This is a genomic window from Iodidimonas muriae, assembly GCF_014647255.1.
Taxonomy (GTDB): domain Bacteria; phylum Pseudomonadota; class Alphaproteobacteria; order Sphingomonadales; family Rhodothalassiaceae; genus Iodidimonas; species Iodidimonas muriae.
Genome location: NZ_BMOV01000001.1, coordinates 1 through 55,967, shown reverse-complemented (window position 1 = coordinate 55,967; position 55,967 = coordinate 1). Strand labels below are relative to the sequence as shown.

The following is a 55,967-nucleotide window of genomic DNA, read 5'->3' as shown; positions in this document are numbered from 1 at the left end:
CGGCACGGCCCATCAAGGTGAGCAATACCGGAAGCTGAAAAGACAAACCGAAGGCCAAAATCAGCTTCATGATCAAAGAAAGATATTCGCTGACCTTGGCTTCAAGCTGAATCGCCAAATGGCCATCCCCCGCAGCCTGCTCAAAGCCGAGAAAGAACTTCCAGGCCATTGGGATCACAAGATAATAAACAAGGGCGGCCCCAAGAACGAACAAAATAGGCGTGGCCAGAAGAAATGGCAGAAAGGCTTTTTTCTCGTGCTTGTAAAGCCCCGGCGCCACAAACTTCCATATCTGGATGGCAATGATCGGGAATGCGAGGAACACCGCTCCGAAAAAGGCCACCTTCAGCTTGGTGAAAAAGGCTTCATGGAGGGCGGTGAAAATCATCCGGCGGCCTTCATGGCCGGCCAGCGCATCGGCCAAAGGCTGTGTCAGAAAATTATAGATGGGGTCCACCACAAACCAACAGCCGATGAAGGCCAGAAAAATCCCCGCCAAGGCCCACATCAAGCGCGAACGCAATTCCATCAGATGCGCCATTAAAGGCATTTTGCCGGCATCGACATCAGAATCGTCGGCCCCGGTTGCCGCTTTCTTTTGCTCAACCACGGTGGCCCTCGTTTCTCTTTTCCGAGCCTTCATCATCAGTATCGTCGGAATTGCCGGCCAAAACTGCTTGCGGTGCCGATGGAGACACCAAAGGGGCTGCTGCGGCATCCGCATCCTTTGGCGCCACATCGCTCTCCGGAGCGGCCGGTGTCGCCGGCCCCAAGGCCGGGTCTGCCGTCTCCGGCACCACTTTCGTTGATCCGGAATAAGGGCGCGGTCCGCCATTGCCTCCCACCGTCAGCTCCGAAATTTTCGGCGCAGGCTTCACTTCTTCGCCGGTGGAGGGATCGATCATTTTCTGAAGTTCGCGCTTGGGGTCCAAAAGGGTCGCCTGATAGGCGCGCGCTTGCTTGCGCAGCTCGTCCAATTCGGTTTCCCGGGCCAACGCATCCATATCGCTTTGAAACTTACCAGCCAAAGACCGGGCCTTGGCAATAAACCCGCCCACAGCTTTCATCACCTTTGGCAAATCTTTTGGCCCCACGACCACGATCGTGACAACGGCAATGACAAGCATTTCGGTCCAGGCAATATCGAACATTCAAAAGCCTTATCTCAAAACGACCGTAAAAATGCCCTCAGGCACCTTTCTGCGTGGCATCTTTGGCATCAGCCACCTTTGCATCCGCCGCTTTCACATGGGCCGCACGCTTATCAGCAATGGCTTTGCGTTCTTCTGGCGTTGCATTTTCGGGAATGGGTTGTTCCGCTTCATCCCCATCATCCTTCAAGCCTTTCTTGAAGCTGGTGATGCCCTTGGCCACGTCACCCATCAATTCCGAAATCTTGCCACGCCCAAACAGCAGCACCACTACCACGGCGATAAGAGCAATCTGCCAAAAACCAATACTCATTCAGTTTTCTCCTAAAAACCTATCGGCCAATTGAGGGGCCGGAAACCGTATCTTGCCAAAAGCACAGAGCATAGGCAATGCGATTGATTTAACCGCGATAAGGTTTTTCTACCCATGAGTGTTTGCGCTGAACATATGAAATTCATCCAAAGTCGCACAGACAGCAACCATCTCTCCAATCTTTACCGCATGTCGGCGGGGCTGTTCCATGATTAATGGCGTATCCAGCCCTTCAGAGGTTAAAATGAGCCGTTGGACCGGCCCCAAAAGCCGGGCATCTTCCACCCGCATAGGAACCCCATCACCCGGTTTTGCAAGGGTTAATGCCGTGCCTCTGAAATAAATAGCAACATTTTCGCCTTCAAGAGAGGGAGACGCGGAAATCGGCCCAAAAAGCGTGGCCACCTTGCCATTCTGCACCGATCCCATCAAATGATTCGGGGCGCCGAAAAAGGTCATGACAAAAGGGTCCACGGGATTGAGATACACCTCTTCGGGGGTTCCCGCCTGTAAAACCCGCCCGTCCCGCATGATGATGATGCGGTCCGCCACGGCCAATGCCTCATCGGGATCATGGGTAACGATCAGCGTGGGAACCGCCCGGCTTTTCAAAACAGCCACGGCCCTTTGCCGCACATCGGCGCGCAAGGTCACATCCAGACCGGAGAAAGGCTCATCCATCAACATCACATAGGGTTCGGGCGCCAAGGCGCGGGCCAGCGCCACCCTTTGTTGCTGGCCGCCGGAAAGCTGATGCGGCCAGGCATCGGCATAGGCTTTCAGATCCACTTGATCCAGAAGATCCAGAATCTGTTGGTCCCGCGTGCTTTTATCGCGGTTCTGCACACCAAAGGCGACATTTTGCGCCACCGTCAGATGGGGGAATAACGCAAAATCCTGCAGCACAAGGCCAACACGGCGCTGTTCGGGGGGCACATGCACATCTTTGGAAGCCACCTGCCGCCCGCCGACACGCACCGTGCCCCGCGTCAACCGTTCCAGCCCTGCCGCTATCCGAAGGCAGGTTGTTTTCCCACAGCCCGAAGGACCAAGCAGACAGACAATCTCTCCCGGTGCCACCGTAAGGGAAACGCCGCGCACCACATCGTCCCCATCATAGGCGAACTGCACATCCTGAAGATCCAGCGCACCGCTCATGACTGCTCCTCATCAAAGGGCAATGTCGGTTCCATCCCCGAATCCGCCACATCGCGTTCCAATGACAGGGCAATGGCCTCTTCAAGATCGATCTGCGCTTCATCTTCATTGTCTTCTTGCGCCCGCACGGTTTCGCTCTCCATCTTGTCCAGGGCCTCATCCACCGTATCAAGAAGGCCGGCGGCCTTAAGATCCGCAAGGCCGGGCAGCGCATCCAGACTCTCAAGTCCGAAATGGGCCAAAAAGCTGTCTGTGGTGCCAAACATCAAAGGACGCCCCGGCGAACGCTTACGCCCGCGGGGTTTCACCCATCCCGCTTCCATCAGCACATCCAAAGTCCCGCGGGACAAACCGACCCCGCGAATATCCTCGATCTCGCCGCGAGTCACCGGCTGGTGATAAGCGATGATGGCAAGGGTTTCCACCGCAGCCCGCGACAATTTACGTGGGTCGTCCTTTTCCCGACGCAACAAGAAAGACAAATCCGTTGCGGTGCGAAATTGATATCCGCCCCCGACCGATGCCAACACGATACCGCGATGCTTATAGCTCTGTTCAAGCAAGGCCACCGCCTTTGCAGCATCAACCTCTTCCGGTATCAAGGCCGCAATATCGGAAAGCGTCATGGGATGGTCCGCCGCAAACAAAATGGCCTCCACCATCCGCACATGATTTACATGGACATCTTCAGGCCCATCGGTGGCATTGGCCTCTTCACCGCTCATCATTATCGCTTTCCATGCTGTCATAGCCCGCATCATCACGCCGCCGGACATAAAGTGGCCCATAGGCAACCATTTGCCGAATATCTGCACGCCCGGTGCGTGCCAATTCCAGACTGGCCACAAACATACTGGCCAGAGCCGACCGGCGCATCCGCGGATCATCCAGATGGGTGGGTAAGAAATCGCGCAATTGCGTCCAGTTGAACGCGCCGCCCACCAGATCATTCAAGCGCCTTACGGCCTCGTCCAGCGCATAGACCGGCCGCTTGGCGATGTGCATCGAGGTCACAGACCCCCGCACCCGAATATCCGCATAAGCACGCAAGAGATCATAAAGGCTGGTGTCATAAACCGCATGATAATCCACCGCCAGACCTTCCGGCGCACCATGGGTAAATACATCGCGGCCCAATCTATCCCGCGCCATCAAGGCGGCCCCCGCTTCCCGCATGGCCTCAAGCCTTTGCAGACGCACCTGTAGGCGCAAGGCCAATTCTTCGGCGCTGGGTTCTTCCGCATCGTCTTGTCTGGGCAATAAAAGCCGCGATTTCAAATAGGCCAGCCACGCCGCCATCACCAGATAATCCGCCGCCAATTCAAGCCGCAATTTCCGCGCTTCGGCGATAAAGGCCAGATATTGCTCCACCAAGGCCCGGATCGAGATTTTTTCCAGATCCACTTTTTGGCTGCGGGCCAACATCAAAAGCACGTCCAGCGGGCCTTCAAACCCTTCCACATCCAGAATCAGGGCATCGGGCGCAGTCGCAGAGTTCTGGCGGGCAAGGGCTGCATCGGATGGTCCGTCGAACCCGTCCAGATTATGCTGCTGCCCTTCATCCGGTTGCGCCGTCATGGCCTTTACCCCAACCGTAATACCGACAGAATACCGTCATAAAGCCATTGGCTGGGCACCAATAACAAGCTGCGCGCCGGATCGAACCCCAGCCCCAATTCCCGCGAAAGCATGGGCAGCAAAAACAACCCGCCTATCACAATAAAAAAGCCATAGCGCTCAAGTTTGGCATAGGGACGCGCCAGATCATAAGGCAGCAGGCCCACAGCCACGCGTCCGCCATCAAGGGGCGGAATGGGCAGCATATTGAAAATCGCAATCAGGCAATTGAAAAACACCATCACATGCAGCATTTGCACGGCCCAATTGCCAAAGCCACCGCCAATCGCCACAGCAAAAGGCAGCAAGCCCGCCCCGAGAAAAGCCAGAGCCAGATTTGTTCCCGGCCCCGCCAGCGCCACCAGAATCATGTCACGGCGGGGATTATGCAACCGCCGCACATCCACAGGAACGGGCTTTGCATAGCCAAAGGCAAAACCGGTCAACACAATCAACAATAAAGGCAGCACAATGGTGCCAAAAGGATCGATATGCACCATCGGGTTCAAAGACAGGCGCCCTGCCTTTTTGGCGGTATCATCGCCCCGGATCCACGCCACATATCCATGGGCCGCTTCATGCAATGTCACCGCAAGGAGCACCGGCAGCGCCCAAACCGCGATCTGCGCTATTGTTTCGCCCAATCCTGACATCATCGCGTCACTATACTCCACATCCGGTGCGGGAAAGCCCCGGTTATTCAGCGATTTACGCCCCGCCTCTCTGCGTTACACCCAGGCGCCGATCAATTGCGACAAGCGCGCACTGGCATTATCAAGATCGGCAGGGGCAGGATTGGCAATCAAAGACAGTGACTGCGACAGACAATCCGCAAGATCGGCGTTCATTATCTCGGTGGCCTCGAGAACCGTGCGGGCCTGATCAAAATCACCCGAACAATGCAACACCAGATCGCAACCCGCAGCCAAAGCCCGCGACGCCCGTTCAGCCATCGAGCCGTCCAATGCTTTCATGGTGATATCGTCCGATAGCAACACGCCATCAAAACCGATATCGCCACGAATGACATCTTCGATCATCTTGCTCGAAAGGGTGGCAGGCAATGCCGGATCAATGGCGTCATAGACAATATGGGCGGTCATGGCGAACGGGGCATCGGCCAGGGCTTTAAAGGGAACGAAATCCGTTTCACACAAACTGCGCACGTCCGCATCGATACGCGGCAATTCCAAATGGCTGTCCATCGTGGCGCGTCCGTGACCGGGGATGTGCTTGATCACAGGCAACACGCCAGCACTGATCATTGCATCCACCGCCACCCGACCCAAGCGGGACACCACATCCGGATCAGCGGAAAAAGCCCGATCGCCGATGATGTCATGGCCTTGGGGATAAAAGAGATCCAACACCGGCGCGCAATTCACAGTAATCCCTAGGCGGCGCAATTCGCATGCTTGCAGAGTTGTCGCCAGTTGAAGCGCCGCAGCCGCCTCTATGAAATCTTCCTGGGCAATGCGCCCATAAAGAGCCGCAGGCGGAAATTCACGCCAATGAGGCGGTTGCAAGCGGGCTACGCGCCCGCCTTCCTGATCCACCAAAACCAGCGCATCCGCATCGCCTACCGCATCCCGGAACGCCCCGATCAAACCCTGAAGCTGATCGGGTGTTTCGCAATTGCGCCGAAACAGAATAAGCCCGGCAGGGCGTTCAGCGGCACATAAGGCAGCTTCATCTGCCGTCAGTTCCAACCCGCTTACGCCGAGAATTATGGGTTTTGCTTTGCTCACTCCGGGGCCACCACGATGCAATTCAAATCCAGTTTCTTGACTTCGTCGCATTTTGCAAGGGCGGCAGCACGATCAGGGAAAGAACCAAAACGCACCCGATAATATGTCGCCATGTCCCGCTTGGTTTCGACAAGCTCCGACGTCAGATCGCCGAAAACCTCTTTATGTTCGAATTTCGTCTTGATCATCCATGTCTGCGCATAATGTTTCTGGCGATAAGCGGCCACTTGGATAGCCCATTGATCTCTGGGCAATCCTGCAGCTGCTTTTTCTTTGGACGGCTTTGATGCAGCACTGTCTTTTTCAGCATCCTTTTCTGCCATATCCGGCTCGTTCGCCTTCATATCGGCAACAGCGGCTTTCGCGCCGTCATCTTTATCCCGATCGCCCGATACTGCTGCCACAATATCTTTCACGCCCGATGCCACAGGCTCGGCGCTTTCCTCGATCCGCGCTTCCAAAGACGGCACATCGGGGCGTTCCAAAGGCGTTTCCGCAATGGGGCGAAGCTGTTCATCGGCATCGGAACGCTCACCAGATACCCGGTTGAACACCAGCTTGTCTTTATGGGGCACATCCATGCCGCCGCGATCTTCGGGCTCTATTTTCGTCGGGCCTTCAGGAGCTTTTACCAGAATCGGTTCGCCGCCGCCTTCGCCTTGAGAATAGATCATCCAGATCAATGCCGCGAACAGCACCACCACCGCCACCGAAATTCCGGCGATCAGAACACGCGGAAAAAGGCTTGGTTCGTCCTTTACGCCCGCGGCATCTTCATCCACCGGCTGAAGCCACGGAGGCGTTTCGCCATCATCTTGCGCGTCATTGTCATTGACCATAATTTTCCAAGGGCCTTCGCCCATCCCTTCCCCAAAGGTTTCAATGCATCTCGTCGAGTGGCTCCACACCTAGAACCGCCAATCCCGACGCAAGGACCACCGCAACCGTGCGGATCAAGGCCACCCGCGCCCGGGTCAGGGATTCATTCCCTTCAATAATAAACCGACGCTCCGGGCGATCATTGCCCTGATTATAGAGACTGTGAAACTCGGACGCCAAGTCATAGAGATAAAATGCCACGCGATGCGGTTCATGGGCAATGGCTGCCGTTTCCACAAGCCGTGGCCAAGCCGCCACCCGCTTGATCAAGGCAATTTCCGACTCTGTTTTCAACAAGCTCAAATCCGCATCCAAAAGGGCTGCATCTTCTGTCGCCATATCGGGAAAGGCTTCGCAAGCCTTACGCACCGCCGATTGCACCCGCGCATGGGCATATTGCACATAAAACACCGCATTATCGCGCGACTGTTCTTTCACCTTGGCAAAATCGAAATCCAATGTGGCGTCATTCTTGCGCATCAACATCATGAAGCGCACGGCCCCCGCCCCCACTTCATCCACCACTTCGCGCAAAGTGATGAAGGTACCAGCGCGTTTCGACATTTTTACCGGCTCCCCGCCACGGAACAGGCGCACAAGCTGGCAAAACCGCACATCGTAAAATGCTTTGCCGCCCGATATGGCCTTCACCGCCGCTTCCATGCGCTTGGCATAGCCCGCATGATCGGCCCCCAGAACCAGCACCATATGGTTGAAGCCCCGGACGAACTTATCATAATGATAGGCGATATCGGCGGCGAAATAGGTATAGCTGCCATCGGATTTTTTCAAAGGCCGGTCCACATCATCGCCAAATTGGCTGGCCCGAAACAGGGTTTGCGGGCGCGGTTCCCAATCCTGAGGCGTTTTGCCTTTGGGTGGCTCTAGAACGCCTTCATAAACAAAGCCTTCTTTTTCCAGCCAGTTGAGTGTTTCTTCCACCCGGCCCGATTGATGCAGGCTGCGCTCGGAGAAAAACACCTCATGGCGGATGCCAAGGGCAGCCAGATCATCACGGATCATGTCCATCATGGCTTCGGTGGCAAAGTCACGAATCGGCTGCATCCACACATCTTCCGGCTGATCCAGCCAAGCATCGCCATGGATATCTGCCAGTTTTTCGCCAACGCCGATCAGATAATCGCCGGGATAAAGACCTTCGGGAATGGCCCCCATATCGCGGCCCCGCGCTTCGCAATAGCGCCGATAAACCGAGCGGGCCAGCACATCGATCTGGGCCCCCGCATCATTGATATAATATTCCCGTGTGACCGCATATCCGGCCTTTTCCAAGAGATTGGCCAGCGCATCGCCCACAACAGCGCCGCGCACATGCCCCACATGCATCGGCCCCGTCGGATTGGCCGACACATATTCCACATTTACTTTTTGCCCTTCAATGGCCACCCCTGCCCCATATCCAACGCCTTCTTTCAGCACATCGGGAATACGGGCCAACCAGAAATCATCGGCAAAACGCAAATTGATAAAGCCCGGACCGGCAATCTCTGCGGCCACAACATCGTCGTTTTCCCGCAGCCGTGCCGCCAGATCTTCGGCAATGGCACGGGGGTTTTTACCGGCAGGTTTTGCCAGAACCAAAGCCGCATTGCTGGCCACATCGCCATGCGCAGGGTCCCGTGGCGGCTCTACGGTTACGGCATGAAGATCAAGGCCGCTGGGCAAGGCGCCATCAGCCTGTGCGCTTTTGATGGCCGCATCCAGAAGGGTTTTGAAATGTGCAAAGACGTTCATTTGGGGCTTGCCGATATACTGAAAAGTTTTTCGTGGTCACGCAGGGCGAAACGGTCTGTCATACCGCCGATGAAATCAGCCACTGCGCGGGCGGTTTCTGTGGTTTCCGGGCCGGTTGCGATCTTGGCCCAGAAGGGCGGCAACAGCTCTGGCTCGCTCATATACAGGGTGAACAGATCATGCACTACCCTTTTTGCCTTGCCGGTCATGCGGCGCACAAAGCGATGGCGGTACATATTGGTGAACAAAAAGTTCCGCAACACATCCACATCGGCTTTCATGGCAGGAGAAAAGCATATGACTGCATGATCAGCTGCGCGGATATCATCCACCGAAACAGGGTCCAGATCGGCGATCAACTGCCGGGAATGTGTCAAAATATCATCGGTCATCCTGCCAATCAGCCGCCGCACCAATTCATGGATACGCACATCTTGGGGAATGTCGGGGAATTTGGCATCCACCGCATCCAATGCATCCTGCACCAGTGGCACCTCGGCCAATGCCTCCAAAGAAAACAACCCGGCCCGCAGGCCATCATCAATATCGTGATTGTTATAGGCCACATCATCGGCAATGGCCGCCACCTGCGCTTCGGCACTGGGCCATGTGTGCAGCTCCAGATCATTCAGCCGCAAATATTCCTTCAACCCGAAAGCCAGACTATCGGGCGGGTTTTGCGAATCAATGGGAGCTTCCACAAGGGGGCCATTGTGTTTTGCCAGGCCTTCAAGCGTTTCCCAACAAAGATTAAGGCCGGTGAACCCCGCATAAGGATGTTCCAGCGCCGTTACCAGCCGGATCGTTTGGGCATTATGATCGAATCCGCCATAAGGCTGCATCGCCCGATCCAGAGCCGCTTCGCCTGCATGGCCGAAGGGCGGATGGCCCAGATCATGGGCCAGTGCCAGCGCTTCTGCCAGATCCTCGTTCAAACGCAAGGAACGGGCCAGCGCCCGGGCAATCTGCGACACCTCGATACTGTGGGTGAGGCGCGTGCGATAATGATCGCCTTCATGATACACGAAGACTTGGGTTTTATGCTTCAACCGGCGAAAAGTGCTGGAATGAATGATCCGATCCCGATCGCGCTGAAATACCGTTCGGGTGGCGCTTTCCGGTTCAAAAATCAAACGCCCGCGACTCTCGTTGCTCTTGGAGGCCCAAGGTGCCAGCAGCGTTTCCATCGCCATATGCGGCGCTAAATCAATTTTATGGTCCATTTTGGCATATGTATCGGCTCTTTACGCCCTGTGCAATGCGAACAGCGCATTGACACCGATCGTAAAGTTCCTAAATCTAAGCTCGAATCCGCGACCGTGTTTAGGAAACCATGATATGGCTGAAGCGCCACCTCCTGTAAAGCTGACCGAAAAAGCCGCCAACCGGCTGAAAAACCTGATCGCCGCCGAAGGTGGGGACGATCTTGCTTTTCGCGTCTCGGTTTCCGGCGGCGGCTGTTCAGGATTCAGCTATAAATTCGATCTATCGCGTGAAGAAGAGCCCAGTGACATCGCATCGAACCAACATGGCGTGAAGGTGCTGGTGGACGATATGTCGCTTCTCTATGTGCTTGGATCCGAAATTGATTATGTGGAAGATCTGATCGGTGCATCATTTCAGGTGAAGAACCCCAACGCACAATCCTCATGCGGTTGTGGATCTTCCTTTTCTGTATAAGCACCGATTTGGCTAAACGCGCCCTTCAGATCCGGTAAAACGACCCCACACCAGACAGCATCACATTGAACGCAAGGCTGATGCGTTCGCCGCCTTGGGTGGGTGTTTCATAGCCGTGCCGGATCTGGCTGGGAAACAGATAGCACAACCCCGTTTCAGATGGATAGGCAATGCGGTTGGCAGTAAAAATGGTTTGCTGCTTTGTTGTAATGGCCAGATAGGGCGATGTGTTGATTTCGGGCTTTTCAAACATCAAGGGCGCGCTTTGTTTGCGGTCTGCCTTTAGATAATAAACGCCGCTCACCACCGAATTGCCGTGAAAATGCATGCGTTGGAAGCCGCCTTCCGGTGCACGGTTCACCCATGCGTGGACGATGGCGAATTTCTCATAATCATAGCAATAAACATTATCGAGATAATCTTTCACGCAAGATTCCAGATGCTTTCCCAAAGCCTTGAATCGGTCTTCCTTCAAGATATTGCGATCCTGGCTGGTGGATTGGGTGGTTGAGCCATAATTCTGCTCAAAGTGCAGATCATCGATGCGCACATCCTTATGATCCGGGTTCTCATATCGAACCACCGCGCCTGCCGGGAAAATGGGGCGTACCTCGCCTTTCGGTTTTTGTGGCTGGGTCACAGGCCAAGTCCTTTCGTGCAGCGGTTGAAATACTTATACTAATTGCGTCTCAAATCTTCATAATCCGTTGCCATCCGCTCTGGCAAGGGACAGAGCGGACAAGGACCGGAAAAACAGCCCCGCCGGTTTTCTTTTCACCGGAATGTGCGCATGGTTTTCGCAATCTCCCATGCGTGATGCTTGACATTCTTCCCGGCAAAGGGCGATCAAACGCACATTCTTACTGTCAGACAAGGCTGGATCTCCATTTCATGTCCCAAAAGGCCGATACGTCCCATCCGCTTTATGGCGCAAACCTTGCCACTTTGTGGTCTGTATGGCGCAAAGCCGATGGGCTTTCCCCGGACCGTCGCCAACATATGCGCGGCGCTTTTGGTGCCGCCCTTGGGCGGTTGCCTTTTTCCCTTGTGGAACGGGCTTATGTGGCGGTGAAACGGCATCAGGCCAAAAAGGCACCGGCTCCTATCTTCATCCTTGGCCATTGGCGGTCCGGCACCACACATCTTTATAATGTGCTCTCCAAATCCGATCGCTTTGGCTATGTTTCGCCTTTCGCCACCGCCTTGCCTTGGGATTTTCTGCTTCTGGGCCGGGCGCTGGCACCGCTTTTGACGAAAAAGCTGCCCGAACATCGCTATATCGACAAGGTGCAGGTCAATGCGGATTCGCCGCAAGAAGATGAAATCGCCCTTGCCAATATGACCCCCTTGTCTTTTTACCACGGGCTGTATTTCCCCAAGCAATTCGACCACTATTTCCAACGCGGGGTGTTTTTCGATCACACCAACGCCACAGACATCGCGCAATGGCAGCGCGATTTGCGCTATTTGTACGACAAATTGGCCCTTGCCCAGCCGGGGCGGCGCTTGCTGATCAAAAATCCGGTCTATACGGCCCGACCCGCCATGCTGCGCACCATGTGGCCCGATGCGAAATTCATTCATATTCACCGCAATCCGGTGAAGGTATTTTTGTCCATGCGCAATTTCTACACGGCCTTGTTTGCGCAATTTGCCCTGCAAGATTGGTCGCATGTGGATATTGATCGGGTGGTGCTGGAAACCTATGCCCGCATGATGGGCAATCTGCGCGCCGAAACCAAAGATCTGGCCAAAAACCAGTTTGTGGAACTCAGCTTTGACAATTTCCAAAGCGATCCCATGGCCCAGATCGAGCGCATCTATGATCTTTTGGATCTGCCCGATCTGGATGCCGACCGTCCGGTGTTCGAAGGATATCTGGAAAGCGTGCGCGATTACCGCAAAAACAGCTTTACAGCATCCGATGAAGCGAAGGAAAAAGTGGCAACCCATTGGGGAGAATTTATCCGCCATTGGGGTTATGAGGACCAAATCTAATGATGGCAGGGCGCCTTGCATGCATGGTGCTGATGGGACTGATGATCTCCGCCTGTAAAGACAACAGGTCGCCCGCGCCCTCCTCTCCCATAACCGTTTCCAATTGCCGCAGTGTGGATGTGGAAGACACGCAAGGCCGCACGGTTACCGGTATCGAGGATATGGAGATCGATCACGCATCGGGGCGGATTTATCTGGCCGCCTATGACCGGCGCACGGCGCTGGTGAACACACCACCCGCCAATATTTTCCCCGGCGGCGTGCTGATGCTGGAGATGGCGGATCTTTCCAATCAACCGAACCGCCTGATCGCCCACCCCCTGCCCTTGCCCGACAACCGCCCCATACGCCCGCATGGCCTTGACCTGACCATCGGGGAAGACGGCACCCGCCGACTTTACACCATCGACCGTTTTCCCCATGCCATGGGGCAAAATCCGCGTCTTCTGGCTTTGACATTGACCGAAAACGGGCAAAGGATCGGTCTGGCCCGCCATATGGAAAATGCCCAGCCCTTATGCAACGCCAATAATATGGTCGGTCTGGGGGAAGGGCTTTATGTGTCCAATGATCGGGCGTCTTGCTGGGCCGTGGGACGGGCGGTGGAAAATATTTTCGGGCTGGCCCGCGGCACAGTCTTTTTCCAGCACAAAAGCGCCAGCTATCCAGTATCCGAAGGGCTGTATTTCACCAACGGCCTTGAAATTCTGGACGGTCATGCATCCACCCATAGCGAGCGCGCCTCCGACACCCCTTCCGCCCCCATCCTTCTTGTGGCCGAAACCCGCCGCAAATCCATCCGCGCCTTTTCCATAATGGATACAAAAAGCGGCCAATTGGGGCCGGTACAAGCCGACATATATCTTGAGGCTGCGCCGGACAATATCACCCTTGGCGCCGATGGTGCCGCTTATATCGCCGCCATCCCCGATCTGTCGGACTATGCGTTGTTCAAAAGCCGCTTCGGCCGCAACAGAACCCCCGACGGGCAGGTCTACCGCCTGTGGCGCGATCCCGAGAATGGATCCTTTTCCTGGGCGAAAATCCTCGATTTAAAGGGGGATATTCTGCCCGGAGCCACCGTTGCCGCCCAAAGCGGTCCATATCTGATCCTTGGATCGGCCTTCGCACCGGGCCTTGCCCTGTGCCACATTGATCTAGATGCAACAACACAAGAGCAAGCACAATGAGCCGATCTGTACTTGTTACCGGCGGGGCAGGCTTTATCGGCAGCCATTTGGTTCGCCAGCTTATCGGTTCAGGCTATGATGTGCATGTGCTGGACCCTTATGCCACGCCGCAAGCTCTTCCTGCGGGTGTTATATGCCACCAAGGCTCTATTCTGGACGATGCCGCCCTGGAAAAAGCCATGGCAGGGCGCAATCAGGTGTTTCATCTGGCCGCCAATGCACGGCTATGGGCGCGCGATCCGGCCATATTTGATGCCATCAATCACCAAGGCACCAAACGGGTAATCATGGCCGCAAAAAAAGCCGGAGTGCGCCGCTTGGTAGCCACCTCCACCGCGTTGATCCTGCGCGATTGGCGCGATCGCGACCCCAGCCCCATTGCCGAAACAGACCCGAAACCCGCGCTTCAGGGGATGGCTGGCCCCTATAGCCGGTCCAAATGGCACGCCGATGAAGCCCTGCGCCGCGCCATGGGGGATGGGCTGGAGGTGGTGATCCTTTATCCCACCGTTCCCATTGGCTCGCCCAATGGCTTCATCACCGAACCCACAGAAATGCTCAAAGGGTTTCTTTTCAACCCGCCGCCAGCCTATTTGAAAACGGCGCTCAATCTGATCGATGTGGCGCAAACCGCGCAGGCGCACCGGATTGCCGCCGAAAAAGCGCCGGCCAATAGCCGGTTTATTCTGGCAGGCGAAACCATTGAGTTTCAGGATCTTCTGGCCATTCTGCATCACATCAGCAACAAAGCCATGCCGCGCATATCCATCCCCTGGTGGGTGGCTTCATTGGCGGGACAAAGCGGAGACTGGACCGCGCGCGTCACCGGAAAAGCGCCGGCAGCCTCTGTGGAAGCGGTGAAGGTGGCAAAACACCCCAGACGCTTTGATATCAAGCAGGCACAAACCATTCTGGATTGGGCCCCGATGCCCGCAAAAGAGGCCATCACCCGCACTGCAAAAGCCATTCTGGGCCACTCATAGGGCATAGACTTCAGGCAGCTTTGCGAAAGACTGCCATTTGCGACGGGCCCCCCAAAAGCGGATGCGCCCCTCCAAGATCGGACATATCCACATCATAGCCGCACCGTCCGGCCACCCTCGATGCCCAAGCGCAAAATTCGGAGCGATCCCATTCGAAACGATGATCGGGATGGCGAAAACGGTGCGACGGCACCCCTAAAAGATCATTGAACTCCCGATTGGGTGTGCTGATCAGGATGGTTGCGGGCATAAGCTGGATAAACACCGCTTTTTCCAGCCGCGATAGATCCGAAGGCGCGATATGTTCGATGGTTTCGCACATCACCGCCAAATCGATCTGCCGGTCATGCTCTTGCGGCTCGATCATTGAGCCAAGCCTTATGGTCACCCGCTCTCGCAAATCGGCATCAAAAGCCGCAAGCCGGTGCCTTAAGGCTTCAATCGCGGCTCTGGACTGGTCGATACCGATAATCCGCTCGATAGACCGGTCTTTCACCAGATCCAGAAGCAAGGCCCCATCGCCGCAGCCCAAATCCATCACGGATCGCGGTTTCATTTTGCGGATCGCATCCAAGATGATTTGAAGCCGGGCACGATGAAGATCGCTGGTCATAAAAAAATGCCCAAATTATATGCTCTTTCGCACCATCCAAAAGATATGCTTTCGCGTGCCATAGGCATTTGTTTGTGGCGCACAAACAATGCGGCTGTTAAGAGCGAGCATTGCCATTCCCCATTTGGAGCCTGTTATGCTGAACGCTGTATTGTTCATTATATGCGTACTGATCTGGGGGTCTACATGGTATGCCATCAAATTCCAGTTTGGCATCGTACCCATTGAATGGTCGGTGGCCTATCGCTTTTTTCTCGCCGCCATTTTGTTGCTTGGCTGGTGTATCATCACCCGCCGCCGTTTGCGCTTTTCATGGTCCGACCATGCCGTATTCGCAGGGCTTGGGGCCTTGTTATTCTGTCTCAATTATGTGCTTTTATATTGGGGCACCAGCTATCTGACCTCTGGCCTTGTGGCAGTGATTTTCTCCATGATGTCGCTGGCCAATCAAGTGAATGGCGCCCTATTATTACGGATCCGTATCGAACCGAAAGTGCTGGTGGGCGCCTTATGCGGGCTTTCCGGCCTCGGGCTGATTTTCGCGCCGGAATTTGCCAAAATCAGCGGCAATGATGGCTTGGTTGCCGGCATTGTTTTGTGCCTTTTGGGCACGCTGTCTGCTTCCTTCGGCAATACATTGGCGGCCACCGAACGGGGCAAAAATTTTCCCCTTTTTGCCTTTAACGGCTATGCCATGTTGTATGGCAGCGCCCTGATGGCACTTTATGCCGTGCTAACGGGAACACCACCGGCGCTGGACCTTGGTGTGGGCTATGTGGTGTCTTTTCTCTATCTCACAGTTTTCGGCACGGTGGCGGGCTTCACGATTTATCTTACCCTTCTCAAAACATGGGGCTTGGGCCGCACGGCTTATGTGGCCATTGCCATTCCATTGGTGGCTCTGGCCATTTCCACGATCTTTGAAAATTATCAATGGACGCCGCTGGCTGTGGCCGGTGTCGGGCTGGTTCTGGCGGGCAATCTGATGTTGATCCGCAAAAGACGCCCGGCCCCTATGGCCACAGACTCCCTATGCAATCCGGAAAAGCCGGTGGCCTGATTTTAGCCGGCTTGCAATTGTCCGTAAATCTGTTCAAGGGCGGCCACCAATGCCGCCACCACCACATCAATTTCCGCCTCGGTGATGATAAAGGGCGGGCAAATCACCAGAGAATTTCCAGTGGCGCGCACGATCACCCCCTGCATCAGGGCCGCATTGGCCACATGGGAGCACAGGCCCAGTTCCAAAGGATAATGTGACCGGCTTTTCCGGTCGCGCACCAGTTCGATCCCCGCCAAAAGCCCCATCCCGCGCACTTCGCCCACCAAAGGATGGTCGCCAATGGCGGTGTTCAACTTGCTATGCAAAACGGCACCCATTTTTGCAGCCCGCTCCACCAGCCCTTCTTGTACGATGATATCGAGATTTTTAAGCGCCACCGCACAGGCCACCGGATGACCTGACGTGGTGAACCCATGCTGAAATGCGCCGCCCTGTTGCAAGGTCATCTCGGCCACTTTATCGCTGATCACCGCGGCCGCAATGGGCATATAACCTGAAGACAAGCCCTTGGCGAGGGTCATGAAATCCGCCTCGATCCCGTAATGGTTTTGGGCAAACCAGTGCCCGGTGCGGCCAAATCCCGTCACCACCTCATCGGCGATCAGCAAAATCCCTTCTTGCTTGCAAATGGCGACAATTTCCGGCCAATAGCTTTCGGGCGGCATAATCACCCCGGATGTCACCTGAATTGGTTCGGCAATGAACGCCGCCACCTGATCGGCCCCCAATTCCGTAATTTTATCCTTCAGCGATCGAGCGGCTTTTTTCCCATAGGCTTCCGGGTCCAGATCGCCGCCCTGACGGTACCAATAAGGCGCTTCGATATGGCTGACCCCCGAAAGCGGCAAGCCAAAGGCTTCATGCATGGGGGGAAGGCCATTCAGGCTGGTGGTGAACAGGGTAGAGCCATGATAGGCATAATCGCGGGCAATGATGTGCTGGCGGTTCGGCTGCCCTTTGGCACGCCAATAGGCCCGCACCAGTTTCAGGATGCTTTCATTGGCTTCCGACCCGGAATTGGCGAAAAACACATGGTTGAGAGCGCCCGGTGCTGCCTTTGCAATTCTTTCGGCAAGGGCTGCGGCATGGGGATTGGTGGTGGCCTGAAAGCTGTGATAATAGGCCAGATCCTGCATGGCATCGGCCGCGGCTTGCGCCATCTCCTTGCGGCCATATCCCACATTCACGCAACCAAGACCCGCCATGGCATCCAAAAGGCGGATATTGCCCTCCCCCACCAGCATCGAGCCTTCCCCCCGTTCGGCAATGAACGCCCCGCCATTTTGTTGCAAAGCCGAATGGTCGGTGAAGGAATGGACATGGTGCAAGCGATCCGCATCGCGCAGTTGCTGACGCACCATTTGCGCATCATCGGAACCGGCAATGGTGGAACGGGCAGCATTTGAGGCGGAAGCATGCGGGGTGGAGGTCATAACAGTCTTTCATCTCAAGGAAACGGACCGTCCACTAAGCCCTATCATGGCTAATAATATATTAAAGTCGCATCTACCCTTGCCTCCGCCCGTACAATTAGCCCGTCTGAATATAGGCTTTCAGGGAATCGGCCTCCATTTCCGCTTCGGCGATACGCATTTTCACCACATCGCCGATCGACACCATGCCGCACAGTTTGCCTTTTTCCACCACGGGAATATGGCGGAAGCGGCCATCGGTCATCACCGACATCAGATCAGCAACGGAAGCGCCGGGGGTGGTCGTGATCACATTCGCTGTCATGATGGCAGACACCGGCTGATCCAGCAGGCTTGCCCCTTGTCGGGCCAGTTCCCGAACGATATCGCGCTCTGAAAGCACCCCGGCAATCTCACCGTCTTTGGTCAAAACCAGTAAAGCCCCGATACGCTTTTCACCAAGAATGGAGATCGCCGCGGATAGTGCCTCGTCAGGCGAAATACTGACAACCGATCGGCCCTTTTCATTCAGGATCTGCGCTACCGTCATATTTCCCTCCATTTTGAAACCACCTGCATCCTGTTTCCGTATGAAACAAAGGCAGAACCTCGCTTTTCGATTAAAGCTGGGATAAGTATGCTTGATGCGACCCACCAAGGACAAGTATTCAACGACATTTTGCTGGAGAAATAGCCATGACCCCGGATAAACCCTCACGATTTTGGGGCATTGCATCAACCAGCGCCCTGCTTCTCGCCTTTTTTGCGCTGTTGCTCATGCTGGTTCCGGGGCCTTTGGTCAAAGCAGACGCCTTGCCTTTCAGAACCGCCTTCGATGTCATGCGCCGGGCTTTCTATCTGGCCGCAGGGCTTGGTGTTGTCAGCTTTATCGCCCTTCTTATCGCCACCAGCCGGGCCAATGGCCGGACTGTGATCCGGCTTTCAGGGGCGTTGGTGCTGTGCCTGATTGTGGTCAGCGCCCTTTATATGATGCGCCGCGATGCCGCATCCCATGTGCCGATCCATGATGTTACAACAGATTTGATTGATCCGCCGCGCTTCACTGTGATCACGCCCCGAATTGAAAACCCGCTGATCGTTCCCGATCGGGGGCGCAAAGATCTGGCGGCCGTTCCCCCTGATGTGCGCTGGCGGATCTATCACAAGGAAGCCTATGGCACGTTGGCGCCGCTGTTTTTGGACAGTTCGGTTGAAGACACCATGGCGCGCGCTAGGCAAGCTGCCCGAAAGATGGGATGGGAAATTGCCCATTTTTCGGTCGCGGATGGGCGGCTGGAAGCCACGGATACGACTTCATGGTTTGGTTTCAAGGATGATATTGTGGTGCGTATTCGCATGGAAAAGGGACAGTCCCGTGTGGACGTGCGGTCTGTCTCCCGCATCGGAATCAGCGATCTGGGCGCCAATGCCAAGCGTGTGAGACATTTTTTGGAAACCCTCTCTCAACAAGGCCAAGATTCATGAAAAACGCCATGACCGTTGTTATTCTCAGTGTGTTGCTGGCAGCCGTGGGCATCACCACCTTTATCGTTTTGAACGAATTGACCGCCGTGACTTTAAGCATGCATGGCTATATCGCTTTGGGCTTGGGGATCGGCTTCACCCTGATCCTGGGTTGCGCTTTGATGTATCTGGTGTTTTATTCGTCGCACTCAGGCCATGATGCTTCGGCGCAAAGCAAACTCGAAGATTAAATCACCGCTCTTTTTTTTCTGAACACTCTACGGATGGACCGAATGGAAATCGCCTCTTTTCAGGATTTCTGGACGCTTGTTGTTGATGTCTGGAAAAACGGCCTCTTCGGTATACCTCTTTCCAACGGCCTGATCGCTCTCGGCATTTTTACACTGTTCATGCTGTTCCGCAATTTGATGACCCGCTTTGTTCTGGCGACCATCAAGAGAGCTGCCACGCGCACGAAAACCGATATTGATGATCGGGTGGTCGAAGCCATTACCGATCCTATACGGTTCATCCCTGTGGTGATGGGGGTTTTCTTTGCCACAAGCGTGCTCGATATGAGTGCGGACATGACGGCGTTCTTTTACAATCTGAACCGCTCTCTTGTAGCCTTTACATTGTTCTGGATTTTATATCGCGCGGCCACCCCCATGGGCACAGTGTTGAAGAACGCACCGCGCGGCTTCCTCACCTCGGCAATGGTCGAATGGCTTGTAAAGGCCGCCAAGATCGCTTTTTTCCTACTGGGGGCCGCCACAATTTTAGAATTATGGGGCATTGCCGTTGGCCCGATCATCGCAGGGCTTGGCCTGTTTGGTGTTGCCGTGGCGCTGGGTGCACAGGATCTGTTCAAGAATTTGATCGCCGGACTGTTTGTAATTGGTGAAAAACGCTTCTTTACAGGCGATTGGATCCAAGTGGACGGCGTTGTGGAAGGCACTGTCGAACATATCGGCTTTCGCACCACCATGGTCCGGCGGTTCGACAAAGCTCCCGTGTTCGTGCCCAATTCCAAATTGTCCGATAATGCGGTCACCAATTTCCAACGCATGACCCACCGCCGCATCAAATGGATCATCGGCGTTGAATATCGCACCACGAAAGAGCAATTGCGCACCATCCGCGACGCCATTGAAGCGGCCATCTTAGAAAATGACGACTTTGCCCATCCGCCAGAGGTGCCAACCTTTGTGCGCATTGATGCCTTTTCCGACAGTTCCATCGACATCTTGCTCTATTGCTTCACCCGCACCACCAATTGGGGCGAATGGCTGGCAATCAAAGAAAAACTGGCTCTGCAGATCAAAGACATCGTTGAGGGTGCAGGCACCGGCTTTGCCTTTCCCAGCCGGTCGCTTTATCTGGAAACGCTGCCCGATGCGCCGGAGCCGTTCCCCCTGAGCCTGCAAAAACAGGCCGATGCCGGTGACGCAAGCGCCCCCGCATCAGCGCCGAATACCCCCAGAACATAGAGAAAACGGGCTCTGGCCCAGATGCAAGGATTTCTTATGGCAAGCAAACGCGATCCCGTTATCCGCACCGCGCCTCGTTTGGCCGATCTGAATTTGAATGGCCATATCTTCGGCGGCTGGCTGCTGTCGCAAATGGATATTGCGGGTGGCATTACCGCCAGCCAAAGGGCGGGCGGTGCCGTGGCCACCGTGGCTGTGGAAGCCATGAAATTTCACCGCCCCGTGCATGTGGGCGATCTGGTGAGCTGCTATGCCGAGATCAAATCCGTAGGATGCACATCCATGCATGTGAATGTGGAAGTCTGCGTGAGCCGGCGCGGCATCGACGAGGAATTTCCGGTGACCGAAGGCACCTTCATCTTCGTGGCCGTGGATCAAAATGGCAATCCCCGTCCGGTGGATACAGACTAGGGCACGGGCGCCTCTTCGGCATGGCGGGCCGCACATGGACCACAAAGGCCATGCACTTCAATGGTTTGGCGGGTAATTTCAAAGCCATGTGATGCGGCCTCATCTGCCACAGCGTGCACCACATCCGTCCCCGTCAGTTCAATAACAATAGAACAGGCATCGCAGATCAGAAACTGGCTGCTATGCTGCCCCCCCGGCTGCGGACATCCCACATAGGCATTTAGCGATTCAATGCGGTGGATCAGGCCGTTTTCCAGCAAAAAATCCAAAGCCCGATAGATGGTGGGTGGGCGCACTGCCCGCCCCGGCCCGGAGAGCTGTTCCAAAAGATCATAAGCCTTAACAGCCGCATGATCGCCCCAGATCAACTCCAGAACCTTTTGCCGCGTTTCGGTAAGCCGCACCCCGCGACGCGCGCAAATCCTTTGTGCCTCCGCCAATGCATCGGACGAGCATTGCGCGTGGTCATGCGGATATTCCGGCTTTGCAGGCATAAGCGGCATCGGTGGCATATCTCCTTTTGATCAGCGGCAAGCTTAAACAATCGATGGTCGCATCTCTACCCAATTTCCCTTCCTTCACAGAAATATGGCGGGGATGCAGTCAAGACTTGACGTAAGTGTGATAATATAACATTACAAAAGCCCTGTCACAAAAAAAGGGATGCCGGTTCATGCGCTCTCACCACACCAGATTATTGCTCGGCGCCATACTCACCGGGGCATCTGTTGCCCCTGACGTTTTGGCAAACACTGCAGAATTGCAGCAAGATCGCCCCTTGGAAAGCCAATCCGACCAAACCCATCTGGGCCATAACACGGGCGGGCTGGAAGAAATCATCGTCACCGCCCATCCCGGTGCGCGATCACGTTATGATGTGTTGCAAGGCACCTCGGTTCTGACCGGTGAGGATCTGGAACAAGCGGTGCGGGCCACCATTGGCGACAGTCTCGACCGTTTGCCGGGCTTATCCCAAACCGCCTTCGGCCAAGGGGCCAGCCGTCCGGTGATCCGGGGGCTTTCCGGTGACCGCCTGCGCGTTTTGATCAATGATCTGGGCAGTTTCGATGCATCGACCACCAGCCCCGATCATGCGGTGGCGCTGGATCTTTCCGCCGCCAAGCGGATCGAAGTGGTGCGCGGCCCCGCCACCTTGATCTATGGGGCCAATGCCATTGCAGGCGTTGTGAATGTCACCGACAATCGGGTGCCGCGCACCCTTCCAGAAGACGGAAAAGCAGACGGGTTCATACGGTCCAGCTATGGCACCAATGCCGATGAAGTGGTGAATAGCGGCGCCCTTGATCTGAATATCACCGGCGGGTGGATGGCCCATCTGGACGGCTTTTACCGCAATCATCGGGATTTCACAGCGCCGGGATTTTTACGCTCCGAGCAAGAGCGCCTCGACAATCCCTTGCCCGAAGGCGAGGACGAGCCGTTTGGCCGTGCCAATAATTCCGGCATTGAAAGCTGGGGCGGCACAGGCGGGCTTTCCTATGTGGGAGACAATGGCTTTATCGGCGCATCGATAAGCCATCTGGACACTGTTTACGGCATCCCCGTTGCCCTTGAAGGCGAAGAAGGAGAAAGCGAAGAGGAAGAAGGCGTTCGTATCGACATCGAACAACTGCGCGTTGACGTGATCGGTGAATGGACAAAGCCCTTTGCAATCTTTGAAAAGGCCAGCATGCGTTTTGGCTATGGCGATTATGATCAGGCCGAGTTGGAAGGCGATGAAATCGGCACCCTGTTTTTAAACGAAGAATGGGAAGCACGGCTGGACCTGACCCAAAAGAACAGACATGGATGGTCCGGCACCAGCGGCGTGCATTTGCGCAGCCGCGATTTTGAAGCCATTGGTCTGGAAGCCTTCGTGCCGCCCAATGAAACGATGCAATGGGGGCTTTACAGCTATCAAAGCATCGAAACCGGCGCTTGGCATGTGGATGCGGGCCTGAGACTGGATCGTCAGACGGTTGAATCCGTCACACAATCCATTGATCGCAGCTTCACCGGCATCAGCCTGTCTGCGGGTGTTTCCTATGATCTGGGGGCGGGATTTTTGATCGGAGCCAATGGCTTTCGCACCGAGCGCGCCCCCAATGCCGACGAGCTGTTCTCCAATGGGCCCCATCTGGCCAGCTTCACCTTTGAACTCGGCGATGAAACTTTGGGGGAGGAAACAGCCAAAGGGTTGGAACTCAGCCTGAAAAAGAACAGTGGGGCGCTGACATTCATCCTGAATGGCTTTTATACCGCCTATGATGATTTCATCTTCGAACGCTTTACCGGCGAGACAGAGGATAATTTGCCTGTAGCGCAATTTTCCGCCACCCAAGCGCGTTTTTACGGGCTGGAAATGGAAGCGGATTATCTGCTGTGGCAATCCGGTGAACGGGCCATCAAGCTCAATGCCGTCTTTGATATGGTGGAAGCCAAAAACCGCAGCGAGGGCACCCCTTTGCCGCGTATTCCCCCCTTGTCCGTCCAATTGGGGGCCGAGTATCAAAGCCATTGGTTCGATATTCACCTATCTGGTGAATATGCAGCAAAACAAAACGATATTGCCGCCTTTGAACGGCCCACCGATGATTATTTCGTGTTGGGAACCACCGTGTCCATCCATCCCTTTGATGGACGCGATATCACCTTGATGATCGAAGGACGCAATTTGACCGACAGCGATATTCGCTATCACACCAGCTTCCTGAAAGATTTGGTGCCGGCACCGGGCCGCTCTATCCGCTTTACACTGCGGGCCGGTTTCTAACGCATTTCATGCCAAAATCCTGCGGGCGGCGGCCCTTATGAAAACCGCCGCCCGCAAGCCTTTCCAGCCATTCAATCGGCTTCGACTTCCAAGCCGAAGGCTTCCAGCCCATCGGCCAGATAGACCGCCACCAAAGGCGTGGACAGCAGATATTCGGATGTGGCGTGGGTTGCCTCGCGGCTGGCATCACGCCGGGCCTGTTCAAGCTCATCTGGACCGAATGTGCCTCGTCCCACCCACATCAGAACCACCAGATCGATCCGTTCTTCTTCGTTCAGATCGTCGATAAGCAAGGCCAGTTCATTGAAATCGGCTTCCGCACCACGGCGTTCGGTGACATCCACATCACTGTCATCATCTTGCGGCATATCCGCATAGGCTTCCTGCGCCCGTTCAATGATGTGCGATACGGTGCTTACCGTGACATTAAGCAGACTTTCATCGTCTTCCAATTGCCCTGAGGGGCTTTTGCCGGGGATCATAGACACTCCTTTCGTCAAACGAAGCGCTACAGCGATCTATTATGCCAGCGCCTAAACTCCACCGGATGCACTAAAAGCAATATCGGCTTGCTGCCTGGTTTTCTTGTCCTGCATACGATTCACCTTGTCTTTCAACTGCCGTTTTGCGGCGGCGAAGGCATCATGCACGGCCTTGTACGCATCTTCATGCACAGATTTCGGGCCGGATTCATGGCTGACCGTCACATCATCAAGACCGGCCATGGTCAGATGGATATGAACGCTGAATTTTTGAGACTTTCCTTCATGACGGTGGGGCAATTCCACCGTGACCGTACCACCGGTGATGCGATCGAAAAATCGCGCCAGCTTTTCCGATTCCGCGCGAATGCGCTTTTCCAGACTATCGGAATGGTCAAGACCGCGAAAAACCACAGACAAGGCATTTGAAGACATGGATGCTCTCCTCTCCTTGGATATCGGTCATATGATGTCACCAGCATGAACCCTTCCCTTCATAAAGGTCAATCCATGCCGCATGCTTTTCGGATACGCCTCCTTATAATCACAGTGCAAAAAACGCCTATTCCCCACCAAATAGCGTGAATGCCGCATGGGTCATGGCCGCAACCCCGGTTTTGATGGTCGGTTCAGGCAAAGGTGCGAAATAAGGCGAATGTAGAGACGGCAACGAAATCTCGCCGCGACGGGCCGCCGCCACCCTTTCCGGCTCGACCGCGCCCAACCAGAAAATCACGCTGGGGATGCCTTCACGGCCATAGCGCCCGAAATCCTCTCCCCCCATGACCGGATTGCTTTCCACCACATTTTCCGCCCCCAGATGGTCCGACAAAGCCTTTGCCAAGCGATTGGTAAGCTGCGGATCATTATAGGTGGCCGGTGTATATTCATCTTTCACCTCGACCACCGGCAGCAGATCACCGGGAAGGCCGAACGCGCGGGCCGTATTATGGGCAATGCGTTCGATCGCATTAAGCACATGGGCGCGGGTTTCATCGGAATAGCTCCGCACCGTAAGCTGCATCTTCACCTGATCGCTGATCACATTGTGCTTGGCACCGCCATGGATGGAGCCGACAGTCACCACCACCGAATCCTGCGGATTCACTTCACGGCTGGCAATGGTTTGCAGCCCCATCACGATCTGGCTGGCAAGAACGATCGGGTCTTTGGTGCTGTGGGGATAGGCCCCATGGCCGCCCACACCCTTCACCGTGATGTCCACCGAATCCACATTGGCCAGCGCAAAGCCCGGCACATAGGCAATCCGCCCCGCTTCCAAAGAAGAACTGACATGGAGCGCGATATTATAATCAGGGCGGGGAAAGCGCTGGAACAATCCGTCTGAGATCATCGCTTTGGCCCCGGCTCCGCGCTCTTCCGCCGGTTGGCCTATCATCACCAAAGTTCCGGACCATTGATCTTTCATGGCCGCCAGACGCCGCGCCGTACCCACAAACACCGTCATGTGCACATCATGACCGCAAGCGTGCATCACATGCACGTCCTGACCGTTTTGCTCCACAGCCGTAACGCTTGACGCATAAGGTTTTCCGGTCATTTCCTGCACCGGCAACGCATCCATATCGGCGCGAATCAATAATGTTGGTCCTTCGCCATTTTTCAAAACACCCACAAGGCCGTGCCCTCCCACATTGGGCGTCACCTCGAAGCCCAATGATTGCAGCTCTTCTGTCATCCGTGCTGCCGAATTGGCCTCTTGGAAGGAAAGTTCGGGATTGGCATGAAGATGCGTATACAGATTTTCCAGATAGACATAATCCGATGCCACGGCCTTGTGGATTTCTGCATCCGTCTGGCTTTGGGCGGCAAGTGGCGCAGACGCCAAAAGCAAAGCAGGGACAATCAGTGATCTCCAGCGGTCCGACATGGTTTGTGTCTCCCCTTTTGTGGTGTCGCAAGCACGATCAGGCTGCAAGGCGGCTTCAGGATGGCGTGCCATTTGCAGTCTGTCAAAGCGGCTCTTGACCCCAAGCCTTCCCCGCGCGAGGCTGACACCCCGTTTTCAGCCGAACAAAGTCCATGGCCAGCCAGAACGCGCATCATCATAACCATCCGCACCATCACCATTCCGGCCCCATAGACAGCCGCAATGAACGGCGCACCTTTTGGGCCATGCTTTTAATCGCCGGTTTCATGCTGGTAGAGGTGGCAGGCGCCCTGTTTTCCGGCTCCTTGGCCCTTTTGGCCGATGCGGGGCATATGCTGACCGATGCGGCGGCCCTTGCTTTGGCATGGACAGCCTTTCGCCTGTCGCGCAGGCCCACCGATCATGCCAAAACCTATGGCTATTACCGGTTCGAGGTGGTGGCCGCCTTCATAAACGGCCTTGCTCTGCTGATTTTGGTCGGATGGATACTTTGGGAAGCGGTGGAGCGCCTGATCACCCCGCCCCCGGTGCTGGGTGGGCCAATGCTGGCTGTGGCGATTGTCGGCCTCCTGGTCAATCTGGTGGCCTTTCGCATGTTGCACGGGGCGGATCAGGACAATCTCAATATCCGCGCCGCTTTATGGCATGTCATTGGCGATATTCTTGGCTCCATTGCCGCCATCATCGCCGGTCTTGTGATTGTGTACACCGGATGGACCCCCATCGACCCGATCCTGTCCTTGCTGGTGGCGATGCTTTTGGTGCGGGCGGGATGGTCTTTGACAAAACGCACCCTGAATATCCTGATGGAAGGCGCGCCGGAACATCTGGATCTTGATGAATTGCGCGACAAGCTAATCCAGACCATCCCGCAGGTGACCGGTGTGCATCATTTGCATGTGTGGCTGTTAACGATGGAACGCCCCATGCTGACCGTTCATATCGAAATCAACACCAAAGACAATACCGACGACACTCTGATACGCATCAAGAGATTTCTGTCAGACCACTATGGCATCACCCATTCCACCATCCAGATCGAACGCGAAGGATGTGCCGATCACCCGTATGATTAGGATCAGCCCCTAAGCCCTAGTTTTCTTCGGCCTCTTCTGCTTCTTTGCGTTCCCAATCGATACGGTAAAGATCATAGCGCCGGTCCTTGAGATTGGTCACCGTTCCCGAATTGCGCGCCCGCACCAGATCATCCAGATGCAGATCGGCAAAGGCCACGGTTTCCGAATTGGGGGTGGTATCGGCGGCAATACCATCACGGGCAAAGGGAAAGTCGCACGGGGTCAAGATGCAGCTTTGGGCATATTGAATGTCCATATTTTCCACATTGGGCAAATTCCCCACATTGCCCGCCAAAACCACATAGCTTTGATTTTCAACGGCGCGAGCCTGGGCGCAATAACGCACCCGCAAATAGCTTTGCCGTTCATCGGTGCAAAAAGGCACGAACAGGATCAAGGCGCCCTGATCCACCAAGCGGCGCGCCAATTCCGGGAATTCGCTATCATAGCAAATCAGCACCCCGATCATGCCGCAATCGGTGGGAATGGCCGCCACTTTCGAGCCGCCTTTGATATTCCACCAAAACCGTTCATTGGGCGTGGGATGGATTTTATCCTGCGCGTGTACCGCGCCATCGCGCAAAAACACATAGCTGATGTTTTTCACATCCCCATTATCCATGCGCACCGGCGTCGAGCCACCGATGATATTGATATTGAGGCGCATGGCCATATCCCGCAATGTTTCGCGAAATTGCGCGGCATATTTTGTCAGGGCTTCGATGCCTTCTTGCGGGGTCAGTTTCTTTGGCTCGGCAGACAAAAGCTGCAGCGTGAACAATTCCGGGAACACCACGAAATCGGCATGATAATCGCTGGCCACCTCGGCGAAATACGCCACATTGCTCAAAAACCCGTCAAAGGATGTAACCGCACGCATTTTCATCTGGACCGTGGCCACCCGCACCGGACGCCCGCCAGACCGGGTGCTGTGCACGCCTTTGGTCTGCTCGGTATTGGCGATATCGGGATTGCGCCATTCCATCAAGGCTGCAAAGCCCATGCTTTCTTTGTCCATGGGCAGATAATTCTTCAATATCCGCACCGGTTTGAAGCCATTGCGCAATTGAAATCCCAAAACGGAATCACGCACCTGCCGGTTTTCTGCCGCTTCCAGATAGGCTTCCGGACTTGAAAAGCGGCGGCGACGGCGGGCATAGCCGGGCATCCGTCCGGCAAATACAATTCCTTTGATTTTCAGCTCTCGCACCAGCTTTTTGCGGGCATCATAAAGCCTTTGGCCGATTTTCAGGCCGCGCGCATCGGGGTCCACGGCCACTTCCATGCCATAGAGCACATCCCCGTCGGGATCATGGCGCGAAGCAAAGCCATTGCCCGTGATTTCCGACCAACTATGAGGCTTGAGCGCAATATCTTCACTGACAAGAAACGTAAGGCACACCCCCACGATCGCCCCGTCATAAAGAGCAACGAACTGCCCCTGCGGAAAGCGACTCAAAGGGCCTCGCAGATTTTCCGGCACCATGGTTTCCATGGTGGGATAGGCTTTTTTCAACAAAGCCACGATCGCGTCGATATCCGCGAACTGCGCTTGCCGTACGAATAATGTACGCTTTTTCGTCTGGTCCGCCATTATATTTTCCTTCGGGACAATCCCAAGCCACTGTCATTTCACATAGATTCCGCAATAGGATCTCATATTGATATCTTTGTGTCTGCCGACCAATAACAAGTAGCATTGCGATCTGGTCCATTCTTCGGCTAGTCTTTAAAAGGACTCAAATAAGAAATTGCGATCCGGCAAAAGCCAGACACTCTCAAGGGACATGTTTCATGCGCATCTTTCTTCTGTTGCCCCTGCTTTTTGTAGCGGCCTCCGCCTTTGCACACCCCATACAGCAAACCAAAAACGGCCATCATGATGCCTTCCGTCAGATGGAAGAAATCTGGCCCACACCCACAAGCTATCGCGCAGGATCGGGTGCGCCCGGCCATGCCTATTGGCAACAGGAAGCCGATTATAAGATCCGCGTTTCCATTGATGATGAAACACAAACCCTGACCGGTTCCGAAACCATCACATACAAGAACAATTCACCCGATACATTGTCTTATTTGTGGCTGCAACTGGACCAGAACCGCTTTGCCAAGCATTCCAATGCCTGGGCAACGCTGACCCAGGCCTCGAAAACCGATATGAGCATGAACGCCTTGCGTATGCTGATGATCGCCGATGAAGGCACGCTTGGTCACAAGATCACATCCGTAAAAGACAAAAATGGTGCATCCCTGCCCCATATCGTGCGCGACACAGTGATGCGCATTGATCTGCCCACGCCTTTGGCGGCCGGGGAAACCATGGAATTTTCCATCGACTGGCACTATAAAATCCCCGAAGGCAAAGCCATGAGCGCCCGGGGCGGCTGGGAATATTTCAAGGACGATGGCAATTACGTCTATTTCATCGCCCAATGGTTCCCCCGCATGGTGGCCTATACCGATGTGCATGGCTGGAACACCAAGGCATTCCTTGGTCGTGGCGAATTCACCCTTGAATTTGGCAATTATGATGTGGAAATCACCGTTCCGGCCGACCATATCGTGGCCTCTACCGGCGTTTTGCAAAATCCTCAAGATGTGCTGAGCAAAAAGCAACGCGATCGTTTGGAAAAAGCCAAAACCGCCAAAAAGCCCGTTTTCATCGTCACCCGTGAAGAAGCCGAAGACAATCAAAAAGAAGGCACCGACAAAACCCGCACATGGCATTTCAAGGCGGAAAATGTGCGTGATTTTGCCTTTTCCTCCAGCCGTAAATTCGTCTGGGATGCCCAGGGCCATAAAGAACGTGATGGCCGTATCGTCATGGGCATGTCTTTCTACCCCATCGAAGGCATGCCTTTGTGGGACAAATATTCCACCCCGGCGATCTTGCAGACATTGGAAACCTATGGCCGCATGACCGTGCCTTATCCCTATCCGGTGGCGATTTCCGTCAATGGCCCTATCGGCGGCGGCATGGAATATCCCATGATCTCCTCCAATGGTCCGCGCCCTGAAGAAGACGGTACCTATTCCCGCCGCGCCAAATATGGCCTGATCGGCGTGGTGATCCATGAAGTGGGGCATAACTGGTTCCCCATGATCGTCAATTCCGACGAGCGCAACTGGACATGGATGGACGAGGGCCTGAATTCCTTCTTGCAATTTTTGGCAGAGCAGGAATGGGAAGAAGATTATCCCTCGCGTCGGGGCCATGCCTACGACATCGTGGACTATATGATCTCACCCAATCAGGTGCCGATCATGACCCAATCGGAATCGATCCTGCAATTTGGCAATAATGCTTATGGCAAACCCGCCATTGCGCTCAACATCCTGCGTGAAACGGTCATGGGCCGCGAAGCCTTCGATTTCGCTTTCCGCGAATATGCGCAACGCTGGTGGTTCAAACGCCCCATGCCTGCGGATTTCTTCCGCACCATGGAAGATGCCAGCGGCATCGATCTGGACTGGTTCTGGCGGGGTTGGTTCTATAGCACCGACCATGTGGATATCAGCCTCGATCAGGTGACACGCGCCACCATCGACACCAAAAACCCCGATGTGGAAGCCGCATGGAAGCGCGACCAAAAAGCCGCCCTGCCACGGTCCATCACCGCACAACGCAATGATGGCATGGAACGGCGCACCGACCGTGAACCGGACTTGCTGGATTTCTACAACGAGCATGATGAATTCACCGTCGCGCCGAAAGACCGCAAAGGCTATGAAAAGCTGATGGCGGATATGGAACCATGGGAAAAAGAACTGCTGAACCTCGGCTCCAATCTTTATTTCCTTGATTTCAGCAATAAGGGCGGGCTGGTCATGCCTCTCATCCTTGGGATCGATTATGAAGATGGCAGCCATGAGACCCGCAGAATCCCCGCGGAAATCTGGCGCAGCAATCAATCCCATGTGACCAAGCTGATTGTTACGGACAAAACCATTCGCCAGATCAGCCTTGATCCCAACCGGGAAACCGCTGATGCCGATACGTCCAACAACTATTGGCCCAGAAAGCCCGTGGAAACACGTCTGGAACTGTTCAAGCGCAAGCAAGGACAGAACCTGATGCAGAAAATGCAGGACGATGGCAGCGACGACAAAGAGGGTGACAATCAATGAAGGCAGGTCGCATTCTTGTCAGTCTTGCCTTAAATGCCGCCCTTGCCTTCCCGGTTTTCGCCGATGCAGTGGTGCAGTCCAAAGCAGGACACCATGATGCTTTCCGTCAGATGGAAGAGGTTTGGCCCACACCCACCGAGGTGCGGGCCGCCTCTGGCGCACCGGGGCATGAATATTGGCAGCAATTTGTCCAATATGACATTGATGTGCGGCTTGATGATGCCACCAGGCGCATCGAGGGGCGTGCGGCCATTTCCTATGAAAACCGCTCGCCTGATCCATTGTCCTATCTATGGCTGCAGATGGATCAGAACCGCTTCAAGCGCCATTCCGTGTCGCAAGAAAGCCGTGATGATCCCTTGGGGAAAAGCATCCCCATCACCCGTATGGCTGAAATCACCATCGTTGAAGACGGCGATTTCGGCTATGACATCAAATCCATAAGCGATGGAAAGGGGAACGCCCTTCCCCATAGCGTTGTAGACACCATGATGCGGGTGGATCTGCCAACGCCCTTGATGCCGGGAGAAACGGCGGAGCTTGTTGTGGAATACGGTTTCAACATCGTTTCCGCCAAGCATGTGTCGAACCGCACCGCCTATGAAATTCTTGAGAATGGCAGTCCCAATTACTTCATTTCCATGTGGTATCCACGCTTGGCCGCCTATACCGATTATGCCGGCTGGATCGTAAAGGCCTTTCTTTATGGCGAACCGGCACTGGATTTTGCCGATTTCGATGTCTCCATCGAGGTGCCGGAAAATTTCACCGTTTCTGCTACCGGGGTTTTGCAAAACCCGGATGCTGTCTTGAGCCGCGCTGAACGCGACCGTTTGGAAGATGCCAAAACTGCCAAAAAGCCGGTTTTCATCATCACCCCGCAAGAAGCGCAAGACCGCACGGCCAGGGAAAATGGCGATAGCCGCATCTGGCACTATAAAGCCGAAAATGTGCGCGATTTCGCCTTTGCCGCCTCGCCATCCTTTATCTGGGATGCCAAGGGGTTTGAAACCGCAGACGGCCGCACGGTGATGGCGCAATCCCTTTATCCGCCCGAAGCAGAGCCTTTGTGGAGCCGCTATTCCACCGAAGCAATCCTGCAAACGCTGGAAACCTATGGCCGCATGACCATGGATTATCCCTATCCCCATGCCACCTCTATCAATGCGCCGATCCGGTCGGGCATGGAATACCCCATGCTGGCCGCCAATGCGCCACGTCCTGAAAAAGACGGCACCTATTCCCGCCGGACCAAATACGGCCTGATCGGCGTGGTGATCCATGAAGTGGGACATAACTGGTTCCCCATGATCGTCAATTCCGACGAACGGCACTGGCTCTGGATGGATGAGGGGCTGAACTCTTTTCTTGATGAGCTGACCATTCAGGAATGGGAAGAAGATGTTCCCAGCGTACGCAGCGAACCGCGCCATCTGGCCCGCTTGATGACCCGGCCAAATCAGCAACCGATCATGACCCAATCCGATGCCTATATAAATCGCGGCATCACCGGCTATGCCAAGGTGGCCGCTGCCCTAACTGTTCTGCGTGAAACAGTGATGGGCCGCGAGGCTTTCGATACCGCCTTCAAGGAATATGTCAGCCGTTGGGCTTTCAAGCGTCCGCAACCTGCGGATTTCTTCCGCACCGTGGAAGATGCCAGCGGCATCGATCTGGACTGGTTCTGGCGCGGTTGGTTCTATAGCACCGACCATGTGGATATCAGCCTCGATCAGGTGACACGCGCCACCATCGACACCAAAAACCCCGATGTGGAAGCAGCATGGAAGCGCGATCAGAAAGCCGCCCTGCCACGGTCCATCACCGCACAACGCAATGATGGCATGGAACGGCGCACAGACCGTGAACCGAACTTGCTGGATTTCTACAACGAGCATGATGAATTCACCGTCGCGCCGAAAGACCGCAAAGGCTATGAAAAGCTGATGGCGGATATGGAACCATGGGAAAAAGAACTGCAAAACCTTGGCTCCAATCTTTATTTCCTCGATTTCAGCAATAAGGGCGGGCTGGTCATGCCTCTCATCCTTGGGATCGATTATGAAGATGGCAGCTATGAAGAAAAGCGTATTCCTGCCCAGATATGGCAGCGCAACCAATCCCGTGTGACCAAACTGATCGTTACCGATAAAGAGATCAAAAAGATCGTGCTTGATCCCCATTTGGAAACCGCTGATGCCGATATGTCCAACAACTATTGGCCCGGCAAAGTCGATGATGTGCGCATCGAATTGCAACGGCGCAAAACAACGCCCAATCTGATGCAAAAGATGAACGATGATGACAAGCAGGATTAAAACCGTTTGGGGCCGGGCATCTGCCCTGCCCCTTATCGGGCTGTTGTGCCTGATGCTGGCCATTCCGGCCATGGCGCACAGCTTTTACACCGCGTTGACGCGGCTCAATTACAATGTGCAAGCCCAGACCATCGAGGTCATCCATCGCCTGTCCGCTCATGATATGGAAGCGGTTTTATCCTTTCAGGAAAAGCAGGTGATGAACTTTGAAAAGCATGCACAGCTTGAAGGATTGGCCGGCGATTATCTTATCCGCCATTTCACATTGGATGTGGATGGGAAGGCCATACCGCTTCAATTCATCGGCCTTGAATTTTCCGGCGAGGATTTGATTGGCTATTTTGAAGGGCCCCTGAAAGCAGCGCCCCAAAAGATCGCCATCACCAACCGCATTTTCATTGATGAACTCCCCGGTCAGATAAACACGCTGGTGGCCACTATCGGCGAAAAAACCGGAGCAGCCCGCTTCTCCGAAGGGGAGACGCACAAAATTGTGGACTTTCCCTAATCCGTATCTTGCCCCCCTCCCTGTGAGTCTTTAGATATGGGGGAAAGCGTTAAGGAAAGCCGCATGATGCTCCGTCTGTTTGTCATATCCCTGATTTTGGGCAGTTCGCTCACGACGGCGGCTCTTGCCCAGATGCAAGGCCCTTCCCGCAATCCGGGGAAAACCACTTTGATGATTTTGGCTGAACGTTTGGGCCGTGCCGCAGGGAATGCTGAATTTTGCGGGTACGACCCTGACAATGTGGAAGAGTTTATCGCCAAATCCATGGCGCGGCTGGCCAAGGAATCCGAAGACAAGGTGCTGCTGGCGGGAAGCCGGGTAGAATTCAATGCCCATGCCGCCTATGGCCGCTCGGAAGGGCCTGAACAGGGCTGTGACAGCTTCAGTCTCGATTATGCCGAGGTAAAGCGCATCCTGCTTTACTGAACGCACCCTCGCCTTCACCGTGCCACTCCGACCGTCTCACGGCCAAGGCTAGCGAATAGTGGAAACGTCCGGTCCGGCCAACCGGATGATAAGAGGGCCTACAATGGCCTCTTCCTGATCCGGCCAAACGCGCTCCAGCGCCTTTTCCACGAAATGAGCCAGAACGGGGCCCACACGGTTGCTTTCATCCGTTTGAGCAAAGGCAAAGCGCGGGCCATCATAATTTGAATCGAGGGAAAAATCGGCCACCAGCGGAAAGGTCATTTTATCTTCGAAGATCTTGTGTCCATCGGCATCACGTACCTCCAGTTTTCCCACAACATAGCTATGGGACGCACGCAGATAAGCCACCGGATGATTATCGACCTTAATCCGGTCCAGCTTGAGACGAATCTCTCCGGCGAAATCCGGCACCGCACGGGCAAGATTTCTGGCCACCATTCCCCGAACAAGGGCTTCCACCGTATAGCCATGCAAATCGGGGATCAGCCGCTCGCCCGCCCATTCCACATCCCGAAACAAGGACACCCCCTGGCTTTGCAGGCTTGAACGCATCCCCGGCTCATCCACAAGGCTTTTACGAAAGCGTTCCTCGCGGATGCGTTCCACGCGGTTGATCACTTTCATCCTTTTGAGCAATTTGCCGGAAAATTCAATATCCAGCTTATAGGCAGGTGCCGTGGCTTCTGTTGTGGTGTCTTGTGCATAGGAGCGCCCGGCCCCCACAGCCCCACAGACACCAATAACAAGAGCCAAAATCACCGACGTGGCGCGATACATACAGTCGTCCTTAAGGGTCAGCGATTGAATCTTATCTGTTCATTGGGCCCGCTAAGCCGGATAATGATCGGCCCTTCGATCTCTTTTTTCTTGTCGGGCCACAAATCCTCAAGGGCCTGTTCAACGAAATAGGCAAGGGTCGGTCCCACACGATTGGCTTCATCATTTTCGACGAAAGCATATTTATCACCGTCATAAGACCAGTCCACAGACGGGTCCACCACCAGATTGGCGGTCAGTTTTTCCTTTTTCAAAACGCGCCCATCGGGGGCCAGCATTTCCACCTTGCCGCTGATATAGGAATTCGCTCCGGTGAGAAACGCCACAGGATGCGATGACACACGCATGTTCTTGATGGTATAACGAATCGTGCCTTTGAACTGAGGCGCCGCACGCTGAAGATTATCCACCGTCAAGGCTTCTAACAGATTGACGACAGTATAGTCTTTCATATCGGGGATCAGCCGTTCCCCCGCCCATTCCGTGCCATAGGTGCGTATTTTCGCAAAGCGCTGTATGGCGGATCTAATGGCGCTACGATCATCCGAACCGGTGCGCCGAAAACGATCTTCCAGAGATTGTTCGATAGAATTGATGCTGCCCATCCGCCGCGCCAAGCCTTTGGAAAAGGTGGCTTCGACCTGCACTCCAGAGCTCTCTGGCACTTTATCCTGCGCGATAGCGTTCATGGAAAACACCATGGCGCCAGCCCCAAAAGATAGAGCCAGCGTCAAACGCCTCAATGAAAACTCCGGCATATGCATCTCCTATGCCCGTGATTTTGACAGATGAGTGTGGCACAGCCAAGCTGAACCAAGTCTGAATGATATGACTGCCATGGCCTGAGTGTCGGATTTTCCCGCGCTCCAAAGAGTATTTTCTTATGCAAAGCCACTTGCCTGCGCCCTGCGCACCAGTTTCTGGAGTGAGCCTGCCCCGCTTCGCTTTGGCGGTGGCCTTTCTGGCTGTGGTCCTCCTTTCGGCTTGCACCAGAATTGAACAGGGCCTTGCCGTGCTGAGCCATGATGTATCCACCCGCATCGCACCGATACCGGCAGGTGTTTATCATAGCGATCCCGACCATGTTTTTGTGCATTTTTCCCTGTGGCATCTGGATTATAGCCAATTCACCGGACGTTTCGACGATGTTGCCATTGCGCTGCATTTCGACCCTTCTGCCCCCACCCAAAGCCAGTTGGATGTAGACATCCCTGTCGCGTCTCTCAATAGCGGCAGCGAGGCTATTGACGGCATGCTGAAGACTGAATTTTTCGATTTAAAGGCCCATCCATCCATTCGCTTTACTGCAAACACCACCACCCTTCTTGATGCCCAAACCGGCCAAATCGAAGGGATTCTGGAAATGAATGGCCGAACGCGCCCCCTCGTTTTAGAGGTGGTATTCAACGGCTATGCCAAAAATCCGCTGACCGGCGTGCCAACCATGGGCTTTTCCGCGCATGGAGAGCTTGATCGTTCAGATTGGGGTTTGGGGAAATGGGTGCCTGCGGTGGGGAAAACCGTCCGTTTGCAGATCGAAGCGGAACTGGTTCTTGGCCCATAAGAAAGGGCCGGAAAATCCAGCCCTTTCTCTTGATGCTTATCCTTGAAACACCTGGTGCTTATTCATCGCCGCCAAGCGGGATCGGGATGAAGTAGAAATCGCCATTGCGATAAAGCCGCAACAAAGCCGCCGACCGGCCTTCGGCGCGAATATCGGCAATCGCCGCACTCACATCGCCGGACGTTTCCACCGGCTTGCGGTTTACCTCGACGATCACATCACCGCGCGCCACCCGTTGACGCAGATCCGGGGCCACTTGCAACACAAGGGCGCCATTGACATCATCCGGAACATTGAACTGCTGGCGCAACACGCCATTAAGATCGGACAGTTCCATCCCCAATTCTTCCGTCACAGACGGTTGGGCCGTATCTTCACTGTCTTCAGGGCGCGGACGCTCGCCCGTAACCACGGACAGCTTTTTGCGATCCCCACCGCGTAGGATGGTCAATGTGGCTTTTTCTTCAACACCAAGGGAACTGACCACTTTCACCAAAGCGGCGCTGTCTTCCACCTTTTCCCCATTGAATTCGATGATGATATCGCCATCTTCCACGCCCGCTTTTTCCGCCGGGCTATCGGGGGTGACGGAATTCACCAAAGCTCCTTTGGCATCATCAAGACCCAAAGCATCGGCTGTCATCCGATCCACGGGCTGGATCTGGACACCCAGATAACCGCGCCGGGCATAGCCAAATTCTTCAATCTGCGCGATCACCTTGCGGGCTTGATCCGACGGGATGGCAAAAGCGATCCCCACATTGCCGCCGGTGGGGCTGAAAATCGCTGTGTTAATGCCGATCACATTGCCATCCAGATCAAAGAGGGGACCGCCAGAATTTCCCCGGTTGATCGAGGCATCCGTCTGGATGAAATCATCGAATGGACCACCGCTGATCTGGCGATGATGCGCCGATATGATCCCCGCCGTTACCGAGCCACCAAGGCCAAAGGGATTGCCGATGCTCAGCACCCAATCACCAACACGGGCCTTGCCAGAGCTGCCCCATTGCACAAACGGGAAATCTTCATCCGATTGAATACGCAACAAGGCCAGATCGCCTTCTGCATCGCGGCCGATCACTTCGGCTTCATATTCTTCACCGTCAACCGTGCGCACCGTCACTTCATCAGCAGACTCGATCACATGATTATTGGTGACCACCAGCCCTTTGGCATCAATGATGAAACCAGAGCCAAGGCTTTGCAGCTTGCGGGTTTGCGGTTCATCGCTGCCATTGGGCTGACCGCGGTTCAAGAACTCTTCGAAAAAATCTTCAAAGGGCGAGCCCGGAGGAAAAGGCGACCGGCTGGACCGGGCTTCAACCGTTTGCACGCTGGAAATATTCACCACCGCCGGGGACAATTTTTCCACCAGATCAGCGAAACTTTCAGGCATTTGACGCGCGTGCGCCGAGAGAGCCAAAAGCATTGAGATCACGAGGGCAGACATCAGCACGAGGCTGAATGCGAGAAATGTCTGCGTCTTAACGGTCAAAGATGGTCTTTGTGCTTTTGCTGTCGCTGTTATTGGGCGCATGGCCACTCCTTTCGCAGGTCTTCATTTCTTATAACGCGTCGCATCATTTGATTTTCTGCCGCCGCCTGAGCATATCAGAGCATATGCACAAGCAGCGGCAAGGGATCATCCCCGGATCGCCCAGATGGCGACAAAGCCCAGACAGACAGCCACGGCGCCCATCAGGCGTAAACGCTGCACAGGTTCGAGCAACATCATGGCGTAAAGACGGCGCATGAAATCCGGTGCAAGGGCATAGCCCAAACCTTCAAAAACAAGCGCCAGTCCCACTGCCACACCAAAATCGCCCCAATCAAACATCATGGGCTAAACCTCGGCTCAGTTCTTCTTCTCCGACCCACGCAGATAGCCCAGATATTCGCTATCCGGTGACAAGATCACCGTGGTGCTGCTGCCCTTCAGAGAATTCCGATAGGCTTCCATGGTGCGATAGAATTCAAAGAAATCCACGTCCTTGCCAAAGGCATCGGCAAAAATCTTCACCGCAGACCCATCGCCTTCACCGCGTAGCTTCTGGGCATCCCGGCTGGCTTCCGCCAACAAAACCGTGCGTTCACGATCCGCCTGTGCGCGAATACGTGCCGCCAATTCACGGCCTTCGGCGCGGGCTTCTTCCGCTTCCCGCTCCCGCTCGGTACGCATCCGTTCAAAGATGGTTTTCGAATTGGCTTCCGGCAGATCCACCCGGCGCAAGCGCATATCCACCACATCGATACCAAAACGCTTGGCATTGGCATTCACACTGTCGCGGATGGTGGTCATCAACCGGCTGCGCTCACCGGACACGATGGTCCGCAAAGGCTCGGACGCCAACACCTGACGCAAATTCGACGCCATGATGGTCTGGATCCGGCTTTTCGCCCCCAGTTCATTGCGCACCGTTTGATAGGTGAGCAAGGGATCGGTAATGCGGAAACGGGCAAAGGCATCCACTTCCAAACGCTTCTGGTCAGATGCGATCACTTCCTGCGCTGGAATATCCAGATTCAGAATACGGGAATCGAAATAATTCGCCTGCTGCAGAAACGGAATTTTCCAATGCAGGCCCGGCTCTTTCACAACACGGCGCGGATCGCCAAACTGCATGACGATAACCTGCTGGGTTTCCCGAACCGTAAACAGACCGGTGCTGGCCACAAGAATGAGAGCAGCCGCCAAAACGAGGAGGATAATACTGCGTACGCTCATTGTCCGCCTCCATTCGTGGATGTGTTGCTGCGCCGCTTGATCTCGGGAAGAGCCATATAAGGAACCACTCCGGTCCCGGACTTGTCGTCCATGATCACTTTTTCCATATCGGCAAAGATATTTTCCATCGTTTCAAGATAAATGCGCTTCTTCGTCACATCCTTGGCCTGCGCATATTCCTCATAAACCGATAAGAAACGGGCCGCATCCCCTTGGGCCTGAGCAATCACCTGCTCTTTATAGGCTTCGGCTTCTTGCAAAAGCTGATTGGCCCGGCCACGGGCTTCGGGAATGATCTGGTTGGCATAACGATCGGCTTCATTGCGATAACGCTCGCGGTCGGCTTCAGCGGCCTGCACATCGCGGAACGCATCGATCACCTCCAAGGGCGGGTCCACCTTTTCCAGCTTCACCTCACCAATAAGGATACCTGCGCCATATTCATCCAACGCTTTTTGAAGTTCCCGGCCAGCTTCTTCTTCGATGGCACCACGGCCTTCGGTCAAAACACGCTGGATCTGGGTCCGCCCGACAATCTCACGCATGACGCTTTCCGCCACCGCTTTCACGGTGTCTTCCTGCGGCGTTTGAATATTGAACAGATAATCGCGGGCATTGTTGATCTGCCAAAACACCGTAAAGGCCACATCGACGATATTTTCATCGCCGGTAAGCATCAGGCTTTCATCCAGCAAGCTGGTCGGACGGCTGCGTTGCGCCATGCCTTGGCGGAACCCCACATCCACACGGTTCACAACCGTCACCGCCGGAGTCATCACGGTTTCAATCGGCCAGGGCAAATGCCAATGAAGGCCCGGCAAGGTGGGTTGTTCGGCGGCTTCGCCAAAGCGCAAAACAATGCCCTGTTCATCGGTATTGACCCGATATACGCCGGTGGCCGCCCACAATAACAAGGCGATCACGATCAAAAGCACGATGCCGCTTTTTCCGCCGGCCCCACCGGGCAAGACTTTTTGCAAGCGTTCCTGACCTTTGCGCATCAGATCATCAAGATTGGGTTGTGGTCCTTGTGGACCTTTGGGGCCATAAGGGCCGCGGGGCCCTTGCGGGCCGTTGGGGCCAGTTCCCCATGGGCCTTTACCCCCACCACCGCCGGTATTTTGCCACGGCATAAACGCTCTCTCCCCTTCGTATATCCCACAAAGCACAGATCACAGGATCATCCCATAATGCGCTTTTGCATAAAAACTCTGTCTCGCTATATATGGGAGCAAGCCCCGTGTCGCAATGTCACCTTTTATTAAACTGCGACAATTGGGTGGCACTTTTTCCCTTTTTGTCAAACTGCAGGCCATGAATGACCCCAACAAAAGACCAGATTTTAACCGCCCTTGAAACCGTCATCGACCCCGAACAGGGAAAAGATATCGTCAGTCTTGGGTATATCAGCGGCTTGGTGATCAAAAAGGGGAATATCGGCTTCGCCCTGGATGTGGGAACGGTGGAGAAGGCCCAAAAGATGGAGCCGGTGCGTTTGGCTGCCCAAAAGGTGGTCAGCGCCCTTCCCGGCGTCTTATCGGCGACGGTGGCGCTTACAGCAGAGCGCCCGCCGCAATCCAGCGGCCCGCACCCCGCCACGCCCCCGTCTATGCACGGCGCGGCCAAAGCCGGCCCACCTGCTTTGGAAGGCATCAAACAGGTGAAAGCTATCATCGCTGTGGCCAGCGGCAAGGGAGGCGTCGGAAAATCCACCACCGCTGTCAATCTGGCCATTTCCCTTGCCCGCACGGGATTGAGCGTGGGCCTGATGGATGCGGATATTTACGGCCCCTCCATCCCGCGCCTAGTGGGATTGTCGGGACGGCCGCATGTCTCGGGCAAAACCATCGAGCCAATGGAAGCCTTTGGCATCAAAACCATGTCTATCGGCTATCTGGTGGAAGAAGAAAAAGCAATGATCTGGCGTGGCCCCATGGTTGCGTCGGCTGTCACCCAGCTTTTGGGCGATGTGAATTGGGGCGCCTTGGATGTCCTGGTGGTGGACATGCCCCCCGGCACCGGCGATGCGCAGCTCACCTTGTCGCAACGGGTTCCTTTGAAGGGCGCGGTGATCGTTTCAACGCCACAAGACATTGCGCTGATCGACGCCCGCAAGGGATTGGCCATGTTTGAAAAGGTGGATGTGCCCGTGTTCGGCATCATCGAAAATATGAGCTATTTCCTATGTCCGTCTTGCGGCGAGCGTTCGGACATTTTCGGCCATGGCGGCGCGCGGGAAACGGCCGCCAATCTCGGGGCGGATTTCCTGGGCGAAGTGCCACTGCATATGCGCATCCGCGAAACATCGGATCAAGGCACCCCCATCAGCGCCAGCGCCCCCGAAAGCCCACAGGCGCAAGCCTATCTGGACATTGCCAAAGCCATCGCCGCGCGATTGCAGCGGGCCGATAAAAAAGGCCCCACCATCCGCATTGATTGAAAACCAGAAAGGGCGTCCATGTTCAAAAATCCATCCGACGACCACATTCATGCGCTATTGGAGCGCGTGAAAACCATCGCCGTTGTAGGAGCCAGTCTCAAGGATGGCCGCCCCAGCCGGGGTGTCGCCCGTTTTCTGATGGATCAAGGCTATCGGGTCATTCCGGTCAATCCCGCCTATGAAGGACAGGACTTTGCCCCCGGCGTGCCTGTGCTGGACAGTCTGGACGCCATTGGCCACCCGGTGGATATGGTGGATATTTTTCGCCGGTCGGCCGATGCGGGCAGCGTGGTGGATGAGGCCATCCGTATTGGCGCAAAGGCCGTCTGGCTACAAGAAGGCGTGTGGGATGAAGCGGCGGCACAGCGCGCCGAAAAGGCTGGCCTTATGGTTGTGATGGATCGCTGTCCGGCAAAGGAAATTCCCCGGCTTGGGGTGAAAGCAAAGGGATAAAACCCGCCCAACCGCAGCGAAAATCAAGAACCGGCGGCCCAAAACCGCCGGCTTTGATCAAAAGGATCAATCAAACAGGCTGGACACCGACGTTTCGTGGCTGATGCGGTTCATGGCTTCGGCGATCAGCGGCGCGATGGTGATACGCCGCACTTTCTTTGAAACGCGCACCGCTTCCGTTGCCAATATCGAATCGGTAATCACCAATTCCTTCAACGAAGAAGCACCAATACGGGCCACAGCCCCGCCAGACAGAACCCCGTGGCTCACATAGGCCGATACGGATTTCGCCCCTGCCTGCATCAAGGCATCGGCGGCATTACACAATGTGCCCGCCGAGTCGACGATATCATCCACCAACACACATACCCGGCCTTCCACATCGCCGATGATGTTCATCACTTCCGATACACCGGCCTGTTCGCGGCGCTTATCCACAATGGCCAAAGGTGCTCCGACCCGCTTGGCATAGGCGCGCGCCCGCACCACACCGCCCACATCGGGCGATACGATCATCAAATCTTCGGGGGAGTAATTTTCTTTCAGATCGCGGCCCAGAACCGGCAGCGCATAAAGATTATCGGTGGGGATATCGAAAAAGCCCTGAATCTGTCCGGCGTGAAGATCCATGGTCAGCACCCGATCGGCCCCTGCGGTGGTGATCAAATTGGCCACCAATTTCGCAGAAATGGGCGTGCGCGGCCCCGGTTTTCGATCTTGTCGGGCATAGCCGAAATAAGGAAGAACGGCGGTGATTCGGCGCGCCGAAGCTCGTTTCAAGGCATCGATGCACACCAGCAGTTCCATCAGATGGTCATTGGCGGGGTAGCTGGTGGATTGGGCGACGAACACATCCTCGCCGCGTACGTTTTCGTGAATTTCGACGAAAATTTCCTGATCGGAAAAGCGTTTCACGCTGGCTTTCGTCAAAGGAATGTTGAGATAAGTGGCGATGGCTTCAGCTAAGGGCGGGTTGGAATTTCCAGTAAGAATTTTCATTCTGGGCTCCGTCTGAGCGATTTTATGCCTGCAATGACAGCGGCCGGAACGTTCCTTCAGGCCAAGCCCCTAGGGGGCTGACCTTTCCGCCGGGTTGGCGTGCTCTTAGCAAGCGGTGCCCCCCCTTGTAAACCACTCCGCTTTGCTAATTGGTCTCATGTCTGCGCGAGAGTGATCACCGAAAGCTGCCGACCATAATCCGTTGCACCTTCATGGGTTGAACGACGATAGCTAAAATAGGCATTTTTATCGCAATAGGTGTCTATCCCCAAAGGCTCCACCTGCGACACTCCGGCACGTGCCAATTGCCCGGCCACAGCCCCTTCCAGATCGAATTGGAAAGCCCCCGCACGCACGCCTTTGGCAAAGAAATTGGCAAAAAACGGGTCCACCGCCTGAAACGCCTGCCGCACCTCGTCCCCCACCTCATAAGAGGCTTGGGCAATGGCGGGGCCGATGGCTGCGATTATCCGATCGGAACGGGCACCATGTTTTTCCATTTCCGAAACGGTGGCCGCCACAATGCCCGAAACCGCGCCGCGCCAGCCCGCATGGCACGCAGCCACAATGCCCGCCATTGGATCAACCAACAAAACCGGCGCACAATCCGACGTGACGATCCCCACAACCAAGCCCGGCTGATCGGTGACCAAAGCGTCGCAGCGCGGCGGATTGGCCGAATCGAAATCCGCCCCTGCATAATGGGCAATGGCGCTGTGGATCTGATAAGGCGTGGCCAACGCCGCGCCCCCCACAGTCGCGCAAATCCGGCGACGATTTTCCAAAACCGCCGCCCCGTCATCATCTGAGCCGCGCCCGGCATTCAGGCTTTCATAAGGACCGCTAGAAACCCCGCCCCGCCGGCCAAAAAACCCATGCTCCAACCCGTCACAGGCGGAAAGCAAAGAAGAAGTGGCACAAGGGGGGTGGCGTTCAGACATCTGGCGCCTCGCTGATTTCTGCCTCTACCGTTGGCCCGTCGCCGGGTTGGATGGCCATGGCCTTGAACAAGGTTCCCATCATATCCGGTGCCGTTAAGCGGCGCACGGCGGCTTTGATATCGCAGGCCTGCTTTTCCGTTGCACGCCGGCACAACAAGGCCGCACGGATTTCAATGCCCAGATCCCGTAAGAAATCGCCTTGTGTCACCGGCCCTTCCACCTGCGCACCGGCCTGCAGCGCTACCTGGGACAAATGGTCGAAATTCACATGGGCGGTCAGATCGCTTTCGCCGGGCTTATGGAACACATCAACGCGTTGATGGCGGCGAATGGCCTGCAATGTTTCCCCTGCTGCGCTCTGTTCATAACCATAATCGATGATCAGCGCTGCCCCGCCATGGCTGTTGATACGCTTGGCGATGTCATCGGTGATGGAAAGCGCTGCCGGGCATAATTCCACCAGCGCCCCTTCTTCCACCATTTGCAATGTTTCGGGGATCAAAGCCGCCTGTGCCGAAGCCGGCCCAAGGCACCAGTCAAAGCCCTTCCCGTCACTGGTTACATGGCGTTCTGCCCAGCCTGATGCTGTGCGGACAAACTGATAAATCGGCAAGGCATCGAAAAATTCATTGGCCACCAAAAGCATCGGGCCTTCGGGCACATCGGCAAAGCGATCATGCCACTGGGCCTTTACCTTCTTTCCTTGCGCCTTTCGCAAGGCTTCGTTGGATTCCACCAGATGAATATCAAGGGCCTGTGCCAAGCCGGGAACCACGGCCATGGCCCGCACGGCATCGGCCATCAACGTGCCGCGCCCCGGCCCCAATTCCACCAACCGCACCGGATCAGGCCGCCCCATGGCTTCCCACCGATCCGCCAGCCAAAGTCCCAATAATTCGCCAAAAATCTGCGAAATTTCCGGCGCGGTGATAAAATCACCTTTCGCGCCCAAAGGATCGCGCTTTCGGTAATAGCCATGATCGGGATGCATCAACGCTTCCGACATATAGCGATGCACGCTGATCGGCCCGGTGGCATTGATCAGGGCGTGCAGATGTTTGGACAGCGGTGTTGTCACCCTTTGCCTCCGGTTTTTGCGGGTTTGCGCTCTCCCACATCTTTCAGCAAGCGCGGCATCCGGTCGGTCAAGGCGCTCCACATCAGCCAGCCCCCGAACAGGATCATCGGCAGGCTGAGAAGCTGCCCCATGGATATGATCCCCGCCAACAGCCCCAAATGGGCATCAGGCTCGCGGGCGAATTCCACCACATAGCGCGACAGGCCATAGCCGAAGAAAAACAGCCCCACCAAAAGGCCGGGCTTGCGCCGGACCGTTTGCGACCGAAAAACCAGCCAATTGATGGCAAGAAACAGAACCAGCCCTTCAAGCGCTGATTCGTAAAGCTGGCTTGGGTGGCGCGGCAATTGGCTGGGATCGCTTGGGAAGACCATCGCCCAAGGGACATTGGCGGCGCGGCCCCATAATTCCCCATTGATGAAATTGGCCAATCGCCCGAAAAACAGGCCAATAGGGACAGCCGCAGCGATCATATCGGAAAATCGCAAAAGCGGGATCTGCTTTGACCGGGAATAAAGGATAATCGCCAGCGTTACCCCGACCAGGCCACCATGAAAAGACATGCCGCCATCCCACAAACGCAAGATGGCCGCGGGATCTTCCAGATAGGCGGCGGGCTTATAAAACAGCACATAACCAAGGCGGCCGCCCAAGATCACCCCAAGGGTGGCCCACATCAGAAAATCGTCGATCTGCTGGCGGGTAATGGGAACCCCAAGCGTGGGGGCCACCTTCCGCACCCACCACCAACCGCCCATCAATCCTGTGAGATAAGCCAATGAATACCAGCGGATCGGCAGGCCGAAAATGGTCACCAGAACCGGGTCGATCTGCGGATAGGCCAATACGCCCAGAAAGGATATTCCGTGCATCAATTCGTGCCTTTCATTGGCGGGAAACATGCGATATGTGCCCGCCATCATCATGCACAAACACGCCCTGTCAAGGTGGTTCCCCGCCTTGAATTTTGGCGACTTGCAGATGAAGCGTAAAACAATCTTTGCAATGCATCCGTCCTCGCCCCATATTCAGCTCGTAATTGAGATTGCTGGAAAGACGAAACTCCCATGCAGACAGACAATCGATTCCTCGATGATCTGGCGAAACTGGCCACAGGCGCTGCCGGTGCCCTGACTTCTGTGCGCTCTGAAGCAGAAGGGGCGGCGCGGGCCTGGCTGGATCGCCGCCTTGGTGAACTGGATCTGGTAACCCGCGATGAATTTGATGCGGTAAAGGCCATGGCCGCAAAAGCCCGCGAGGAAAATGAACGCCTGAAAGCCCGGCTCGAGGCCTTGGAAGCAGGCCGGAAGCCCGCACCAAAGGCACCGGCCAAAGCGGCAAAAAAGGCCTCCCCGGACGCTTCGGCAAAGGCCAAAAAATCCGCGCCGGATAAAAGCTGACCCCCGCCCCGCATCTTGCCCGACACACATTGTGGGGCAATGCGGGAAGTTATCCACAAGATATTGAGGCTGACCCCCACAGATTTCTTGCGCAGACACGGCTTGAATGGCAGGCTTTCCCTGTTGGTTTAAAACCATGGGAGGCTTGTATCTTGGCGTGTTGCCCAAGACCTTGCGCATAAAACGCCCGGATCTGTGAAGATCCCCGGCGGTTATGGCCGGGGAGCAGCCAAAGGAGTGAAAGAGCATGACCACGCTCATCGCCGACGACGACACCGCTCCGGTTTCCAACCCCCTCGATCTGGTTGAGGAGCTTGCCAACGTCAATGATTGGGTCTTCGACCGTCAGGAAGATGAACTAACCGCTGCCGTTACCGGCGGATATTGCGAATATCAACTCCGCTTTTTCTGGCGCGAAGAAGAACGCGTTTTGCAAATTGCCAGCGTGTTCGATGGCCGCGTTCCCGAGGCCAAACGGGCAAATGTTTATGAAACGCTGGGCCTGATCAATGAACGATTATGGCTTGGGCATTTTGAAATGTGGTGCGATGAAGGCTTGCTGATGTATCGCCACGCCACCATCGCCGATGAAGAAGGCACCGGTCTTTCCGGCAATCATCTGGCGATCATGGTAGAAACCGCATTGAGCGAATGTGAACGCTTTTATCCGGTCTTCCAATTCGTGGTCTGGGCGGGGAAAACCCCGAAAGACGCACTGGATGCCGCCATGCTGGAAACCATGGGCGAGGCTTGAACCAAAGCCTCACCCAACGAATCAGCCTTTACCGGGTGCGCGGGCACAGCCTGCCGCCCGGTTTTCATTAAAACAGGCTCATCTGCTGGCTATCTTGCCGGGGCGCAACAAATCGCGTGCAGTCCAAAGGCTCGAGCCCCATATGAAAGCCCAGTTTTTTCACCGCCAAACGAAAGCGCTTGGAAATCATATCTGCATAAGCCCCCTGCCCGCGCATACGGTGCATGAACCGCGTGTCATAGAGGCGGCCATTGCGCATATTTTTCACCAAGCCCATCACCCGATCCGCCCGGTCAGGGGCTTCTTCCGCCAGCCATTCGGCAAACAAGTCCTTGATTTCAAGCGGCAGGCGCAACATCACCCACCCCGCTTCCCGCGCCCCCGCTTCATAGGCTTTTGCCAAAATTCCTTCGATTTCATGGTCGTTCAAGGACGGGATCACCGGAGCCACCATCACCCCTGTTCTTATGCCGGCCTTTGCCAGCGCCGAAATCGCCTGCAAACGCCGCCCCGGCGTGCTGGCCCGTGGTTCCATATGACGGGAAAGGCGGTGATCCAATGTGGTGACAGACAGCGCCACCTTTACCAAATTCCGCCGCGCCATAGAGGATAGAATATCCAGATCGCGCCCTATCAAAGCGGATTTGGTTATAATGGTCACAGGATGGGACGCTTCATCAAGCACCTCAAGAAGACGGCGCATAATCTGCCGATCCTTCTCGACCGGTTGATAAGGGTCTGTATTGGTGCCGATGGCAATGGGCCGACAACGATATCGCGGACGCGCCAGTTCCTTACGCAACAAATCGGCAGCATTGGGCTTTGCAAACAGCCGCGTTTCAAAATCCAAACCGGGCGATAGCCCCATATTGGCATGGCTGGGCCGCGCATAGCAGTAAATGCAGCCATGTTCACAGCCACGATAGGGATTGATCGAGCGATCAAAGGGAATATCGGGCGATATATTGCGGGTGATGATGGTTTTCGCATGTTCATCCGTGACCGTGGTTCTGAGCCGCGGGATATCATTCTCATCCGCCTCATGGTGCTCGGCCTGTGCACCCCCAGCCCCTTGGCTTGCCGTCCCATCATGCCAGCCATCATCGAAAGACACCCGCGCATAGGCTTCATGCCGCCCCGAAGCATTGGAGCGCGCCCCTCGCCCACGCCTTTTCTCAGCGCGAACGAAGGCCGTTTCTTCCAATGGTGATTCTGTGATTTCCGGACGTGTTCTCATGGGCGCAGTTTACGCGCCTACAAGAACAAATCAAGAACAAATAGTCTTGTCTCGTCGCAAACAATCAGTCCGTTCGGGCGCTGGCTTTATAATCCGCCTCCAATTGCGCCACCAGTTCTGCAACGCTTGGCACATCATGGATAGCACTCACGCCTTGCCCAGCGCTCCAGATGCTTTTCCATGCCTTGCCTTTTTTCTTATCGCCCGTTTCGCGCATGGATAGATCCATATTCACGGCTTTCATAACCGCTCCCGGCGTCGGGTCGATACCTGCCGCCTTCAGGCTGGGGGCGAGAAAATTCCCCAAGATCCCCGACACCTGATCCGTGTAGATAATATCGTTCATTTCAGACTGGACGATCATGTCTTTATAGGACTGATCCGCCACGCTTTCCCTGGTGGCAATAAAGCGTGTGCCCATATAGGCAAAATCGGCGCCCAAAACCTGTGCCGCCCGGATAGACCGGCCATCAGACAACGATCCGGCCAATATGATGGCGCCATCGAAACGCTCGCGCAGCTTGGGAATAAAGGCAAAGGGGTTCAGCGTGCCCGCATGGCCACCGGCTCCGGCACAAACGGCGATAATGCCATCCACGCCCGCCTCAATGGCCTTTTCAGCATGGCGCATATTGATCACATCGTGAAACACCAGCCCACCATAGGCATGAACCTGAGCGACAATATCGCCCGGATGCCCCACCGATGTGATGACAAGCGGTACTTTGTGTTTCACCACCAGCGCCGTATCTTCTTCCAGCCTGCTGTTGGAACGATGCACGATCAAATTCACACCGAAAGGTGCGGCATCGGCCTCAAGCCCTGCCTCCAGATCATCAAGCCACGCATCGAATTGCTCCACCGGACGGGCATTCAGGCTGGGGAATGTCCCGATCACCCCGGCATTACAGCAGGCCGCAACAAGCTTGGGGCCGGAAACCAAAAACATCGGGGCGGCAATAACGGGAAGCCGCAAGCGGTCTTTCAAAGCAACGGGCATAGCCATATCGGGCAGTCTCCTTGAAGATATTTCCCCCATAGTGCCCTGCCCCGTTCCCTGTGTCACGGTATCACTTCACAGAAAAAGCACGATCAGTGACCGGCCCAAGAAGCACGCACTTTGACCCAGAATCTGCGCCCTGTCTTCATGGTCGCAGATCCCTCAAATGCACCGCCGCGACATATCCTGTGGCTTGATATCTTCCGTCATGTGGAAGGTGAATAGATGAGCAACGCCGAACTGCTTGACCGGCTCCCCCTTATAGGTCGGAGGCTCATAACGGATGCGCTGTGCCGCGCTTATAGCTTCTTGATCGAACACATGCGGCGGCTCGGCCCGGACAACATCCACATTGCTCGTCCGTCCCGTTTCTTCCACTGTAAATTCGACCATGACACATCCTTCGATGCCCTCATCAACGGCAGCCTTGGGATAGCGGGGGGCAACATATTTCAACGGTGAATTGCTCCATTCCTCGTTCGCCATCAACACCCGTTGCGCCTCTGCATTACCAACCGCCGCCTGCGCCCGGAGCACACGCGGATAGAAACCAGACGGCAGACCCTTTGTTTTCATCAATTGCGCGAAGATCCGTTGCGCTTGCCTGTTTTTTCCAGCCCGAACAAGCGCCGATGCCCGAAGTTCCTGCACCACCGCTTGCTCGTATACACGCAAGTCCCCGCGCGACAAGATCCGGTCGATACATAAAAGGGCAATATCAAATTCCACCGGATCAGCAGTGGACGGCAAAGCTACCATTTTCTGTTCACAGCCAGTCGCCGCTTCATAGACCGCATTGCGCATCACACTATGCTTCGCCTTGCCAAATCCATCAGCGGAACAGGCCGTAAGAATAAAAAGCACCAATAAAATAATCATCCTGTTCATAAAATTTTCCCTGCCAGTCTTCGAATTTGATCGTAAGGGCTATCATTGGAGCCTATATTTTCACGCACCCTTTGCAACAAAAGCGTATTTCACTGCCCCTCGTTCGAGGGCTGACAGGCGCGGCGATATCCCAATGTCCTGATGATAACCACCGCCACACCCACAGCCATGATGCCGATAGCCACGGTGCCTGCCATCTGGATCGGCAAAGCCAGCCAGCTCAGAAAATAGCCCAGACCCGCAATCACAAAAATCCAGCCATTGCCGCGCAGGATTTTCTGCATTTTCGCCGAGGCGACCCGTTTGGGAAGGCTATTGGCGTAATAAAGGAAAACCGCACCGATGATGATCCCGGATATCCGTTTTGAAATATTGGCTGCCCCGTCAAAAGCACCTAAAAGGGCGCCCAAAGTCGCCGCCAAAGACACGGCAAGGATGATGCCACCAAAAATAATGCCTTTATAAAGGCTGGCCAAAGCCGCCGACCGGCGCGTTGCATCCGCGCATTTCAAATGGACGAGCAGCAAAGCCCCGCCCCCGGCTATGGGCAGAAAGAGCGCGGCAACTGCCATGGGCAGGATGCGGGAAGGATCAAGCATCCCTTGCCAAATGGCCAGCCCTGCCACCGCAAGAACAATAACCGATGCGGCTGTTTTCAGAGATGTGTGTGCTGTCATGACACGGGGTCCTCTTTTTTGTTTTCGCTGTTCTTTTTTATCGCTGGCGGCGGGGCCGTTTCGCCCAGCCCGAACACACGGGCAAAGCCCAAAAGCGCATCTTCCAGAACCGATAGCTTCAAATGATAGAGGATGGTTTTTCCTTGCCTGACCGCTTCCACCAGATCGGCTTCTTTCAACACCGAAAAATGCGCCGACATGGTGGGCTTGGAGACATTGAAATGCGCCGCAAGTGCTCCTGCCGATTGCGGGCCTTCCCGCAAAAGTTCCAGAACGCGGCGGCGCGTCGGGTCGGATAAGGCTTTAAAAACTGTGCTCATGAATAGACAATTAGCTAATTATCTAATCATTGTCAAGAAAAATACCGGCCAAGGCCCATGGCCTGGCCTTTATGCAAGGCGGTATCACTTATTGAAAGCGAAGACCTATATGGCCCCCGGACCATGTCCGGGGTGCCGATATCTATTTGAAGGAGAAGGGTAAAAACAACGGGTCCAGGCCCCAAACCCCACTCAGGGCCATTTGGCTTCAGGTGGCAAAGACATCAAGATCGCGTCGATATTGCCGCCGGTTTGCAGGCCGAATTTGGTGCCCCGATCATAGACCAGATTGAATTCCGCATAGCGCCCGCGTTTTACCAAAAGCGCTTCGCGTTCCGCATCGGTCCATTCTTTATCCATATGGTTGCGCACCAGTGCGGGATACACATCATTGAAGGCCCGTCCCACATCGCGGGTGAAGGAAAAATCTTCCTCCCAATCGCCGCTATTGAGCTGATCGTAAAAAATACCGCCAACCCCGCGCATTTCATTGCGATGCGGCAAGAAAAAATATGTATCGCACCATTCTTTAAAGCGCGGATAATAGCTATCGTCATGGGCATCACAGGCGGCTTTCAAAGCGCTGTGAAATGTTTTGGTATCGGCCTCATCGGGGAATGTGGGGGTAAGATCGGCGCCGCCCCCGAACCATGATTTGCTGGTGACAATCATGCGGGTGTTCATATGTACCGCAGGCACCAAAGGCGATCGCATATGCGCCACCAGAGAAATGCCCGAAGCCCAAAAGCGCGGATCTTCTTCCGCACCGGGGATCTGCTTGTTGAAAGGCTCTGCGAATTGTCCATAGACAGTGGAGATATTCACCCCGACCTTTTCAAACACCCGTCCCCGCATGATCGACATTTCACCGCCGCCGGTATCCCCCGTTTCATGGGCTGCCGCATCACGTTTCCAGCGTTTGCGCTCGAACCGTCCGGCAGGGCGATCAGACAACGGCCCGCGATAATCGGATTCCAACTTTTCAAAAGCCTCGCATATCTGATCACGCAAACATTCAAACCATGTGGCCGCGCGGGCTTTTCTGTCTTCCATTATCGCCCCTTGGTCCTCATTATCGGTCATCATCGTCGCCATCATCGACACCCCTTCACTCAGCCTGCTCGATCACAGGGAAGGCTCCGGTCTGGCGCAAGGATTCGCCCAACACCAACGCCGCAGCCATTGCAATATTCAGTGATCGCATGCCCAAATGCATGGGGATGGTCACCCGTTCATCGGCCGCATCATGAACCCTTTGCGGCACGCCCTGACTTTCCTGCCCCAAAATCAGGACATCATCTTTGAGATAGGTCAAATCCGTATAAGGCTGAGCGGCTTTTGTCGTCAACAAAACGGCTCGCCGCCCGGCCTCCTTGCGCCACGCTTCAAATGCACACCAATCCAGATGGCGAAAAATGCGCACATGATCGATATAATCCATGCCCGCCCGCCGCAGCGCCTTTTCTGAAAAGGGAAAGCCCGCAGGCTCGATCACATGAACCGCCGCGCCAAGGCAGGCGCCCATGCGCAAAATAGTTCCGGTATTTTGGGGAATATCCGGTTGGAAAAGAGCAAGATCCACCATCGGCCAGACATTTCATGAAAGCTGCACACATGGCCACGCCAAGGCCAGCGTGCCACACCAGCCCCTTTCCTACGTCATTCAAAAGAAATTGCAACGGCAAGCCCGCGGGCAAAGCCGGTCAGGCATGCCCTGAAAGCGATGACAGCATGGATATATCAACACCCATCATGGCCATGGCGCGCGGCCACATATCATCGGGAGCGGTGCAAAAAACCAGTTCTTCATCTGCTGGGCATGTCAGCCATCCATTGGACTGGATTTCTTGTTCCAGCTGGCCCGGCGACCAGCCCGCATAGCCCAATGCCAGAATATGCTGGCGCGGCCCCGTCCCTTCGGCAATGGCTTTCAAAATATCCACAGTCGCGGTCAGGGCGATGGTTTCGCTGACAACAAGGGTGCTGTCCTGAATGAAATCATTGGTATGCAGCACAAAGCCCCGCCCCGTTTCCACCGGCCCCCCTGCGAAAATGGGCACATCCTGAACGGTGCCTTCGGTTTCAATATCAAGCTGATCCAGCAATTCAGAAAATGTCAGGGCCGTAAGATATTCATTAAGCACCAGCCCCATGGCCCCTTCTTCGGAATGGGAGCACAGATATATAACGGATCGGTCGAACCGTGCATCCGACATGCCCGGCATCGCAAGCAGCAATTGCCCTTCCAGATATCCGCTTTGTCTCGACACCGATAAGGATCCTTTGTCATATGAAGTGATAGATGGCCAAACGCGCTGGCGTGACCGTCGGGCAATCCATGATCTATTCGCCGCCTAGTTTGGGCGCTTTTGGCTTGGCGGGCAAGGACAACCCGCTGTTTTCTTGCACAACAAAACAGATCAGAAGGAAAATGCGGAAAAACAGTCGGTGGAAGTCCGCACCGGCTTTGTTATGATAAAACACGGCGACGCTCTTTGTCAGAGACGGAAAGGCGCGGCACATGCTGATCAACATACGCAAAAGCTGGCAAATCCCCGAGTCCGGGGTAACGCCAAAAGCCCTGTATTACAGCCGACGCCATATCATGAAAACCATGGCTGCGGCCGGAATTGTCGGCATTGGCGCGGCGCGTTCAGGCATGCCCCCCGCAAAAGCGCAAATAGCTGCGGCCTCGCCCTATGCACAGGCTCCCTTGAACAAGGCCCTGTCCACCGAAGAACCCCAGACAGACTATAAGGCTCTCACATCTTATAATAATTTCTACGAATTCGGCACCGACAAGTCCGACCCAAAGCGCTATGCCAGCGCCATGGAAACAGAGCCCTGGTCGGTGAAAGTCTCTGGTGCGGTGGAAAAGGCCGGCACCTACAGCTTTGACGATTTGATCACCCCAAGCGATCTGGAAAGCCGCATCTACAGGCTACGCTGTGTGGAAGGATGGTCCATGGTGGTGCCCTGGATCGGTATTCCCCTGCACAAGATCATCCGCCGCCTGCAGCCCACATCAAAGGCACGCTATGTGCAGTTTGAAACCTTGGCTAACCGTAAAATGATGCGTGGCCTGCGCTTTCCGGTTCTGGATTGGCCCTATAAAGAAGGGCTGCGGATGGATGAAGCCCTGCACCCGCTGACCTTGCTGGCAACCGGACTGTATGATGCCCCGCTTCCCAATCAGAACGGCGCCCCTTTGCGCCTTGTGATCCCTTGGAAATACGGGTTCAAATCCATAAAATCTATTGTCGCCATCCGCTTTACGGAAAAGCAGCCCGTCACCTCGTGGAACCAGTTTGCGCCTTCGGAATATGGCTTTTATGCCAATGTGAACCCCGAAGTGCGCCATCCCCGCTGGAGCCAGGCCACAGAACGCCGCATCGGCGATTTCCGTCGCCGCGACAGCCTGATGTTCAACGGATATGCCGAAGAAGTGGCCGGGCTTTATTCCGGTATGGATCTGCGCACATATTTTTAAGCTCTTTTTCCAAGGCTCTTTCGTTCATGACCACGGCACAGATCCGCATCTTTGGAAAGCCGATCCTCTTTTTCATGTTGAGCCTTCCCGCCCTGTGGCTGACTGTGCAATGGGCGCTTTATTTTTCTGGAGAGCCCAATGGACTGGGCATCAACCCGCAAGAAATCTCCAACCGCTTCAGCGGGCGCTGGACCTTGCGCATGCTGATTCTCGCTTTGGCGGTCAGCCCGTTTGCGGCCCTCATCAACAAGCCGTGGCCTTTGATGTTTCGGCGCATGGTGGGGTTATTCGCCTTTTTTTATGTAACCGTGCATCTAGGCAGCTATTTAGGGCTTGATCTTGCACTGGATTTTTCGGCCCTGTGGCGCGACATTATGGAACGGGTGTATATCCTGTTTGGTGTGGGTGCGTTTTTGTGCCTTCTTCCCCTTGCCGCTACCTCCACAAAAGGCTGGATCAAACGCTTGGGGGCCCCGCGCTGGAAGGCATTGCACCGTCTGGTTTATATGGCGGGGCTCTTGGCCGCCTTGCACTTCCTTTTTCTGGTGAAAGGAAACCGGCTTGAACCCAAGATCTATGCTGCCATTATAGCGGCACTTTTGCTGTGGCGTCTTTACAGGTCCCTAGGGTCAGGACCTATTAAATTCGGGGATTCCCATTTGTTGTAATACGTGATTCACCATGGCAAAGG

At 55.2% G+C, this 55,967-nt stretch carries 60 protein-coding genes (1 of these 60 running past the window's edge); 22 read left to right on the top strand and 38 right to left on the bottom strand.

Features of this window, described 5'->3' with window-relative positions; genetic code table 11:
• The 11 genes from tatC to IEX96_RS00250 all read right to left on the bottom strand — a co-directional run.
• Nucleotides 1-610, bottom strand: partial view of a twin-arginine translocase subunit TatC gene (tatC, locus tag IEX96_RS00300; protein ID WP_229773426.1) — the 5' portion only. It extends 212 nt beyond the left edge of the window; the window shows 610 of its 822 coding nt (coding positions 1-610); its start codon is at nt 608-610; its stop codon lies beyond the left edge, outside the window.
• Entirely contained in the window at nt 603-1,151 is a 549-nt protein-coding gene (gene tatB / locus IEX96_RS00295) for a Sec-independent protein translocase protein TatB (RefSeq protein ID WP_150004573.1), read from the bottom strand. Before tatB ends, tatC begins: the two co-directional genes overlap by 8 nt.
• A gap of 37 nt (nt 1,152-1,188) precedes the next feature.
• Nucleotides 1,189-1,464, bottom strand: a complete 276-nt coding sequence (gene tatA / locus IEX96_RS00290) for a twin-arginine translocase TatA/TatE family subunit (RefSeq protein ID WP_150004572.1) — start codon at nt 1,462-1,464, stop codon at nt 1,189-1,191.
• 108 nt (nt 1,465-1,572) lie between these two features.
• Nucleotides 1,573-2,622 (bottom strand): ABC transporter ATP-binding protein, encoded by a 1,050-nt coding sequence (locus IEX96_RS00285; protein WP_150004571.1) that lies wholly within the window; start codon nt 2,620-2,622, stop codon nt 1,573-1,575.
• Nucleotides 2,619-3,350 (bottom strand): SMC-Scp complex subunit ScpB, encoded by a 732-nt coding sequence (gene scpB / locus IEX96_RS00280; protein WP_229773425.1) that lies wholly within the window; start codon nt 3,348-3,350, stop codon nt 2,619-2,621. Before scpB ends, IEX96_RS00285 begins: the two co-directional genes overlap by 4 nt.
• Nucleotides 3,337-4,200, bottom strand: coding sequence for a segregation and condensation protein A (locus IEX96_RS00275; protein ID WP_188873278.1), 864 nt, complete (start codon nt 4,198-4,200; stop codon nt 3,337-3,339). Before IEX96_RS00275 ends, scpB begins: the two co-directional genes overlap by 14 nt.
• 5 nt (nt 4,201-4,205) lie before the next feature.
• Nucleotides 4,206-4,895, bottom strand: coding sequence for a site-2 protease family protein (locus IEX96_RS00270; RefSeq protein WP_229773424.1), 690 nt, complete (start codon nt 4,893-4,895; stop codon nt 4,206-4,208).
• Between the two features lie 72 nt (nt 4,896-4,967).
• A complete protein-coding gene (gene nagZ / locus IEX96_RS00265; protein WP_229773423.1) occupies nt 4,968-5,987 on the bottom strand; it encodes a beta-N-acetylhexosaminidase in 1,020 nt (339 codons plus the stop codon).
• Nucleotides 5,984-6,850 (bottom strand): SPOR domain-containing protein, encoded by an 867-nt coding sequence (locus tag IEX96_RS00260; RefSeq protein ID WP_229773422.1) that lies wholly within the window; start codon nt 6,848-6,850, stop codon nt 5,984-5,986. Before IEX96_RS00260 ends, nagZ begins: the two co-directional genes overlap by 4 nt.
• A gap of 16 nt (nt 6,851-6,866) precedes the next feature.
• The gene (argS, locus tag IEX96_RS00255; protein WP_188873276.1) at nt 6,867-8,621 is read right to left on the bottom strand and encodes an arginine--tRNA ligase; all 1,755 of its coding nucleotides are present in this window, start codon (nt 8,619-8,621) and stop codon (nt 6,867-6,869) included.
• Nucleotides 8,618-9,814, bottom strand: a complete 1,197-nt coding sequence (locus tag IEX96_RS00250; protein WP_150004567.1) for a deoxyguanosinetriphosphate triphosphohydrolase — start codon at nt 9,812-9,814, stop codon at nt 8,618-8,620. The genes argS and IEX96_RS00250 overlap by 4 nt, the downstream gene beginning before the upstream one ends.
• 145 nt (nt 9,815-9,959) lie before the next feature.
• Here IEX96_RS00250 and erpA point away from each other — a divergent pair, with 145 nt between their 5' ends.
• Nucleotides 9,960-10,301, top strand: coding sequence for an iron-sulfur cluster insertion protein ErpA (erpA, locus tag IEX96_RS00245; RefSeq protein ID WP_150001010.1), 342 nt, complete (start codon nt 9,960-9,962; stop codon nt 10,299-10,301).
• A gap of 25 nt (nt 10,302-10,326) precedes the next feature.
• Here erpA and IEX96_RS00240 read toward each other — a convergent pair whose 3' ends face one another.
• Nucleotides 10,327-10,941 carry a TIGR02466 family protein gene (locus IEX96_RS00240; RefSeq protein ID WP_188873275.1) on the bottom strand — a complete coding sequence of 205 codons (615 nt, stop codon included), beginning with the start codon at nt 10,939-10,941 and terminating at the stop codon, nt 10,327-10,329.
• A gap of 251 nt (nt 10,942-11,192) precedes the next feature.
• Between IEX96_RS00240 and IEX96_RS00235 the strand changes: the two genes are divergently transcribed.
• The 3 genes from IEX96_RS00235 to IEX96_RS00225 are packed head-to-tail and all read left to right on the top strand — an operon-like array spanning nt 11,193 to nt 14,472.
• Nucleotides 11,193-12,299: a sulfotransferase family protein gene (locus IEX96_RS00235; RefSeq protein WP_150004565.1), complete on the top strand. Its 1,107-nt coding sequence runs from the start codon at nt 11,193-11,195 to the stop codon at nt 12,297-12,299.
• Between the two features lie 23 nt (nt 12,300-12,322).
• Nucleotides 12,323-13,489, top strand: coding sequence for an SMP-30/gluconolactonase/LRE family protein (locus IEX96_RS00230; RefSeq protein ID WP_150004564.1), 1,167 nt, complete (start codon nt 12,323-12,325; stop codon nt 13,487-13,489).
• Nucleotides 13,486-14,472: an NAD-dependent epimerase/dehydratase family protein gene (locus tag IEX96_RS00225; RefSeq protein WP_150004563.1), complete on the top strand. Its 987-nt coding sequence runs from the start codon at nt 13,486-13,488 to the stop codon at nt 14,470-14,472. The genes IEX96_RS00230 and IEX96_RS00225 overlap by 4 nt, the downstream gene beginning before the upstream one ends.
• Nucleotides 14,473-14,482: 10 nt before the next feature.
• On the opposite strand, the gene IEX96_RS00220 is transcribed toward IEX96_RS00225, so the two are convergent.
• Nucleotides 14,483-15,085, bottom strand: coding sequence for a methyltransferase (locus IEX96_RS00220; protein ID WP_150004562.1), 603 nt, complete (start codon nt 15,083-15,085; stop codon nt 14,483-14,485).
• Between the two features lie 136 nt (nt 15,086-15,221).
• On the opposite strand from IEX96_RS00220, the gene IEX96_RS00215 reads away from it, so the two are divergent.
• Entirely contained in the window at nt 15,222-16,145 is a 924-nt protein-coding gene (locus IEX96_RS00215; protein ID WP_188873273.1) for a DMT family transporter, read from the top strand.
• Nucleotides 16,146-16,147: 2 nt separating this feature from the next.
• On the opposite strand, the gene IEX96_RS00210 is transcribed toward IEX96_RS00215, so the two are convergent.
• The gene (locus IEX96_RS00210) at nt 16,148-17,581 is read right to left on the bottom strand and encodes an aminotransferase (RefSeq protein WP_229773421.1); all 1,434 of its coding nucleotides are present in this window, start codon (nt 17,579-17,581) and stop codon (nt 16,148-16,150) included.
• A 97-nt stretch (nt 17,582-17,678) separates the two neighbouring features.
• Nucleotides 17,679-18,110, bottom strand: coding sequence for a CBS domain-containing protein (locus tag IEX96_RS00205; protein ID WP_188873272.1), 432 nt, complete (start codon nt 18,108-18,110; stop codon nt 17,679-17,681).
• A 146-nt stretch (nt 18,111-18,256) separates the two neighbouring features.
• Between IEX96_RS00205 and IEX96_RS00200 the strand changes: the two genes are divergently transcribed.
• The 4 genes from IEX96_RS00200 to IEX96_RS00185 are packed head-to-tail and all read left to right on the top strand — an operon-like array spanning nt 18,257 to nt 20,925.
• Nucleotides 18,257-19,045: a DUF1499 domain-containing protein gene (locus tag IEX96_RS00200; RefSeq protein ID WP_150004559.1), complete on the top strand. Its 789-nt coding sequence runs from the start codon at nt 18,257-18,259 to the stop codon at nt 19,043-19,045.
• A complete protein-coding gene (locus tag IEX96_RS00195; RefSeq protein WP_150002451.1) occupies nt 19,042-19,275 on the top strand; it encodes a hypothetical protein in 234 nt (77 codons plus the stop codon). The genes IEX96_RS00200 and IEX96_RS00195 overlap by 4 nt, the downstream gene beginning before the upstream one ends.
• 42 nt (nt 19,276-19,317) lie before the next feature.
• Entirely contained in the window at nt 19,318-20,514 is a 1,197-nt protein-coding gene (locus IEX96_RS00190) for a mechanosensitive ion channel family protein (RefSeq protein WP_188873271.1), read from the top strand.
• A gap of 36 nt (nt 20,515-20,550) precedes the next feature.
• Nucleotides 20,551-20,925: an acyl-CoA thioesterase gene (locus IEX96_RS00185; protein ID WP_150004558.1), complete on the top strand. Its 375-nt coding sequence runs from the start codon at nt 20,551-20,553 to the stop codon at nt 20,923-20,925.
• Here IEX96_RS00185 and IEX96_RS00180 read toward each other — a convergent pair.
• Complete coding sequence (locus IEX96_RS00180; protein ID WP_229773420.1) at nt 20,922-21,428, bottom strand: transcriptional repressor; 507 nt, start codon at nt 21,426-21,428, stop codon at nt 20,922-20,924. The two genes, IEX96_RS00185 and IEX96_RS00180, sit on opposite strands and share 4 nt — an antisense overlap.
• Nucleotides 21,429-21,598: 170 nt before the next feature.
• Between IEX96_RS00180 and IEX96_RS00175 the strand changes: the two genes are divergently transcribed.
• Nucleotides 21,599-23,698, top strand: coding sequence for a TonB-dependent receptor (locus IEX96_RS00175; RefSeq protein WP_150004556.1), 2,100 nt, complete (start codon nt 21,599-21,601; stop codon nt 23,696-23,698).
• 71 nt (nt 23,699-23,769) lie between these two features.
• On the opposite strand, the gene IEX96_RS00170 is transcribed toward IEX96_RS00175, so the two are convergent.
• From IEX96_RS00170 to IEX96_RS00160, 3 genes are all read right to left on the bottom strand, one after another.
• Complete coding sequence (locus IEX96_RS00170; protein WP_150004555.1) at nt 23,770-24,180, bottom strand: DUF3775 domain-containing protein; 411 nt, start codon at nt 24,178-24,180, stop codon at nt 23,770-23,772.
• Between the two features lie 51 nt (nt 24,181-24,231).
• A complete protein-coding gene (locus tag IEX96_RS00165; RefSeq protein ID WP_150004554.1) occupies nt 24,232-24,615 on the bottom strand; it encodes an HPF/RaiA family ribosome-associated protein in 384 nt (127 codons plus the stop codon).
• 127 nt (nt 24,616-24,742) lie between these two features.
• Nucleotides 24,743-26,071 (bottom strand): amidohydrolase, encoded by a 1,329-nt coding sequence (locus IEX96_RS00160; RefSeq protein ID WP_150004804.1) that lies wholly within the window; start codon nt 26,069-26,071, stop codon nt 24,743-24,745.
• Between the two features lie 152 nt (nt 26,072-26,223).
• On the opposite strand from IEX96_RS00160, the gene IEX96_RS00155 reads away from it, so the two are divergent.
• Complete coding sequence (locus IEX96_RS00155) at nt 26,224-27,147, top strand: cation diffusion facilitator family transporter (RefSeq protein ID WP_150004553.1); 924 nt, start codon at nt 26,224-26,226, stop codon at nt 27,145-27,147.
• A gap of 16 nt (nt 27,148-27,163) precedes the next feature.
• Here IEX96_RS00155 and IEX96_RS00150 read toward each other — a convergent pair whose 3' ends face one another.
• Nucleotides 27,164-28,741, bottom strand: a complete 1,578-nt coding sequence (locus IEX96_RS00150) for a carbon-nitrogen hydrolase family protein (protein ID WP_150000991.1) — start codon at nt 28,739-28,741, stop codon at nt 27,164-27,166.
• A 200-nt stretch (nt 28,742-28,941) separates the two neighbouring features.
• Here IEX96_RS00150 and IEX96_RS00145 point away from each other — a divergent pair, with 200 nt between their 5' ends.
• From IEX96_RS00145 to IEX96_RS00130, 4 genes are all read left to right on the top strand, one after another.
• On the top strand, nt 28,942-31,275 hold the full coding sequence (locus tag IEX96_RS00145) for a M1 family metallopeptidase (RefSeq protein WP_150004552.1): 2,334 nt from the start codon (nt 28,942-28,944) through the stop codon (nt 31,273-31,275).
• Nucleotides 31,272-33,593, top strand: coding sequence for a M1 family metallopeptidase (locus tag IEX96_RS00140; protein WP_188873269.1), 2,322 nt, complete (start codon nt 31,272-31,274; stop codon nt 33,591-33,593). The genes IEX96_RS00145 and IEX96_RS00140 overlap by 4 nt, the downstream gene beginning before the upstream one ends.
• Entirely contained in the window at nt 33,577-34,101 is a 525-nt protein-coding gene (locus tag IEX96_RS00135; protein ID WP_150004551.1) for a DUF6702 family protein, read from the top strand. The genes IEX96_RS00140 and IEX96_RS00135 overlap by 17 nt, the downstream gene beginning before the upstream one ends.
• Nucleotides 34,102-34,164: 63 nt before the next feature.
• The gene (locus IEX96_RS00130; RefSeq protein ID WP_150004550.1) at nt 34,165-34,527 is read left to right on the top strand and encodes a hypothetical protein; all 363 of its coding nucleotides are present in this window, start codon (nt 34,165-34,167) and stop codon (nt 34,525-34,527) included.
• A 48-nt stretch (nt 34,528-34,575) separates the two neighbouring features.
• Here the strand turns inward: IEX96_RS00130 and IEX96_RS00125 are convergent, their stop codons facing one another.
• Nucleotides 34,576-35,307, bottom strand: coding sequence for a hypothetical protein (locus IEX96_RS00125; RefSeq protein WP_150004549.1), 732 nt, complete (start codon nt 35,305-35,307; stop codon nt 34,576-34,578).
• A gap of 17 nt (nt 35,308-35,324) precedes the next feature.
• A complete protein-coding gene (locus IEX96_RS00120) occupies nt 35,325-36,065 on the bottom strand; it encodes a hypothetical protein (protein WP_150004548.1) in 741 nt (246 codons plus the stop codon).
• A 125-nt stretch (nt 36,066-36,190) separates the two neighbouring features.
• On the opposite strand from IEX96_RS00120, the gene IEX96_RS00115 reads away from it, so the two are divergent.
• Entirely contained in the window at nt 36,191-36,871 is a 681-nt protein-coding gene (locus IEX96_RS00115; protein ID WP_150004547.1) for a YceI family protein, read from the top strand.
• Between the two features lie 58 nt (nt 36,872-36,929).
• Here IEX96_RS00115 and IEX96_RS00110 read toward each other — a convergent pair whose 3' ends face one another.
• The 4 genes from IEX96_RS00110 to hflK all read right to left on the bottom strand — a co-directional run bounded on the left by IEX96_RS00110 (nt 36,930) and on the right by hflK (nt 40,732).
• Nucleotides 36,930-38,270, bottom strand: a complete 1,341-nt coding sequence (locus IEX96_RS00110) for a DegQ family serine endoprotease (RefSeq protein ID WP_229773418.1) — start codon at nt 38,268-38,270, stop codon at nt 36,930-36,932.
• Nucleotides 38,271-38,516: 246 nt separating this feature from the next.
• Complete coding sequence (locus IEX96_RS00105) at nt 38,517-38,714, bottom strand: DUF2065 domain-containing protein (protein ID WP_229773417.1); 198 nt, start codon at nt 38,712-38,714, stop codon at nt 38,517-38,519.
• A gap of 15 nt (nt 38,715-38,729) precedes the next feature.
• Nucleotides 38,730-39,599 (bottom strand): protease modulator HflC, encoded by an 870-nt coding sequence (gene hflC / locus IEX96_RS00100; RefSeq protein WP_150004544.1) that lies wholly within the window; start codon nt 39,597-39,599, stop codon nt 38,730-38,732.
• A complete protein-coding gene (gene hflK / locus IEX96_RS00095) occupies nt 39,596-40,732 on the bottom strand; it encodes an FtsH protease activity modulator HflK (RefSeq protein WP_150004543.1) in 1,137 nt (378 codons plus the stop codon). Before hflK ends, hflC begins: the two co-directional genes overlap by 4 nt.
• 185 nt (nt 40,733-40,917) lie before the next feature.
• Here hflK and apbC point away from each other — a divergent pair, with 185 nt between their 5' ends.
• Nucleotides 40,918-42,039, top strand: coding sequence for an iron-sulfur cluster carrier protein ApbC (gene apbC, locus IEX96_RS00090; RefSeq protein WP_188873268.1), 1,122 nt, complete (start codon nt 40,918-40,920; stop codon nt 42,037-42,039).
• An 18-nt stretch (nt 42,040-42,057) separates the two neighbouring features.
• Complete coding sequence (locus IEX96_RS00085; protein WP_150004542.1) at nt 42,058-42,492, top strand: CoA-binding protein; 435 nt, start codon at nt 42,058-42,060, stop codon at nt 42,490-42,492.
• Nucleotides 42,493-42,558: 66 nt separating this feature from the next.
• On the opposite strand, the gene IEX96_RS00080 is transcribed toward IEX96_RS00085, so the two are convergent.
• The 4 genes from IEX96_RS00080 to lgt form a co-directional block, all read right to left on the bottom strand.
• Entirely contained in the window at nt 42,559-43,491 is a 933-nt protein-coding gene (locus tag IEX96_RS00080) for a ribose-phosphate pyrophosphokinase (RefSeq protein ID WP_150004541.1), read from the bottom strand.
• A 155-nt stretch (nt 43,492-43,646) separates the two neighbouring features.
• Entirely contained in the window at nt 43,647-44,432 is a 786-nt protein-coding gene (gene pgeF / locus IEX96_RS00075; protein WP_150004540.1) for a peptidoglycan editing factor PgeF, read from the bottom strand.
• On the bottom strand, nt 44,425-45,510 hold the full coding sequence (locus IEX96_RS00070) for a class I SAM-dependent methyltransferase (protein ID WP_229773416.1): 1,086 nt from the start codon (nt 45,508-45,510) through the stop codon (nt 44,425-44,427). Before IEX96_RS00070 ends, pgeF begins: the two co-directional genes overlap by 8 nt.
• Nucleotides 45,507-46,382, bottom strand: coding sequence for a prolipoprotein diacylglyceryl transferase (gene lgt / locus IEX96_RS00065; protein ID WP_150004802.1), 876 nt, complete (start codon nt 46,380-46,382; stop codon nt 45,507-45,509). The genes IEX96_RS00070 and lgt overlap by 4 nt, the downstream gene beginning before the upstream one ends.
• A gap of 195 nt (nt 46,383-46,577) precedes the next feature.
• On the opposite strand from lgt, the gene IEX96_RS00060 reads away from it, so the two are divergent.
• Together IEX96_RS00060 and IEX96_RS00055 are read left to right on the top strand one after the other, a co-directional pair.
• Nucleotides 46,578-46,910, top strand: a complete 333-nt coding sequence (locus IEX96_RS00060; RefSeq protein ID WP_150004539.1) for an accessory factor UbiK family protein — start codon at nt 46,578-46,580, stop codon at nt 46,908-46,910.
• A 247-nt stretch (nt 46,911-47,157) separates the two neighbouring features.
• Nucleotides 47,158-47,664, top strand: coding sequence for a type III secretion system chaperone family protein (locus IEX96_RS00055; RefSeq protein WP_150004538.1), 507 nt, complete (start codon nt 47,158-47,160; stop codon nt 47,662-47,664).
• A gap of 67 nt (nt 47,665-47,731) precedes the next feature.
• On the opposite strand, the gene IEX96_RS00050 is transcribed toward IEX96_RS00055, so the two are convergent.
• The 8 genes from IEX96_RS00050 to IEX96_RS00015 all read right to left on the bottom strand — a co-directional run bounded on the left by IEX96_RS00050 (nt 47,732) and on the right by IEX96_RS00015 (nt 54,056).
• Entirely contained in the window at nt 47,732-48,901 is a 1,170-nt protein-coding gene (locus IEX96_RS00050; protein WP_150004537.1) for a PA0069 family radical SAM protein, read from the bottom strand.
• A gap of 64 nt (nt 48,902-48,965) precedes the next feature.
• Complete coding sequence (locus IEX96_RS00045; protein ID WP_150004536.1) at nt 48,966-49,907, bottom strand: NAD(P)H-dependent flavin oxidoreductase; 942 nt, start codon at nt 49,905-49,907, stop codon at nt 48,966-48,968.
• A 156-nt stretch (nt 49,908-50,063) separates the two neighbouring features.
• Nucleotides 50,064-50,789, bottom strand: coding sequence for an energy transducer TonB (locus tag IEX96_RS00040; protein WP_150004535.1), 726 nt, complete (start codon nt 50,787-50,789; stop codon nt 50,064-50,066).
• Between the two features lie 89 nt (nt 50,790-50,878).
• Nucleotides 50,879-51,466 (bottom strand): hypothetical protein, encoded by a 588-nt coding sequence (locus IEX96_RS00035; RefSeq protein ID WP_150004534.1) that lies wholly within the window; start codon nt 51,464-51,466, stop codon nt 50,879-50,881.
• The gene (locus IEX96_RS00030) at nt 51,463-51,786 is read right to left on the bottom strand and encodes an autorepressor SdpR family transcription factor (protein ID WP_150004533.1); all 324 of its coding nucleotides are present in this window, start codon (nt 51,784-51,786) and stop codon (nt 51,463-51,465) included. The genes IEX96_RS00035 and IEX96_RS00030 overlap by 4 nt, the downstream gene beginning before the upstream one ends.
• Before the next feature lie 192 nt (nt 51,787-51,978).
• Nucleotides 51,979-52,884, bottom strand: coding sequence for an oxygen-dependent coproporphyrinogen oxidase (gene hemF / locus IEX96_RS00025; protein ID WP_229773414.1), 906 nt, complete (start codon nt 52,882-52,884; stop codon nt 51,979-51,981).
• Between the two features lie 10 nt (nt 52,885-52,894).
• Entirely contained in the window at nt 52,895-53,371 is a 477-nt protein-coding gene (locus IEX96_RS00020; RefSeq protein WP_150004532.1) for a tRNA (cytidine(34)-2'-O)-methyltransferase, read from the bottom strand.
• A gap of 118 nt (nt 53,372-53,489) precedes the next feature.
• The gene (locus IEX96_RS00015) at nt 53,490-54,056 is read right to left on the bottom strand and encodes a YqgE/AlgH family protein (protein WP_229773413.1); all 567 of its coding nucleotides are present in this window, start codon (nt 54,054-54,056) and stop codon (nt 53,490-53,492) included.
• A 251-nt stretch (nt 54,057-54,307) separates the two neighbouring features.
• On the opposite strand from IEX96_RS00015, the gene msrP reads away from it, so the two are divergent.
• Both msrP and msrQ read left to right on the top strand, forming a co-directional pair.
• The gene (gene msrP, locus IEX96_RS00010; RefSeq protein ID WP_150004531.1) at nt 54,308-55,276 is read left to right on the top strand and encodes a protein-methionine-sulfoxide reductase catalytic subunit MsrP; all 969 of its coding nucleotides are present in this window, start codon (nt 54,308-54,310) and stop codon (nt 55,274-55,276) included.
• 26 nt (nt 55,277-55,302) lie between these two features.
• Nucleotides 55,303-55,944, top strand: a complete 642-nt coding sequence (gene msrQ, locus IEX96_RS00005; RefSeq protein ID WP_188873267.1) for a protein-methionine-sulfoxide reductase heme-binding subunit MsrQ — start codon at nt 55,303-55,305, stop codon at nt 55,942-55,944.
• Nucleotides 55,945-55,967 lie beyond the last annotated feature (23 nt).

Coding starts and splice junctions, on each gene's coding strand:
- tatB (WP_150004573.1), bottom strand. CDS start 1,151: ATGTTCGATATTGCCTGGACCGAAATGCTTGTCATTGCCGTTGTCACG.
- tatA (WP_150004572.1), bottom strand. CDS start 1,464: ATGAGTATTGGTTTTTGGCAGATTGCTCTTATCGCCGTGGTAGTGGTG.
- IEX96_RS00285 (WP_150004571.1), bottom strand. CDS start 2,622: ATGAGCGGTGCGCTGGATCTTCAGGATGTGCAGTTCGCCTATGATGGG.
- scpB (WP_229773425.1), bottom strand. CDS start 3,350: ATGATGAGCGGTGAAGAGGCCAATGCCACCGATGGGCCTGAAGATGTC.
- IEX96_RS00275 (WP_188873278.1), bottom strand. CDS start 4,200: ATGACGGCGCAACCGGATGAAGGGCAGCAGCATAATCTGGACGGGTTC.
- IEX96_RS00270 (WP_229773424.1), bottom strand. CDS start 4,895: ATGATGTCAGGATTGGGCGAAACAATAGCGCAGATCGCGGTTTGGGCG.
- IEX96_RS00260 (WP_229773422.1), bottom strand. CDS start 6,850: ATGGGCGAAGGCCCTTGGAAAATTATGGTCAATGACAATGACGCGCAA.
- argS (WP_188873276.1), bottom strand. CDS start 8,621: ATGAACGTCTTTGCACATTTCAAAACCCTTCTGGATGCGGCCATCAAA.
- IEX96_RS00250 (WP_150004567.1), bottom strand. CDS start 9,814: ATGGCGATGGAAACGCTGCTGGCACCTTGGGCCTCCAAGAGCAACGAG.
- erpA (WP_150001010.1), top strand. CDS start 9,960: ATGGCTGAAGCGCCACCTCCTGTAAAGCTGACCGAAAAAGCCGCCAAC.
- IEX96_RS00235 (WP_150004565.1), top strand. CDS start 11,193: ATGTCCCAAAAGGCCGATACGTCCCATCCGCTTTATGGCGCAAACCTT.
- IEX96_RS00230 (WP_150004564.1), top strand. CDS start 12,323: ATGGTGCTGATGGGACTGATGATCTCCGCCTGTAAAGACAACAGGTCG.
- IEX96_RS00225 (WP_150004563.1), top strand. CDS start 13,486: ATGAGCCGATCTGTACTTGTTACCGGCGGGGCAGGCTTTATCGGCAGC.
- IEX96_RS00220 (WP_150004562.1), bottom strand. CDS start 15,085: ATGACCAGCGATCTTCATCGTGCCCGGCTTCAAATCATCTTGGATGCG.
- IEX96_RS00215 (WP_188873273.1), top strand. CDS start 15,222: ATGCTGAACGCTGTATTGTTCATTATATGCGTACTGATCTGGGGGTCT.
- IEX96_RS00210 (WP_229773421.1), bottom strand. CDS start 17,581: ATGACCTCCACCCCGCATGCTTCCGCCTCAAATGCTGCCCGTTCCACC.
- IEX96_RS00205 (WP_188873272.1), bottom strand. CDS start 18,110: ATGACGGTAGCGCAGATCCTGAATGAAAAGGGCCGATCGGTTGTCAGT.
- IEX96_RS00200 (WP_150004559.1), top strand. CDS start 18,257: ATGACCCCGGATAAACCCTCACGATTTTGGGGCATTGCATCAACCAGC.
- IEX96_RS00195 (WP_150002451.1), top strand. CDS start 19,042: ATGAAAAACGCCATGACCGTTGTTATTCTCAGTGTGTTGCTGGCAGCC.
- IEX96_RS00190 (WP_188873271.1), top strand. CDS start 19,318: ATGGAAATCGCCTCTTTTCAGGATTTCTGGACGCTTGTTGTTGATGTC.
- IEX96_RS00185 (WP_150004558.1), top strand. CDS start 20,551: ATGGCAAGCAAACGCGATCCCGTTATCCGCACCGCGCCTCGTTTGGCC.
- IEX96_RS00180 (WP_229773420.1), bottom strand. CDS start 21,428: ATGCCGCTTATGCCTGCAAAGCCGGAATATCCGCATGACCACGCGCAA.
- IEX96_RS00175 (WP_150004556.1), top strand. CDS start 21,599: ATGCGCTCTCACCACACCAGATTATTGCTCGGCGCCATACTCACCGGG.
- IEX96_RS00170 (WP_150004555.1), bottom strand. CDS start 24,180: ATGATCCCCGGCAAAAGCCCCTCAGGGCAATTGGAAGACGATGAAAGT.
- IEX96_RS00165 (WP_150004554.1), bottom strand. CDS start 24,615: ATGTCTTCAAATGCCTTGTCTGTGGTTTTTCGCGGTCTTGACCATTCC.
- IEX96_RS00160 (WP_150004804.1), bottom strand. CDS start 26,071: ATGTCGGACCGCTGGAGATCACTGATTGTCCCTGCTTTGCTTTTGGCG.
- IEX96_RS00155 (WP_150004553.1), top strand. CDS start 26,224: ATGGCCAGCCAGAACGCGCATCATCATAACCATCCGCACCATCACCAT.
- IEX96_RS00150 (WP_150000991.1), bottom strand. CDS start 28,741: ATGGCGGACCAGACGAAAAAGCGTACATTATTCGTACGGCAAGCGCAG.
- IEX96_RS00145 (WP_150004552.1), top strand. CDS start 28,942: ATGCGCATCTTTCTTCTGTTGCCCCTGCTTTTTGTAGCGGCCTCCGCC.
- IEX96_RS00140 (WP_188873269.1), top strand. CDS start 31,272: ATGAAGGCAGGTCGCATTCTTGTCAGTCTTGCCTTAAATGCCGCCCTT.
- IEX96_RS00135 (WP_150004551.1), top strand. CDS start 33,577: ATGACAAGCAGGATTAAAACCGTTTGGGGCCGGGCATCTGCCCTGCCC.
- IEX96_RS00130 (WP_150004550.1), top strand. CDS start 34,165: ATGATGCTCCGTCTGTTTGTCATATCCCTGATTTTGGGCAGTTCGCTC.
- IEX96_RS00125 (WP_150004549.1), bottom strand. CDS start 35,307: ATGTATCGCGCCACGTCGGTGATTTTGGCTCTTGTTATTGGTGTCTGT.
- IEX96_RS00120 (WP_150004548.1), bottom strand. CDS start 36,065: ATGCCGGAGTTTTCATTGAGGCGTTTGACGCTGGCTCTATCTTTTGGG.
- IEX96_RS00115 (WP_150004547.1), top strand. CDS start 36,191: ATGCAAAGCCACTTGCCTGCGCCCTGCGCACCAGTTTCTGGAGTGAGC.
- IEX96_RS00110 (WP_229773418.1), bottom strand. CDS start 38,270: ATGCCTGAAAGTTTCGCTGATCTGGTGGAAAAATTGTCCCCGGCGGTG.
- IEX96_RS00105 (WP_229773417.1), bottom strand. CDS start 38,714: ATGATGTTTGATTGGGGCGATTTTGGTGTGGCAGTGGGACTGGCGCTT.
- hflC (WP_150004544.1), bottom strand. CDS start 39,599: ATGAGCGTACGCAGTATTATCCTCCTCGTTTTGGCGGCTGCTCTCATT.
- hflK (WP_150004543.1), bottom strand. CDS start 40,732: ATGCCGTGGCAAAATACCGGCGGTGGTGGGGGTAAAGGCCCATGGGGA.
- apbC (WP_188873268.1), top strand. CDS start 40,918: ATGACCCCAACAAAAGACCAGATTTTAACCGCCCTTGAAACCGTCATC.
- IEX96_RS00085 (WP_150004542.1), top strand. CDS start 42,058: ATGTTCAAAAATCCATCCGACGACCACATTCATGCGCTATTGGAGCGC.
- IEX96_RS00080 (WP_150004541.1), bottom strand. CDS start 43,491: ATGAAAATTCTTACTGGAAATTCCAACCCGCCCTTAGCTGAAGCCATC.
- pgeF (WP_150004540.1), bottom strand. CDS start 44,432: ATGTCTGAACGCCACCCCCCTTGTGCCACTTCTTCTTTGCTTTCCGCC.
- lgt (WP_150004802.1), bottom strand. CDS start 46,382: ATGCACGGAATATCCTTTCTGGGCGTATTGGCCTATCCGCAGATCGAC.
- IEX96_RS00060 (WP_150004539.1), top strand. CDS start 46,578: ATGCAGACAGACAATCGATTCCTCGATGATCTGGCGAAACTGGCCACA.
- IEX96_RS00055 (WP_150004538.1), top strand. CDS start 47,158: ATGACCACGCTCATCGCCGACGACGACACCGCTCCGGTTTCCAACCCC.
- IEX96_RS00050 (WP_150004537.1), bottom strand. CDS start 48,901: ATGAGAACACGTCCGGAAATCACAGAATCACCATTGGAAGAAACGGCC.
- IEX96_RS00045 (WP_150004536.1), bottom strand. CDS start 49,907: ATGGCTATGCCCGTTGCTTTGAAAGACCGCTTGCGGCTTCCCGTTATT.
- IEX96_RS00040 (WP_150004535.1), bottom strand. CDS start 50,789: ATGAACAGGATGATTATTTTATTGGTGCTTTTTATTCTTACGGCCTGT.
- IEX96_RS00035 (WP_150004534.1), bottom strand. CDS start 51,466: ATGACAGCACACACATCTCTGAAAACAGCCGCATCGGTTATTGTTCTT.
- IEX96_RS00030 (WP_150004533.1), bottom strand. CDS start 51,786: ATGAGCACAGTTTTTAAAGCCTTATCCGACCCGACGCGCCGCCGCGTT.
- hemF (WP_229773414.1), bottom strand. CDS start 52,884: ATGATGGCGACGATGATGACCGATAATGAGGACCAAGGGGCGATAATG.
- IEX96_RS00020 (WP_150004532.1), bottom strand. CDS start 53,371: ATGGTGGATCTTGCTCTTTTCCAACCGGATATTCCCCAAAATACCGGA.
- msrP (WP_150004531.1), top strand. CDS start 54,308: ATGCTGATCAACATACGCAAAAGCTGGCAAATCCCCGAGTCCGGGGTA.
- msrQ (WP_188873267.1), top strand. CDS start 55,303: ATGACCACGGCACAGATCCGCATCTTTGGAAAGCCGATCCTCTTTTTC.